The organism is Devosia oryziradicis (genome assembly GCF_016698645.1).
GTDB classification, from domain to species: Bacteria; Pseudomonadota; Alphaproteobacteria; order Rhizobiales; family Devosiaceae; genus Devosia; species Devosia oryziradicis.
Genome location: NZ_CP068047.1, coordinates 3347346 through 3404328, shown reverse-complemented (window position 1 = coordinate 3404328; position 56983 = coordinate 3347346). Strand labels below are relative to the sequence as shown.

Sequence of the window (56983 nt, the reverse complement as noted above, 5' to 3'; positions counted from 1 at the left end):
GATGCTCTATCAGGTGTTGATCGGGCAGGAACGCGGTCCGCGCTTCGGCTCGTTTGCCGCGCTCTATGGCATCGACAACACGCGAAAGCTGATCGCCGATGCCCTGGCCGGAAAGTTCGTCAAAGCCGAATAAGCGGAGTTCGTCGATGAAGCTGCATGTCCTGGCCAGTCTCGCAATCCTGCTGAGCACCCTGCCCGGATACGCGGCCGATGGCGACGTACCCGAGAACATCCAGGGCCGGTGGGTGGACAAGGGCAAGGCATGCGATGCCAGCGGCGAACCGATGGTCGTTTCGGCCACATCGCTGGTCTATTCCGACGGCAGAGTGGATGATGTTGTTTTCGAAGCCGGCACCGGCGGCGACGGCGTCATCGGTCTGCGCAGCGAGGATGTGTCCAGCTACGAATACGTGGCAGCCGACGACACGCTGCTGTTTCGGCCGGAAGGCTTTGGCATGGGCTCGACCTTTCCCATGGTCCGCTGCCAGGAGCGCACGAGCATCCTCGAGCGCCGTTGCGGTTGGCTCGCCAATCTCAGTTCGGGAAATTGGTGGCTGGTCGATGCCGACGCCGCCTGGATCCTGCGCGAAAAAGCCGACGACAACGCTGCCGTGACGGCGGTCATGGACATGGTGCCTGCCTTCGATCCGGACCAGTATGTTTCGATGGGGCAGTATTACGGCTATGGCTGTGCCTGCATGACCATGACCACGGACAGTGCGCAGGACCGCATCCTTGCCATCACCAGCAGCAAGCGCGAGCCTCTGGCCACTTGCCAGGCCGACCCATCCCTGCCTGCCATCATCGAATAGTCAGGCTCGCCGCGGGCTGTCGGTGCTGCCGCTAGGCCGCGCCATCGATCACTGGCTGGCCCAGATGATCCGGGCGATCCATTCGATGTCGCTCAACTCGAAGATGCGCGGTTCATAGGCCGGGTTGATTGAACGCAGTTCGATCTGCTTTCCGGTCTGGCGGTGGAGGATCTTGGCCATCACCTCACCATCGCGGGTCTTGACCACCACGCGATCACCGCGCCGCACCTGCTCGGTCGGCGAGACCACGATCCGGTCGCCTTCGCGATAGAGCGGCTCCATCGAGTCGCCCTGCACTTCAAGCGCGTAAATGCCGCCCTCGCCGGGGGCGGGCAGGGCGATCTCGTCCCAGCCTTGGCCGGACGGAAAGCCGGCGCTGTCGAAAAACCCGCCCGTACCGGCCTGCGCCAAGCCCAGCAGCGGAACCGTCGCACTGGCGCGCTCGGCCTGCATGTAGGCCCCCGCGCCGTTGAGAAAGCTGTCGAAGCTCTCCCCGGTGGCTTCGAGGATCTTGGAAATGCTCTCGGTGGAAGGCCAGCGCTCCCGCCCGTCCTTGCTGATGCGCTTGGAGACGTTGAATGCCGTCGCGTCGAGGCCGGCAAGCTTGGCCAGCGCCGACACGGAATGGCCCTGCCGCCGGGCAAGGGCGTCGATACCGTCCCAGATGGCGCGGTGTGACAGCATGGCACTCATCACTAGAGGAAATATGTCTTAGACTTGGAATTAAGTCCTATTTCTAGTCTTGCAGACCCGGGTTGTAAAGGGCATTGCGGCTTGCAGCGTTGCGGTAGCGCCATTAGGTTCGCGCGCCATGAGCACCCCCGAATTCATCTACAAGATAGCGACCGAGTCCGCGTACGCCCCTTCCCGAGGCGGGCCAACCTTCGCAGGCATGCCCATCGATGCCAAGGATGGCTACATGCACTTTTCCACCGCCGAGCAATTGCCCGAAACGTTGCGGCTGCATTTTGCCGGGCAGGGGGACCTCGTGCTGCTGGCCGTGCGCAGCGCCGACCTGGGCGACGGCCTGGTCTGGGAGCCTTCGCGCGGCGGCGCGCTCTTCCCGCACCTCCATGGCGGGCCGCTCAAGCTCGATGCCGTCGCGTGGGAGGCGCCGCTGAGCGTCGCCGCGGATGGCTCCTGCACCCTGCCCGAGGCCGTGCGATGATCCTTTCAGCCCTCTCGCCGCTCATGCGCATCCCGGCTCTGTCCGGCCTCACGCGCGAAGCCCTGCTCAAGATGGACCCCGAGACCGCGCATGGCGCGACCATCACCGCCCTCCGGCTCGGCCTGGCACCCGAGCAGAGCCATCCCGATGGCGCCGAGCTGCGCACCACCTTGTGCGGACTGGAACTGACCAATCCGGTGGGCATGGCGGCCGGTTTCGACAAGAATGCCGAAGTGGCCCGTCCGCTGGCGCTGATGGGCTTCGGCATGGTGGAGATCGGCACGGTCACCCCGCGCCCGCAAGCCGGCAACCCCAAGCCCCGCCTGTTCCGTGTCGCTGCGGCCGAAGGCGTCATCAATCGCATGGGGTTCAACAATGAAGGGCACGAGGCGGCGTTCGCCAGGCTAAAGGGCCAGCGTGTGCCCGCAGCGCTGGGCGTCAATATCGGCGCCAACAAGGACAGCAGTGACTTCGTCGCCGATTATGTGGTGGGCGTACAGCGTTTCGCCGACCTGGCCGACTATCTGACCGTCAACGTCTCCTCCCCTAATACGCCAGGGCTGCGCAACCTCCAGGCCGACGAAGCGCTGCGCCGCCTTTTGGGCGAAGTGCTCTCCGCCCGCGCCAAGGCCAGGACCAGGGTCCCGGTTTTTCTCAAGATCGCACCCGATCTGGACCAAGCCGCGCTCGACACCATCGCTGCCGTGGTTCTGGCCACCGACCTTGACGGCCTCATCGTCTCCAATACTACCATCGGTCGCGATGCGGTGGCGGGCATGGAAAATGCGACGGAATCTGGTGGCCTGTCGGGCAAGCCGCTGTTCGATCTGTCCACCCAGCGTCTGGCACAGATGCGCCAGCGGGTGGGCGCGCTGCCCATCATCGGTGTAGGCGGAATCCATTCTCCGCAATCGGCCCTCGCCAAGATCGAAGCGGGCGCCAACGCCATCCAGCTCTATTCAGCCATGGTATTCGGTGGGCTGGACCTGCTCGACCGGCTCAAGCGCGGCCTTGTCGCCGCGGTGCGGGCCCAGGGCAAGACCAATATCGGGCAACTGGTGGGAACCAAGACTGCGGAATGGGCGGCAGGCGCGCGCTAGGACGCTACGCCTTGGCAGCGCCGATTGAAAACAGCGCTTCGAACTGGCCGTCCTCGATGCGCGCCGCGGCAATCACCGCCTGGGTGCGGCTGTCGACATCCAGCTTCTGCAGGATGGCCGAAACATGCGCCTTGACCGTCGCCTCCGAGATGCTGAGCTCATAGGCGATCTGCTTGTTCATCAGGCCATCGCTGAGCATCATCAGCACGCGCACCTGCTGCGGCGTCAGGGTTGAGAGCCGGCGCATCAAGGCGGTGTGGCTGTCATCGCCATCAAGCGTCGTCCCTTGCGGTACGAAGACCTCGCCCGACAGTACGGTCTCGATGGCGCGGCGGATCTCGGTCGGTCCCACCGACTTGTGAAGATACCCAGCTGCCCCCAATTCGAAGGCCCGCCGGATGACGGTATTGTCCTCGACAGCGGAAATGATCATCACCGGAATATCGGGATATTGCGCGCGCAGTAGCAGCAGGCCGGAAAAGCCCCGGACACCGGGCATGTTGAGGTCAAGCAGCACCAGGTCGCAGTCGCGGTCGGCATCCAGCGCCGCACTCAGGCCATTGAGATCGCCGGCTTCCTCCACCGACACGGTTGCGTCGCCGCCCGACAGGGTCTGCCGCAAGGCCGCCCGGAACAGCGGGTGATCGTCGACGATGATAATGCGGCGGCGGGTCATGGCAGACGGCTCCTCGAGCGACGGCAACAAGCGCTAGCGCGGATCGGTCGAGTTCACAATGCTACGAAATAGGGTGTTTCGCTCGCCAGGTGTTGCATATTGCGGCAATACTTAACGGGTTCTTTACCATGTTTTCCCAAGAGTGACCGTCATACCTTCGTGCTGCAATGGCGAGGGTTCCGTCTTATCATGACAGGGACAAATCATGGCCCGCGCCTATCAACACTCGGAAATGTCCGATCCGGCAGCGGAACCGCAGGCCGGCGAATGGCAGGCGCTGCGCGGCGAACTGGTTGCCCTCCTCGACCAGGTCGAAGGGCGCTACGCCCAGCAGGAGCCTGAAGAACCAGCCCTTTCCGGCCTTGCGCGCCGCGTGCGCAATCTGCGCGACCAGGTGGTCGGCCCCGAGCCGGCTGTGCGTCGCCGCGAGGCGCTGCGGACCGTCAAGCGGGCTGTCGACCGTTTCAGCGAACGCGATGACCTGGGCCAGTTCCATGCCGACCAGGACGAACTGACCAGCGCCATTGCCGAGATTCGCGGCCGCCAGATGTCGGCACCGGCCGCCGCCCTGGGTCGCCGGCCCCGCGACATGCCCGAATTCCGCGAGCTGAGCTCGCTGGTTGGTGGCCTGTCGGGTCGTCTCGAGCGCCTGGAAGGCGAGCTCAAGACGCAGCGGTCGGGTAATGGCAGCGTGCGCGAGGTCGCCGCCCAGGTCGAGCAACTGACCCATGTTGTCGAACTGCTGGCTGGCGCCGTCGGCGAGACTGGCCAGGTCAAGCGCCTGGAGGCCCAGATCGGCGCCCTGGCGAGCCTGATCGAAAGCGGCCCCCGCGTCGACCTTTCAGCCATCAACAAACGACTCGACGACGTTTCGGCGACCGTGGGCAAGCTGGCCGAACTGCAGGCGCAGCAGATGGAGCGCGAGATCGCGCGCGAGGAGCGCAAGCCCGAACCCGACAAGGCAGTCGCCGCGCTGGCGCCGGCCATGCACGCGATCGAGAAGAGCGTCCGCAACGTCTATGACCGCATCGACGCCATCGAAAAGAACGTTGCGCTCTCGTCGGGCGACTTCGATCGCCTGACTTCGGAAATGTCGGCCTTCACCCAGGCGATGAAGGACGGCGAGACCGCTCCCGGCAAGCTGGTGGCCAAGGTCGATGCCCTGGCCGCCCGCATCGGCGGCTTCGACGCCGCCAACGGCGACGTGGCCGGCCTCAAGCAGGACATCGCCTCGCTGCGCGACGCCGTCATCGCTGACATGGAACCGCGCTTCCTGCGCATCGAGAGCCAGATCGAGGCGCTGTCGGACCGCATGGTGCCCACCGACTCCAGCCAGGTCGAAAACCAGCTCAAGCTGCTGATGGCCCGGATGGACGATACCGGCAACCAGCTCAACAGCCTCGCCAAGCTCTATTCGACCCAGTCCGATCCCGCCGACCTGGAAGCCATGGCCACGCTGGTCGCCGAACGCACCAGCGACGCAGTGACCCGCAAGGCGCCCGCGCCCGTTGCCATGTTCGGCCCCGATAGCCTCAAGAGCATCGAGGAGCGGCTGGCCGGTCTGATCAAGTCTGCCGGCAAAACCCCCGACTACGATGCCCTGGCGGCCATGGTGGCCGAGCGCACCTCCGAGGCGGTGGCAAAATCGGCTCCCGCTGCCAGCAGCGGCATCAGCGAGGAGGGCATGGTTGCGCTGGAGCAGCGCATGGCGGCGCTCTTCAACACCGCCGGCAAGGACACGGCCGAACGTCTGACCCGGCTCGAGGCAGCGCTGAGTGCGCGCCATGATCGCAGCGTCCCATCCACTCCCGCGACTGCCGAGGAGCCAGAGGACCGCGCCCGCTTCGACGCTATCCTGACGGCGCTGGCCGGCCCCAAGTCTGCTGCCAAGAGCGATTCCATGCCGGCCAATCCGGCCGATGAAGCGCCACTGGTCGATCCCGGCTTCAAGGATGCCGGTCCCGTGCGCGCGGCTCTGGACGCCAAGGTCGGGGCACGCCCGCAGGCTCCTGCCGGCGAACCGCCCGTTGCCGCGCGGCCCGTCTTCGACCCGAGCAGTGCCGAGCGTCCGCCCCGCCCGCAGTCGAGCCTTGATCCATTCGTGCCACCGGCCATGTCCGCGCCCCAGGTGGAGGCCCCGACCAGCCAGAGCAGCACCAGTACGTTTGTCGCCGCTGCGCGACGGGCCCAGCGCGCGCGCCAGGAGGGCACCGCGCCCGCCGCTGCGACGAGCAGCAACTCGCTGATTGGCCGCGCCCTGTCACGCGTCATGCCGGGATCCGCTGCCGCACCAGCTCCGGCCGCCGAAGCGCCGCAGGCCCAGCCCGGTCCGGATAAGCCCGCCAAGCCAGAAAAGCCTGCCAAGGCGACCAAGCCCGCCAAGGCAAAGCGCGGCGCTGCAACCGAAGCCCCCGTCTCGCCGCCGTCATTTGGCGCCGAAGTCGAGACGCCGGTCGTAAAGCAGAGCTTCCTCGCCCGCCATCGCCGGCCGCTGCTGCTGACGGCGGTGCTGGTTGCCGTCTCCATGCTGGCGCTGAACCTGGTCATGCAGCGCATGGCTGCAACGCGCGCGCCTGCAGCGCCAGCGGCGGAGACGACCACCACCCAGCCCTCGGCAACGCCGGCGGCCAACGAGGATGTGTCCCTGGTTCGTCCGGAGCCGCGCGTCATCGACATGATCGATGGCACGACGACGGCGTCGATCAATCCGAACCAGCCCATGAGCTTTACCCGCGCGGCTGCGGCCACCCCCATGCCGCCCACGCTCGCCGCGCTGTCTGGAAGCGGGGGCACCGATGCCGTGCCGCTGGACGTGCCGGCCGATATCGTGCCTGATGTCACCGGCAGCATTCCCGAGCCAACTGCCGCCGTGACCGAAACCTTCGAACTGCCGCCCGAAGGCCTTGGTCCGCTGGAACTGCGACAGGCCGCCGCCGATGGCGATGCGCGCGCCCAGTTCGAAATCGGTGCGATCTACACCGAAGGCCGCGCCATCACCCAGGACTATGTCGAAGCGGCCAAGTGGTACGAGCGTTCCGCCGCGCAGGGCTTTGTTCCGGCCCAGTACCGCATCGGCAACCTCTACGAAGCCGGACAGGGCGTGGACAAGGATTTCGAGGTAGCCAAGCTGTGGTACCAGCGCGGTGCCGAAGCCGGCAATCGCATGGCCATGCACAACCTCGCCGCGCTCTATGCCGGCGGCCAGCTCGGCGAACAGCAGTTCGAATCGGCCGCCGAGTGGTTTGCCCAGGCCGCCGCGCGCGGCATGACCGACAGCCAGTTCAACCTGGGCATGCTCTATGCCCGTGGGCTGGGCGTCGAACAGGACTTCGAGCAATCCTACAAATGGTTCGCTCTCGCGGCCCTCAATGGTGATGCCGATGCTGCCAAGGCGCGCGACGACATCGCCAAGTCGCTGACGGCCGAGGCGGTCGGTCGCGTCAACGACGAGGTCAAACTGTGGAAGCCCGAGCCCATCGACCTGGCCGCCAACTTTGCGCCGATGGGCACCTGGTCGGCCAGCTTCGATCCGGGTGAAGTCATCACCACCAAGGATGTCGTGTCCAAGGTGCAGCTGGTATTGAGCAAGCTCGGCTTCGATGTCGGCGTGCCCGATGGCATGGCTGGTCCCAAGACCTCCGAGGCCATCAAGGCGTTCGAACGTGGCACCGGGATGAATGAGAGCGGCGCCGTCAACCCGCGCCTGCTCGCCGTGTTGGGCAGCCAGCCGGTCTAGGAATAGGGCCGGTCGCCACCGGCCTGCCAACCACCTTCGCAAGGTTCCCGCCGCAAGGCGGGAACCTTTGACCTATTGTTGACGTACGATCCTGTAAGGTCGTGCGGCGTAGTCAAATTCCAACGGATCAGGGTCTTGCAGATCTACCTGCCGATCGCCGAGCTATCCGTGAACCTCTTCTTTCTCGTGGGGATCGGAGGGGCGGTCGGATTTCTGTCGGGCCTGTTCGGGGTTGGCGGCGGTTTCCTGCTGACGCCGCTGCTGATCTTTTCCGGCGTGCCGGCCCCTGTCGCCGTGGCCTCGGTCACCGGCCAGGTCGTGGCCGCATCGACCTCCGGCGCCCTGGCGCATTACCGACGCGGCGCGGTCGACCTGCATCTGGCGCTCTATCTGGTGCTGTCGGGCGTATTGGGCGCCTTTGGTGGCGTCGCGACCTTTGCACTGCTGCGCGATGCCGGCCAGCTCGATTTCTTCATCTCCCTCGGCTTCCTGGTCCTGCTTGGTTCGGTCGGTACCCTGATGCTGATCGAATCCACCCGCGCCATCCTCAAGCAGCGCAAGGGCATCGTGGTGCGCGAGCGGCTGCCCAACCAGCACAGCTGGATCCATGGCCTGCCCATGCGCGTCCGCTTCAAGAAATCGCGGCTTTATATCAGCGTGCTGCCGGTGCTGATCATCGGCCTGTTCATTGGCTTTGTTGGCTCTCTGCTCGGCATTGGTGGCGGCTTCATCATGGTGCCCGCCCTGGTCTATCTCCTGCGCGTGCCGGGCAACGTCGTCATCGGTACGTCGCTGGCACAAGTGGTGGCCATGATGGCGGCCACCACGATTCTCCACGCGGTCCAGAGCCAGAGCGTCGACATCCTCCTGGCATTCTGCCTGATGGTTGGTGGCACGGCCGGCGCCCAGTTCGGCGCCTCGGCCGGCAAATACCTGCGCGGCGAACAGTTGCGCGGCCTCCTCGCGCTGCTGGTGCTGGCCGTGGCCATCCGGTTCGGACTGTCGCTGGTGCTTGCGCCCGCGGATGTGTTCAGCATGGCTGTTACGGGGCTCAAGCAGTGAGCCGGCTGCTGTTCATCCTCGCGTTGCTGCTGGGCCTGGCGGCGCCGGCCCACGCCGAGCGCCTGGTCTCGCAGGTCTCCAACGACAGCGTCGAGATCACCTCGAGCTTCGACGGTGAGCGGATGACCTTTTATGGCGCCATCATTCCCGATGCCGGCTCGGAACAGAAGTTCGTCATCGGGCCTTTCCAGGTCATCGTCGTGGTCCTAGGCCCAACCCAGACACGGGTCGCCCGGCAAAAGACCAATGTGCTGGGTATCTGGCTCAATACCGACCAGATCGAGTTTCGCGATTTTCCCAGCTACTTCCACGTCCTGTCGAGCGCGCGCCTGACCGACATCACCGATGTGACCACCCTCACCACCAACCTCATCCTGCCCGAATCCCACACGCTGGCGGCCAGCAGCGAGGATTGGTGGAAGGGCGCGGTGTTCGGCCGCGAGCTGGTGCGGTTGATGACGGAAGAGGGCCTGTTCGGCGTCCAGGAAAATGGCGTCAGCTTTCCGGCCGACAACTTCTATTCGGCCCGACTGACGCTTCCCAGCAATGCCCCGCCGGGGCCTTACCTGGCTCTCACCTACGTGTTCAAGAACGGCGAGGTCATCGCCCGCAAGTCCGAGGGCTTCTCGGTGCGCAAGATCGGCTTCGAGCGCTTTCTGGCCCTATCCGCCGTGCAGCAGCCGCTGGCCTATGGTGTGATCTGCGTGATCCTGGCGCTGTTCACCGGCTGGCTGGGCGGCGTACTGTTCCGGCGGTAGGCCTATCCTCGCACCAGCCGCTTGGGGCTCACCGGATAAGTCCGCTCCTTGCCCAGCATCGTCACCTCAAGGGCCGGCCAGTGGAAGAGGCCGACAAAGGCGGGTGACAGGATATTCAGCGACCCCGTCGAAGCGCCATAGGCCGGCAGGATCAGCAGGCGATTGTCATGCACGAAGCAGGGACGCCGTGCCGTGCGCCCTTCCATATGCAGATGCGCCGCCGGATGCAGGTGCCCGGCAACGAGCCCGCTCGCACCCCGCTTGGGTTCATGCGTCAGCGTCAGGCCAGAAACGGTCAGCTCCGGCAGGCACTGGCCGCCAATGGCATGCGGGGCCGGATCGTGGTTGCCCGAGAGCCAAAGGCACTCGACCATGTCGGTGATTGCATCGAGCCGCATCCGATCGGCATTGCCGAGCAGGCTGCTGGCATCGGCGCGATGAAAGCTGTCGCCGAGTGAAATCAGCCGGCGCGCCCCGGTGCGCCGCAGGTCGGCCTCGAGCCGCGCCAGCGTCATGCCGGTGTCGTAGGGGGGCAACATCTGCCCGCGGCGCGCAAAGCTCGCCATCTTCTCGAAATGCAGGTCCGCGACGAGAAGGGTCTGCTGGCTGTGCCAGTAGAGGCCGCCCGAGGGCAGGGGTTCGAAATTATGGCCGGCAAAGCGCAAGATCGGCGTCTCCGTGATCTCGGCCTGGTGTAGCGGATAGTTCAAGATTGCCCGAGGGCTTCCCTCATCAATTCGTCTGCAGCATCCGCCATAGCTGATTCGCGGCCTTCCCCGAAAATCGGCTCCTTGCCGATATCGAGCATGACGGGCACCGCGAGCGGGGAAATCCGCGCCAGCGGCTTATGCACGATATGGCCGCTGATGCGCCGCAGCATGTCGCCCAGCCGCTCGATGTCGAGTAGCCCTCGCGCGGCATCGCGGCGGGTCGCCTGGATCAGGATATGGTCGGGCTCGTGCTGGTAGAGCACGTCATAGATGAGATCGGAACTCATCGTGATCTGCCGCCCGGACTTCTCCTTGCCCGGATGCCGGCGCTCGATCAGCCCGGCAATGATCGCGCAGTTGCGGAAGGTGCGCTTCATCAACGCCGATTCGTCCAGCCAGTCTTCCAGGTCGTCGCCCAGCATGTCTTCGGCGAACAGGTCGTCGAGCGAAAGGCGGCCGGTGCGGACCAGCGCCGAGAGGTCGCCAAGCCCCCATATGGCCAAGGCATATTCACTGGCAACGAAGCCGAGCGGCCTGGCCCGTGCGCGTTCGAGGCGTCGTGTCAGCAGCATGCCCAAGGTCTGATGCGCCAGCCGCCCCTCGAAGGGGTAGCAGACAAGAAAATTCTGCGAACCGCGTGGAAAGGTCTCGACCAGCAGGCTGTCCCGCCGGGGCAGCACCGAGATGTCACGCTGCAATCGAAGCCAGTCGCTGACCTGGTCGGGCAGGGCGCTCCAGCTCTCTGGCGTATCGAGCATGCGACGGACCCGCTCGGCCAGGTAGGTCGAGAGCGGGAACTTGCCGCCCATATAGCTTGGGATCTTGGGATTGGCCGATTGGGCGCGGCTGACGAATGCTTCATTATCCTTCATGCCTTCGAAGGCGACGATTTCGCCGCCGAACATGAATGTGTCGCCCGGCAGCAGCGTGCCGAAGAAATATTCCTCCATCTCGCCCAGTACGCGTCCGCCATAGCCGACCGGGCTGTTGCTTTGCCCCTTCTTGAGCCCGCGCTGGCGGATGAGCCGCACCTTGACCATCGGCTCCTCGATTATGGTGCCGATATTGAGCCGGTATTGCTGGGCCACCTGCGGATTGGCGATACGCCACTTGCCGTCCTCGGTTTTCTTGAGGCGGGCATAGCGCTCATAGGCCTGGAGCGCATAGCCGCCGGTGGCGACGAATTCGACCACCCGGTCGAACTGCCCCCGCGGCAGGTCGCGATAGGGCCAGGCGCGCCGCACTTCATCATAAAGGTCGTCGGCGGCGAACGGCGAAGCGCAGGCCATGCCCAGCACATGCTGGGCCAGCACGTCATAGCCGCCGCTGACAGGGTCCTCGCTGTCCTGATGACTCTCGGCCACTGCCTCCAGCGCCGCCTCGCATTCGAGCACCTCGAAACGGTTGGACGGGACCAGCACCGCCTTGCTCGGCTCGTCGAGCCGGTGATTGGCCCGGCCGATGCGCTGCAGCATGCGCGAAGAACCCTTGGGCGCACCGACCTGCACGACCAGATCGACATCGCCCCAGTCGATGCCCAGATCCAGCGTCGATGTGCAGACCACGGCCTTGAGCTCGCCTGCCACCATGGCGCTCTCCACCTTGCGCCGCTGCTCCACCGACAGGGAACCGTGGTGCAGGGCAATGGGCAGCATGTCGTCATTGACTGCCCACAGGCCCTGGAACAGCATTTCGGCCTGGCTGCGCGTATTGACGAAAAGCAGTGTCGTCTTGTGCCGCTTGATGGTCTCGTAGAGATCGCGATGAGCGTAGTTCGCCGAGTGGCCCGCCCAGGGCAGGCGCTGCTCGGTTTCGAGAATTTCGAGCACCGGAGGCGCGCCGCCCGAGGCCGTCAGCAGGAGGGTTGGTTGCCCGGGCACCGGCTGGGCGATCCAGTCGCGCAGCAGGTCCGGCCGAGCGACGGTGGCGCTGAGTGCCGTGATGCGCAGATTGGGCGCGAGCCTGGCGATGCGGGCCAGGGCCAGCGACAACAGCTCGCCACGCTTGGACGTCACCAATGCATGCAATTCGTCCAGCACGATGCGGCGCAGCGAGCCGAAGAACAGGTCGGCATGCGGGTGGCTAATCAGCAGGCACAGTTGCTCCGGGGTGGTCAGCAGGATGTTGGGCGGCTCGGCTCGTTGTCGCGCCCGTTTCGACGCCGGCGTGTCGCCCGTGCGGGTCTCGGCGGTAATCTTGAGGCCCATCTCGAAGATGGGTGCATTGAGGTTGCGCTGAACGTCCACCGCCAGTGCCTTTAGCGGGGAGATGTAGAGCGTGTGAAGTCCCTCGAACTGGCCCTCGGCCAGGTCGACCAGCGTCGGCAAAAAGCCCGCCAGCGTCTTGCCCGCACCGGTCGGGGCGATCAACAGCGCCGACGCGCCAGTCTGCCAGCTGGCCAGTACATCGAGCTGATGCTGCCGCGGCGCCCAGCCCTTGCGGGTAAACCAGTCGGTGATGATGAAGGGTAGGATAACGTCAGTGCTCAAGCCCCCACCCCCTCCCAGCCTCCCCCATCAAGGGGGAGGTGCCGCTTCGTGGCCGGGGCAACATCGTGCCACGCCCACCAGTCTGACACCTCCCCCTCGATGGGGGAGGTTGGGAGGGGGTGGGGCAGCGAACGCAAAACTGGCAAGTCACACCTTCTGCAAATCACATTCGAGCCTATATGATCCCCCATCAGCACAACAGGGCGGAGGCCAGCATGACCGATCAACCCCAGACCCAGATACGGCGTTCCCCGCTCGAGCGCTTCCTGGGTGGCCATCCTCTCAGCGTCATGCTCAAGCTGGCCTTCATCTCGTTGCTGGTCGGATTCGTGATGAGCGTATTCGGCCTCAACGTACAGGGCGTTATCCGCGGCGCCGTCGAGTTGCTGCGCGAGACCTTGCGCGACGGCGCCGGGCTCATCCGCAACTTAGGCGGCTATATCGTCACTGGCGCAGCCCTGGTCATTCCTGTCTGGCTGCTCATGCGTTTGAGCAAGGGGCGCTGATGGCTCCCGAGCGGCTTCACCTGACACCGCAGGCCGCCCTGGCGCGGCTGGTGCCGCATATTCTTGAGATGGAAAGCCGGGCCCATCATCGCATCGCCATCGGCTTTGCCGGTGGGCCGGGCACCGGTAAATCCACACTCGCCGCCGAGTTGGTGACCATGCTCAACGCGGTCAAGCCCGGCAGCGCCGCGCTGGTGCCGATGGATGGCTTCCATATGAAGCACGCCAAGATCGAAGCCATGGGCGCGACCGATCGCAAGGGCGCGCCGCATACGTTTGAAGGCGCCGACTTCGTCAACTTCCTGCATCACCTCAAGTCGGCAACGGGCCCGGTCAGCGGACCCGGCTATTCCCGCAAGATCGAAGATACAGTCGACGATGCCTTCACCGTGCAGCCCGAGGTGCGGGTGCTCGTCGTCGAAGGCAATTATCTGCTGCTGACCGAAGGACCCTGGGCGGGCGTCAAGCTGCAACTCGATTATTCGGTGTTCATCGATGTGCCCCGCGAACTGGTGCGGGCGCGCTTGCTCAGGCGCCATGGCGAGGAGGGACTCTTCACCGAGGAGCGCAACCGCGCCCATATCGAGCGCAACGACCTGCCCAACTACGACCTGGTCAGCCAGTCGCAGGATCGGGCGGATGTGGTGATCTCGATGGATGTGGAGCGCTGATGCGGACGGGGCTGATCGTGCTCTCCATCCTCGCCGGCGCTGGCGGCGTCGCTGCAGCACTAGCCCTCAAGCCGACCGGCTTTGACGAGTGCGTCGGGATCATCAGCGCCGATATAGAGCGCAATGCCAGTCCCGGGGCGACGCTTGACCCGCGCGATGTCGAGGCGGAAGCGGCGCGGGTCTGTGCGGGCTCGACCTAGCACCGGACGTTCACCGCAAGAGATGGACTTTCGCGACGTCGCCCCGACACGGTAGTGTCAAGCTCCTGTTCCCGCTCGATTCCCCCTCAATGTCCGCTCCCCGCCTCCAGCACCCCTTTACCGTGCGCCACGCCGATGTGTGGAAAATCGCGCTGCCGGCGTCGGTTGCCTTCATCACCGAACCGTTGGTGGGCGTGGTCGATATCACAGTGATCGGCCGGCTGGGCGATGCGGGGTTGCTGGGCGGCCTGGTGCTCGGCGCGCTGCTGTTCGATATCGTCTTCGCGCTGGCCTATTTCCTCCGGATCGGCACGGCCGGACTCGTTGCTCAATCCGTGGGTGCAAGAGACCCGCGCGATGGGCTGCTGCACGTCGTCAGGGCCATCCTGCTGGGCGTTGGCATCGGTATAGTGATGATTGCCCTGGGCGCGCCCATCCTTGGGCTCGCCACTCTACTGCTGGCGCCGGAAGCCGGTGCAGGTGCGGCCCTCGCCGACTATTTCCACTATCGCATCTGGTCAGCGCCCTTCTCGCTGATCAACTACGCGCTGCTGGGCTGGTTCTATGGCCGCGCCTCGGCAAAGACCGGCATGTCCCTGCAACTGCTGCTGCACCTGCTCGACATCACGCTTTCCATCTGGTTCGTGCACGGCCTGGGCTGGGGCGTGGCCGGTGCGGCCATCGGCACGGTGATCGGCCAAGCCGTTGCGGCCGCCGCGGGTCTGTTCCTGCTGCTGCGCCACTATGGTGGCTTTGGCGCCATCCTGCGCCATATTGCGCCGGGCGAGTTGCTTGATGCTGCGGCGCTCAAGCGCATGTTTGGCCTCAGTCGCGACCTGATGATCCGTTCGGCAGCGCTGATGGGCGCCTATGCCTGGTTTGCCGCGCAGGGTTCGCGCATGGGCGAGGTGGCGCTCTCGGCCAATGCCGTGCTGCTCAACCTTCTCATGATCATTGCCTACTTCCTCGACGGCATCGCCCAGGCGGCCGAACAACTGACCGGCAAGGCCGTTGGCGCCAATTGGCGACCGGCTTTCGACCAGGCCTATCGGTTGAGCATGCTGTGGGGTCTTGCCCTGACGCTGACCCTGGGCATCGCCTGGTATCTTGCCGGCCCGCTGGTCATCGGCCTGATGACAACCAATGCCGCGGTACAGGCCCGGGCCCTCGCCTACCTCCCCATTGCGGCTCTGTGCACGGTCACCTTCATGCCGGCTTTCGTTTATGATGGCATCCTGATCGGCACGACGCTCAATACCACGATGCGCAACGGCATGGTGGTGTCGCTGGTCGTGTTCCTCGTGTCTGCAATGGCGCTGCAGCCGATCTTCGGCAATTGGGGCCTATGGGCTGCCTTGCATTGCTGGTTCATCGCGCGCGGTGGGATCTATTGGTGGGCGCTGGAGCGCCGCAAGGCCGGTCTCTTCGTGGCTGCGCCCTAGACTTCGCTCAGTCGCCGTTCGAGAAACCGCCGCTCCGCTGCCTGAATGGTCAGCGCCAGCGCAGCGTCATAGGCTTCACGCGCTTCCTGGCGTCGCCCCAGCCGCCGCAGCAGATCGGCCCGCGCGGCATGCCATAGGCGGTAGTCGGTGAGGCCATCGGCAAGCGCGTCCACCAAGCGCAGCCCCACGGCCGGACCATCGCGCATGGCAATGGCCACGGCGCGATTGAGCGCCACGATGGGCGAAGGGTCGATGCGCAGCAGCATGTCGTAAAAGCCCACGATGCGCGGCCAGTCGCTCCCGTCGACGCCATGGCAGGCCGCGATGGCTGCCTGCACCGAATAGAGGCTGAAGTGCCCGCCCAATACCTCGCGCACCAATGCCTGCCCCTCGGCGATCTGTCCCGAATTCCACAGGCCGCGATCCTGCTCGTCCAGCGGAACGATTTCGCCATCGACCACTCGGGCGGCACGGCGTGCATCCTGCAGCAGCATCAGCGCCAACAGGCCCTTGACCTCCGGCTCGTTGATCAGCGTGGCCAGCAGGCGCGCCAGCCGGATTGCCTCCACGCAGAGGTCGGTGCGCAGGGCCCTGCTGCCCGACGAGGCCAGGTAGCCCTCGTTGAACACCAGGTAGATCACCTGCAGCACGGATTCGATGCGCTCCGGCAGTTCGGCCGGCTCCGGCACAGCATAGGGGATGCGCGCGTCGCGAATCTTGCCCTTGGCGCGCACGATGCGCTGGGCGATCGTTACCGGCTTGGCGAGATAGGCAGCGGCGATCTCTTCGGTCGTGAGTCCGCAGACTTCGCGCAGCGTCAGCGCCACCTGTGCATCGGGCGCCAATGCCGGGTGGCAGCAGGTGAAGATCAGCCGCAACTGGTCGTCGGCAATGGCGGGAGCGTCGTCCGCCTCCTCCGGCTCGGACGCCAGCTCGATTTGCTGCACCAGTTGTTCGCTGGCTGCGTTGAACCGGGCCTCGCGGCGAATGCGATCGATCGCCTTGAAGCGGCCAGCCGAAACAAGCCAGGCGCGCGGATTGGCCGGCACGCCTTTTTCCGGCCAGCTCGCAAGCGCCGCCAGCCAGGCGTCATGCAACGCTTCCTCAGCCCGGTCGAAACCACCCAACAGGCGAATGAGCGTGGCCAGCACGCGGGGTGCTTCGGCCCGGTAGACGGCCTCGATCGCTGAACCGGCCTCGCTCACATCACCGGTCGCACTTCAACGCAGCCGATGCGGGCCAGCGGGATGTTGGCGCCGATCCGCATCGCCTCGTTGAGGTCGGCCGCTTCGATCAGGATGAAGCCGGCAACCTGCTCCTTGAGTTCGGCAAAGGGGCCGTCGGTGGCCGTCATCTTGCCTTGGCGCATGCGCACCGTCGTGGCGGTATCGGGCGACATCAGGGCCTCGGCGGCAATGAAATGCCCGCGCTCCATGAGTTCGCGATCATAGTCCTGCGAGTCCCGGACTATCTTGTCCCATTCGCCGGGTGGCAGCGTGTCGATGATGGATCCGTCAAAGCAGACGAGGCAGAGATAGCGCATGGAATAATCCTCCGGTTGTGGTTGTACCGGAGTCTGGTCGAACGGGAAGGGCCGGAATCGACAATCACCCGGCGCGCTTTGCCGGACTGCGGCTCTGGTTGGCCAGTCCGCTGATCGCAGCGCGCAGGGCGGCAGGCTTGACCGGCTTGGTGACGACGGCAATGCCGCGTTCCTCGGCCAGCGCCCGCACCGCAGGGCTGCGATCTGCCGTCACCAGCGCCGCCGGCAGGTGGCCACCCAGATTGTGCCGCAGCCACTCGATGGCATCGAGGCCAGAAGTCTGGTCGAGATGGTAGTCCATCAGCACCAGGTCCGGATACCAGCCCTCCAGCAGCCGTTCGCGGTCGATCTGCTTGAGCGACAGCGCGCTGCGCACGTCGCAGCCCCAATGGCGCAGCAGCCCCTCCATCGCCTCGATGATCGCACGCTCATTGTCGACACACAGCACCTTAAGGCCCAATGTGCCAAAGCTCGCCTCGGCGGGAGCCGCGTTGCCCTCGGGCGTGGCACGCAGTGTCCGCGTGGCCGGCAGGAAGAGCGAGAAACGCGAGCCGCGCCCTTCCTTGCTGTCGAGTTCCAGCGTCAGCCCCAGCGCCGCGACCAGGCGTTGGACGATGGAAAGGCCCAGGCCAAGGCCTTGCGCCATGCGGGCGCCCCGTTCCAGCCGCGAGAACTCGGCGAACAGCAGGCGGTGCTGGTCCTTGTTGAAGCCGATGCCGGTATCGACCACATCGAGCCGCATACGATTGCCCCGGCGACGCAGCCCGACCAGCACCTTGCCGCCGGGCTGGGTATATTTGATGGCGTTGCTGACCAGGTTCTGCACGATGCGCCCGACCAGCATGCGGTCGATCATGACCGCGGCATCGGTGGCCACGATGCGTAGCGATATATTGCGCTCGCGCGCCATTGGGCCGAACTCGACCTCGATCTTCTTGAGCAGGTCCTGGGCCGCGGTCGGTGCCGGGGCGGGCTTGAGGGCGCCGCTGTCGATGCGCGAAATGTCGAGCAGGGCGCCCATGATGTCTTCGACCGCCGTCAGCGAAGCCTCGATCGAATTGGCGAGGTCCGCCAACCCCGTCGACTTGGCCCGCTCGATCAGCGTGGACGTATAGAGCCGGGCCGCATTGAGCGGCTGCAGGAGATCGTGGCTAGCGGCGGCCAGAAACCGGGTCTTGTCGTGGTTCGCCGCATCCGCCTTGGCGCGGGCGCTTTCCAGCTCGGCATTGACGCGCCGTAGTGCCGCCGTGCGCTCCTCCACCCTTTGCTCGAGCGACTGGTTCATCCGGGCCAACTCGCGTTCTGCCCGGACCCGGGCAGTGACGTCGGAAAAGCTGATGACCAGCCCGCCATCGGGCAGGCGGCTTGAATGAAATTCCAGCGTCTGGCCGGCATTGCCCAGCCTCTGCGTCACGGTGGTCGGCGATGCCGTCAGCAGGTTGATACGCTCGATAGCCAGGCGCGCCGCATCGCCGCTGCCGAAATCGCCCCGGTCACTGAGAAACAGGGCAATGTCGAACAGGGGCGTACCGGTCTTGACCAGGTGTTCGGGCAGCGCCAGCAGCGAATTGTAGCGGCTGTTCGAGCTGACGAGCCGCAATCCGGCATCGAATACCGCGATGCCCTGCGGAACATGATCGATCGCCTGCTTGAGGCTAGTGGCTTCGTCGTGGCTGTGAGCCGGCATTGGCAATGCGATCCTGGGCTGTAGGCGCCCGGACTATCGACCTGCCAACTCGGCGGTGCAAGACCATCTCGACCCATTGCTTTTGCCAACCCGGTCATTAATGCTCGACCATCGCGGTGCGGCCGCTTGGGAAGACGCAAACCAGCAAGAGGGGTTGGACGACCATGTTCAAGGAATTCCGGGATTTTGCCATCAAGGGCAACATGATCGATCTCGCCATCGGCGTGATCATCGGTGCCGCATTCGGCGCCATCGTATCCTCCATCGTCGACGACATCTTCATGCCTCTCATCGGCCTGATCATCGGCGGCATCGATTTTTCCAACCTCTTCATCGTCCTGTCCAATCCGAACAACGTCGCCGTGCCATCGGTCGCCGCCGCCAAGGAGGCTGGCGTCGCCACGCTCAATATCGGCATCTTCATCAATGCGGTGGTCAAGTTCACCATCATTGCCTTCGTGCTTTTCCTGGTGGTGAAGGCCATCAACCGCATGAAGCGCCAGGCGGCCACCGAACCGGTTGCAGCCACGCCCGCGCCGACAAAGGAAGAAGTGTTGCTCACCGAAATCCGCGATGCCCTGCGGGCTAATACTCGCTGAACCAAGCGCAGGAATATAGGAAGAAGGTCCGTTGACAACGCAATGCTAGGTAAATAAACCTAGATCGTAGGTAGTGACACCTACGTATTGTCCATATCGGACGGCAAGAACACCTAGTGCAAACTACCGTTGCGATCCCGCCGGGGGGCAACGGGATCGCGGTTGCCAGCGGCAGCTCAGCGACTGGCGAAGCCTTGCCGTCCCTCGGGGACGCACAAGCGAAACTTGCCACCGGGCAGAGGGAATATGAGCGACGAGATCTTCTATCACTCCTTCCTCAACCGCGATCGGCTGATCCACATCGTGGATACCGATGCCACGACCTGCGAGTCGCTGAGCGTGCTGTTTCGCCTGGAGGGTTTCCAGACCACCTTCTCGCTCGAGGCCGCGCATTTCGCGGCAACAATCGAACGGCGGCGCCCCGATATCGTCGTCCTCAACCTGCGGCTGGGGGAGGAAAGCGGCCTGAGCCTGCTCCGGCGCGTCAAGGCGACACGCACCGGAACGCCGGTTTTCATGCTTGCCGATACGCCGCAGCTGGAGGCGGCAGTAACGGCGATGAAGCTGGGCGCCTCAGATGTCATTTCCAAACCCATCGACACCGAATATCTTCTGAGCAGCGTACGCGAGGCACTCCGCCGCGACGTGCATCTGGGCGCCATGCAGGGTGGGCGGCGGCCCGTGGAAGTGCGTGGCTTTTCCCAGCTGACCCCGCGGGAGCGCGAGGTGCTGCAGCTCATTACCAATGGTCAGTCCAACAAGGAAGCCGGCCGCGAATTAGGCATCTCGCCCAGGACCATAGAAGTCCACCGGGCCCGGGTCATGGAAAAGCTGGGTGCGCGCAACACCGCCGACCTGATGCGCATCGTCCTGACAAGTTGAGGCATCCTACGCCGGTCTCACACCGGCTCGTATCGGTGGCGGACGCAATACCGGGTATGCCACGGGCGATGCGACCGCTCGGTGGCACGTGTTGGCTGACGCCCGGAAAGTTGTTATCGGTGGCGCCCAACTAGCATAGGGCCAGCCGATGACCGAGTTGCCGACAGGCGCCGAGCGCGTGGCAATCCTGTCCGATATTCATGGCAACTTGACTGCGCTGGAGGTGGTGCTGGCCCATATCGCCGCCATGGGTATCACCCGAATATTCAATCTGGGCGACCTGGTCGGCAAGGGGCCTCGCTCCGCAGCGGTGGTCGATCGTTGCCGGGACACCTGTGAAATCATTGTGCAGGGCAATTGGGACGACATGGTTGCGCAGGACGAGGCGGCCACGCAGCCGGTTCTCCAATGGCATCGGGCTCAACTGGGCGCTGAGAGGCTCCGCTACCTGGCGAGCCTGCCAGCAAGCCATGACTTCCTGCTCAGCGGCCGCCGCGTGCGACTATTCCACGCCAGCCAGATCGGCATCTACCACCGCGTTCACGCAACGGCGGAGCGCGCGGAACACAGCGCGATGTTCGGCAACACGGCGTTCACCGGCTTCGGGCCGGAACCGGATATGGTGGGCTATGGCGACATTCACGGGGCCTATCTGCTGAACTTCGAGCATCGCACGCTGTTTAACGTGGGAAGCGTCGGCAATCCGCTCGATGTGCCGCTAGCCTGCTACGCGGTGTTGGAAGGTTGGTTCGGCGCGGCGTCAGCCCATCCCTGGTCACTGCATTTTGTTCGTGTGCCTTACGACATCGAGTCCGAGGTCGCCGTGGCCCAGGTCAGCGGAATGCCCGCTTTCGATCACTACGCCAATGAGCTTCGCACCGCCGTCTATCGCGGCCGGACGGCCTGAGGCGGAATTCTGGGGCCCGGCGGCCTGACCGAGCGATCATCGGTGAAGATCATCCCGGAATTCGCCCTAGCCCGATCTCGTTGCCATCAGGATCGTAATACACCACCTTGCGCACATCCTTGCCGGGGATCTCTTCCTGGCTGAAGTCGATGCCGCGCGCGGCGATCTGCTCGATGGTGATTTCGAGATCACTGCACATGATGGTCTGGATGGCCCCGCCGGCGCGTTTTGCGTCAACGATGATGTAGATCCAGCGGTGTTCGCCGATCGCCCACACCGCTTCGGTCGCATTGGGGAAAAAGCGCGGCGGACAGCCGAACAGGTTCTGATACCAGGCCAGCGAAAGCCGGAAATCACTGACCGGAATGCCGGCGAACAGATCCGTGCCGGTACCGCCGATGATGGTTGTGTCGTCAGCCATGTCCTCCTCCATCCTGTGCAGCCAGAATGACGGATGGAGCCTGGCTTTTCCGACAGCCGGGCGTCAGCCGCCGATGGTGGGCAGGGTCAGGTCGCCCGAGGTCAGCTTGCTCGCGGTGATTGCCGCATCGGCAGCTTCGCGCGGCAGTTCAAGGCTCGTCCAGACGCTGACCAGCGCATGACGCAGGGCAAAGATCATTTCGTCGGTATGGAGCGGCGTCGGCGTGATGCGCAGGCGCTCGGTGCCCTTAGGGACGGTGGGATAGTTGATGGGCTGGATATAGATATTGTGCTTGTCCAGCAGCATGTCACTGGCCGCCTTGACGGCGCGTGCATCGCCCACGATCAGCGGCACGATATGGGTATCGGTTTCCATGACAGGCAGGCCTGCATCGGCCAGGATTGCCTTGGTCAGGCGGGCCTGGCGCTGGTGCATGATGCGCTCATGCGTGGACACCTTGAGGTGCTCGATCGAGGCGCGGGCGGCTGCGCATAGGGCAGGGGGCAGCGAGGTGGTGAAGATGAATTCGGGCGCATAGGAGCGCACGGCATCCACGATCGCCTTGTTGGCGGCAATGTAGCCGCCCATCGTGCCGAAGCCCTTGGCCAGCGTGCCCTCGATGATGTCGATGCGGTCCATCAGGCCTTCGCGCTCGGCAATGCCGCCGCCGCGCTGGCCATACATGCCAACGGCATGGACCTCGTCGATATAGGTCAACGCGCCGAATTCTTCGGCCAAGTCGCAGATTTCCTTGATGGGGGCGACGTCGCCATCCATCGAATAGACCGACTCAAAGCAGATGAGCTTGGGGCGCTTGCGATCGGTCGCCGCCAGCAGGTCGCGCAAATGCGCTACATCGTTGTGGCGGAAGATGACCTTCTGCATACCCGACTGCCGCACGCCTTGGATCATCGAGGCGTGGTTGAGCTGGTCCGAGAAGATCACGCAATCGGGCAGCAGCCGCGCGATGGTCGCGATCGCGGCCTCGTTGGACACGAAGCCCGAAGTGAAAACCAGGGCAGCTTCCTTGCGATGGAGGTCAGCGAGTGACCGCTCGAGCTCGACCAGTGGACGGTTGGTGCCCGAAATGTTGCGCGTGCCGCCCGAGCCAACACCCAGCCGGCCGGCAGTGTCCTGCATCGCGCCGATCACCTTGGCGTGCTGGCCCATGCCCAGATAGTCGTTGGAGCACCAGATGGTGATGTCGCGCATATTGTCGGCTTCGTCGCGATAGATGGCGCGGGGAAACTGCCCGGCCACGCGCTCGAGATCGGCGAAAACGCGGTAGCGCTTCTCTGCCCGCAGTGTGTCCACCGCATCTTCGAATATGCCGCGATAGTCCATCAAACGTCCCTTTGTGTCCTGCCGTCGGCACCAAAACCGCGCCGGTGAACAAGCCATAACTAGGTGGGCCAAGATCGCCTTGACATAGGTCAATTCGACGCGCGCCGCCCCCGGCCAAACCGTTTTGGCGCAAGGCTTGCGCGGCTCGACATGAGAGTCATTCTAAAGTGCGGGACCGCTCCTGCCAATGCGGCAATCGCGCATGGGCGATGAATGCCTCATTCATCGCGCCTTCGTGATGGAACCTCTATTCACGAATTAACTGCTGTTGCGCCGCAGTATTGATGCAGGGTTGGTCTCAGACTACCATCACAAAAAAGCCCGAATGGGCATTTCGAGGGGTAAGTGAGTGAAGAGTTTTTCGTCGTCGAGCTTCGCCGGTGAAAGTAGCGACGCTCTTGAATTGGCGCGCGCCGCCGTAAGCCGTGATCCGCAGGCCCTGTTCACCGATTTCCAATGGTTCCTATATGAGGGGCGCGACACCGTCTTTTTCACGGCTTTCTCCAAGACTGCCTATGACAAGGAAGGTCTGGGAAACCTCGTCGCCGAGATGGTCAGCCTAGCGCCGCAACTTACCCATGGTTTTGTTGGCGCCCGCCCGGGCGAACCCTTCCCCAAGCAGATGCTGGACGCCATCACCTCGGTGGAGATGGTCGACGAATTCGACGGTTATCCAGACAGATGGCTCGGAAAATCCAGCGATATTTTCGCCCATGACGACCTGCCGCTGTTCCGCGTCATGGCCGCTGTCCGCAAGGGCGGCCCGGACGCGCAAGGTCGCGCCTCCATCATCCAGGTACGCTCCAGCCACGCGCTGATGGAGGGCTCCGATTCGGCCCTGCTGACCCGCTCGTCCTCGGCCGGGCATGGCACCATGTCGGACCGGCAGAACAAGCTCCCCCTGGCTGCGCGCCTCAAGAGTGCCTTCCGCGGCGGGATGATGGCCTTCATCTATATCGTGCTCGCCAATCTCCTGGCGCCACCCGACAAGCCATGGGGCTTCAAGACGCTGGCCATCAAGCGCCACCGCTTGCGCCTCCTCGCCAACAAGCTTGGCGTGCGCCAGCGTTCCTTGATGTTCGCACTGGTGACCCACGCCCTTAACGGCGAGGGCGAGGAAAAGCTGATGAGCAAAAAGGTGATCGGCGCTGCCTACACCATGCTCGACACCACCAGGAACAACGCCGACGACGACTTCTTCCGCGTTCGCGCGCTGGAAGCCAAGTTCACGGTCATCGAGGACTTCGTCGATTATGTACGCGCCGTCGACGACACGGTCGCCCAGATCGAGCAGAAGGACATCACCAAGTTCCAGGTGATGATCAACTCCATGTTCAAGGCGGTCCGCGCCGCCAACCGTTTTGCCAAATTTTTGCCCGGCACCCGGTTCTGGCGCTTCAACGGCGGCATGCATATCGTGCTGACCCTGGTACCGCCGCACCGCACCTATGGTCCAATGACTGCTGGCATGGTCGAGCCGATCTATTGCGGTGCCTGGCACTCGGCGGCCAACATCTGCACTTTCTGCCCAGGCCGTGAATATGTGACGCTGAACTTCTCCATGGAGACCCGTCACATCGCCAATGTCGAAAAAATCGAGCGCCTGCTTGAAGAAGTCGAAGCGCGCGACGTTGTCCCGCACAAGATGATGCCCTCGGTCGAAGGCCTCTGAGAGAATGCACCGTGGGCTTCGGCCGCCCCGGTCCACTCTCCATTCATTTCTGAGGTACGTACATCAGACGGCTTGCGAAGCGGTCAAGCGAACGGTATCTCACGTTGGATTAGTCCCCTCTTGGAACCCGTGCCCATGTCCAACTTCGCCCGCTATCCCAGCCTCGCCGGCAGGCCGGTCGTCATTTCCGGTGGCGCATCGGGGATCGGCGAAAGCATGGTGCGGCAGTTCGCAGCGCAGGGCAGCAAGGTCGGTTTTGTCGATATCGCCGTCCCGGCTGGCGAGAAGCTGGCCGCAGAGTTGTCGGAGGCCGGCCACACCGTCCGTTTCGCCCCCTGCGATGTGACCGACATCGACGCCTATCGGTCTGCAATCGCCGACTTCGCGCGGGCCCATGGCGATGCGCTGGTGCTGGTCAACAACGCAGCGCATGACCAGCGCCACGACTGGAGCGACGTGACGTCGGCCTATTGGGACGACCGCATGGCCGTCAATCTCAAGCACGCCTTCTTCGCCATGCAGGCCGTGGCGCCTGGCATGATCAGGGCGGGACGCGGGTCGATCATCAACCTGAGTTCGATCAGCTGGATGATCATGACACCGCAATTGCCGCTCTATGAAACCGCCAAAGCTGCGGCGCATGGGTTGACCCGTTCGATGGCCCGCGAATTGGGCAAGTCCGGCATTCGGGTCAACACGCTGAGCCCCGGCGCCACCGTCACACCCCGACAGATCGAACTCTGGTACACCGAGACCACGATGGCGGCCATCGAGGCGCAACAAGCGCTGGCCGGCAATGTCTACCCCGATGACGTGACGCGCATGGCCCTGTTCCTGGCCGCCGACGACAGCGCCATGATTTCGGCGCAGCAATTCCTTGTCGATGGCGGCTGGGCCAACACCTGACCCGTTCATCCGCCGTTCATCCCCTTTGCTTCACCACCATCCTGCCTTATTCAGTGGTCACCAACAGGCCACTGTTCATGATCCTTCAGGGGGACAATTAATGAAGTCGAAGATTTTGGTTGCGCTCGCCGCGACCCTGGCGCTCACCGCCTGCACCACTACCAACCCGTATACCGGCCAGAGCCAGATTTCCAATACCACTGGTGGCGCGCTGATTGGCGTTGGCGGCGGCGCGGTCGCGGGTGCTTTGGTGGGCGCGGCAGTTGGCGGCGATCCGCGCGTTGGCGCCCTGATCGGCGCTGGCGTGGGCGGCCTGACCGGCGCGGCCATCGGCAACTACATGGACAAGCAGGAAGCCGAATTGCGGGCCCAGCTCCAGGGCACCGGCGTTTCGGTCACGCGCGCGGGCCAGAACATCATTCTCAACATGCCCTCCAACATCACCTTCGCCACCGACTCGAGCAACGTAAACCCCGGCTTCAACTCGACGCTGGTCTCGGTCGCGCTGGTGCTCAAGAAGTTCGATAAGTCCATCGTGGACGTTTACGGCCACACCGACAGCCAGGGTGACGATGCCTACAACCTGAGCCTGAGCCAGAAGCGTGCCGTGTCCGTCGCCACGATCCTTGCCAACCAGGGCATCGACCAGCGCCGCTTCTATATTGAAGGCAAGGGGGAAACGTCCCCGATTGCGAGCAACGCCACCGAAGCTGGCCGCGCCCAGAACCGCCGCGTCGAGATCCAGATCGCGCCCATCAACGGCTGATCGATCCGGTACAGGAAACGAAGCAGGCGTGTCCCGAGGGGCGCGCCTTTTTGTTTGGAAAGGTTGCTCGTTGGCCGGCGCTAGTTGGTCGGCGCCGCCGGCTCCTGCACCGGAACCGCGGGAGCCGTGGCCGGCGCCACAACACTTTCGGACGTGGGGGTGCCAGGCTGCACGTCGGTCGCCGGAGCGCCCTGGAACATCTGCATCAAAAACAGTACCGCCACCACAATTGCCAAGCCAATCACGCCGTAGAGCCACCAGTTCGTTGGGCCAGTGGCCCCGACGCTTGCTTCGTGCTCGCCCGCAACCTTGATCGGGGAGGCGTTGGGCACATCGACACGCGAGGCATTCTCATCCACCAGTACGTCGACTTCGGCGAGGGTTGGTGCGGGCTGTTTGGGGGCGGTGGCCATCAGAAGTCCCCCTTGAGCACGGTCTCGGTGCCTTCGCCATTCTGGACACCCAGTCGAACCTCAGCGATGGCAGCGTCGATCTCCTCTGGATCAAAGCCCAATTCCCGGCCCTCCTGGGTCGCGCCAGTCACGTCGGCCTTGAGCTGGTTGAGCAGCTCGATCTTCTCTTTGGCAGTGAACAAGCTGTTATGCGCAATGCTCATGGGCGTCACGTTGTCATGGCCGCCCATGCGGTCGCGGAGGCTGTCGAAAACCATGGCGCATCTCCTAAAAAACCGTTTGAAAAAAGTTCATTAAACCAATGCGTGCCGGGCGCCGGGGGTTCCCACGGTGGCCGCCAGGGGCTGTTGATCACACTTTATTTGGCCTGGAACCCCGTCGGCGGGCACGCGTTGACCTGCCACGAACCTAACCAGAGGAGCTCGAAAATGGCCTACGATGACATTCGCAACCGCGATGCCGGCGTCAAGGAAACCCACGATCTCATCGCCTCCGACAAGGTGGAGGGGACTAAGGTTTTTGATCCGCGTGGCGAGCATATTGGCTCGATCGAACGCATCCTCGTCGAAAAGCGTAGCGGCAAGGTTTCCTACGCCGTGCTGAGCTTCGGCGGCTTCCTGGGTATCGGGCACGACCATTACCCGCTGCCCTGGTCCAAGCTGAACTACGACGAGAGCCTCGGCGGCTACCGCGTCGACGTGACGAAGGACCAGCTCGAGGGTGCGCCCAAATACGAGAGCGAGGACGACGACTACTGGACGGCCGAAAATGGCCGCCGGGTCTATGACTATTACGGTGTGGCTCCCTATTGGATCTAGCCACATCGCCAGGTGTTTCATAACCTAGTGATACTGCCGCCGGCGCCCCAAAGGGGCGTCGGCTTTTCTTGGTCTACTGCTGCGACTCGGGGACCCACACCACCATTGAGCCTTGCCCCCGGTTGGACCAAAGATAGTAGGGTAGGGCCGTCAGGGTCGCCCTCTCGTCAACCGGCGGCGTTGTGCGATAGAGCGTATTCCAGTCAGCCTCGTTGATAGCCAGCGCCTCGGCCTTGAGGGTTACTACGCCATCAAACAGGTCTGCCCGCGTCTCGGCCCGCAATTGGGAGGTGCGCGGCAGCTTCAGCCGCTGCACCCGCCCGCCTGGATTGTCCACCTCTTCCAGGCAATAGACCAGCGGACCACGCTTCAGTGCCACCCGACCTGCATCCATGATCACGCCCGGATGCGCATAGAGCCGGACCGGAGGCATCGGCAGGTCAAGGTTGACCACGTCGCCGTTGGTCCACTGACGATTGATGGTCAGATAGCCATTGACCGCCTCCGCCACGTCCAGCGCCTGCCCGTTGACGGATACCTTGGCACCGTTGCTCCAGCCTGGAATGCGCAATTTGAGGTCGAAGGTCGCCGGGCTTGCCGGATCGACGTGGATCGCGATCTCGCCGTTCCACGGATAAGTCGAAACCTCGCGCAAGGCCACTTTGGTGCCGGCCACGTCCACCTGGGTGGAAATGCCGCCATAGAGGTGGAAGGCGACGCCATCTGGGGAGGTGGAGACGAAGTACCCGCCCACCGACGCCACCAACCGGCTGACATTCATCGTGCAGCATGGGCAGGTGTGCCAGTCCCAGCGGGTGGGCGTCCCGTCGCTCTCGAGCGGATTGGCATAGAAATAATGTTCGCCATCGCGGCTCAGGCCCGACAGGGCGCCATTGAACATGGCGAGCTCGAGGATGTCGGCATATTTGCCGTCGAGATCGAGATGGAGCATGCGCTGCGCCCAGAAGATCAGCGCCACCGAGGCGCAGGTTTCGGCATAGGCCGTCTGATTGGGCAGGTCGAAATCGTGGGTGAAGCCCTCGTTATGTGCCGACGGCCCCAAGCCCGCCGTCACATACATCTTGGTTTCCATCACATCGTTCCACAGCACCTCACAGGCGCGTTTCAGCGCGGGGTCGCCGAGTTCGGCCGCCAGGTCCGCCATGGCAGTGTAGAGATACATCGCCCGCACTGCGTGGCCCACCACCTTGTCCTGCTCGCGCACCGGCTTGTGGCTCTGCGAATACTCGTAGTTGCCGAAGACGTAGCGCTGCTTGCTGTCTCCGCCCTCACGAAGGTCGCGCTCCACATCAAAGTAGTGAGGCGGTTGCCGGCCGCGCTCGTTGATCAGGTAGGTGGCAAAGTCCAGGTGCTTCCGGTCGCCCGTCAGGTAATAGAGCTTCATCAGCGCCAGCTCGATTTCCTCGTGCCCGTCGTAGCCGCGCGTCTGGCCGGGGCCTGTGCCAAATCGGGCATAGATGTGGTCTAGATATCGCTCCATGACGTCAAGGAAACGCCGTCGTCCGGTGGCCCGGAAATAGGCCACCGCGCCTTCCAGCAGATGGCCGGCATTATAGAATTCATGGTTGTCGCGCAGGTTGGTCCAGCGCTTGTCCGGCTCGCGACCCAGATACCAGCAGTTGAGATATCCGTCGGGCGCTTGTGCCTTTTCGAGATCATCGATAGCCGCCTCGATATTGGCTTCGATATCCGCATCGCGCCGATGCGCCAGCGCGTAGCTGGCTGCCTCGATCCACTTGCCGACATCACTGTCCCAGAACACCTGGACGGTAAAGCCATTGGGATGGCGCGGGAAGCGGAGCGGCGGTGGCGGATTGGGCAGCTTGAGCGAGTCGAGGATCCCATACTCGCCCAGCTTCCTGTGCTGGCTCGGAATCGTCCGCGTCAGCACCGTCTCCAGCCGTTCGTGCCAAAATTTCCCCTCGAGCTTTACGTCGGGGAAATTGACGGGGGCGTAGCGGCTCATGAAAATCCTCCAGCAGTCTTTTAGGATTGGTTGGTGTCGGACGATTGCCGCACGAACAGCGAGCAGGGCAGGCGCTCGACGCCCTTGAAGCGCTCTCCGGCGATCATCGATATCAGTCGCTCGCCCGCCAGCCGGCCCAGTTCGCGCAGGTTCATGTCGACACTGCTGAGGGGCGGTCGCGCGGCAAGCGTCATCACGTCCCAATTGTCGAAACCGACCACCGCGACCTGGCCCGGCACGTCTATGCCGCGCTCGCGCAAGGCATCGCTCGCGCCACGGGCAATCTGGTCGTTGCCGCAGAACAGTGCATCGGGCATCTCGGCCGCGTCGTCGAACAGGTCTGCAACCGCCTCGCGGCCCCACGCTTCCGACCACTTGCCCTTGCGAAAGAATGTGTCCGAGGCCGATAGTCCGGCAGTGGTGAGTGCGTCGCGATAGCCGCGGTGACGCAATGTCACCGCTTCGAAGCTCTCCGGGCCGGTAATGTGGGCAATGCGCCGGCGGCCAAGGCCGATCAGGTGCTCCACGGCCAACCGTGCCCCGCCATAATCATCCGGCAGCAGGCAGAGAGCCTCAGGATCGTCAGCCTGCGAAAAGACGTAGATCACGGGCATGGTCTGCCCCGGCACGGCCACCGGCGGCCGCTTGTCCATGCGCCGTCCCGTCACCAGCAGGCCGTCGATACGCTTGCCCAGCAACTGGTCGAGATGCCGCTTCTCGCGCTCGGGATCGTCGGTGGCATTGCACATGAAGATGGCGATGCCCTGCTCGGCCAGCCGTTCCTCCAGCGCCTCGATGATGGGGAAGGCGAAGCGCCCGAAACTGTCGGTCGACAGCACACCCACCGTCATCGACCGGGTGCGGTGCAGGCTCTGCGCCAGCGAGTTTGGCCGGAACCCAAGCTCTTGCGCCGCCGCGATCACTCGCGTCCGTGTATCGGCCTTGAGCCGCCCATTGTCGTTGAGCGCTTTTGAGGCGGTGCCGATCGAAACGCCGGCCCGCTGGGCAACGTCGCGAATAGTGGCGCGCTGCGGATAGCGGTCCTCGTTCACATCAGCCCCTGTCAAGGAAAAGGTTTTCCGCAGCCCAGATGCCACAGGGATGCGTAAACCTCAACAATTAAAATCGGTGGCAGGCGGCGCCGTTGGGTGTAGGTTCCTGCACCTGAGCGGCGGCCAATGTCCCTTTGGCGGATGTGCCCAAGCCCCCGCAAATCCCCCATCACCAGGTGTTTTTTATCGGCAATCGAAAAAATGCTAATATGATATTGTATTACTTTTCAAACTCTGCTGTATTCAGCGCGATCTGGGAGGATCGCCTATGTCGCTGAGTGTGTCCCGCCGCGCCGAGTCGCGTCGGCCGGTTGACCGTGCCAGGTGCGCGGTACCGGCTGGGAACCCGCAGCGTCTACGCCGGTGAGGAGGACTACTTGGCGCTACTGAAACTGGAAGGCGTGACAAAGGAATTTGGCGCCATCCGTGCACTGTCTGATGTGAGCTTCGAAATTCAGCCGGGCGAAGTTGTGGGCCTTATGGGCGACAACGGTGCCGGCAAGTCGACCTTGGTCAAAATCATCTCGGGCATTTATCACCCTACCGGCGGCACCCTGACCTTTGATGGCGCCAGGGCCAACATCGGCAGCCCCGGCGAGGCCCGCAAGCTGGGCATTGAGACCGTCTATCAGGATCTGGCACTGGCCGATAACCTGACTGCCGCCGAGAACATCTTCCTTGGCCGCGAGCTCAAGTACAATATTGGGCCGTTCCGCTTCCTGCGCCACAACGCCATGAATGCAAGGGCGTCCGAGCTTTTTGCCGAGCTCAAGTCCGAAACCCGCGCCGGCGACTACGTGCGCCAGATGTCGGGCGGCCAGCGTCAGGCCGTCGCCATTGCGCGTACGCGCCTTTCCGACGCCAAGCTGATCCTGATGGACGAACCCACGGCGGCCATTTCGGTGCGCCAGGTGGCCGAGGTGCTCAACCTCATCCATCGTCTCAAGGAAGCCGGCATCGCCGTGATCCTGATTTCCCACCGTATGCCGGACGTATTCGCCGTTTGCGAACGAGTAATCGTCATGCGGCGCGGTACCAAGGTGGCCGACAAGGCCATCGCAAACTCCTCGCCCGAGGAAGTTACTGCACTCATTACCGGGGCGAAGGAGGCTGCGTGATGGCTGGGTCTACTGTTCAGACTTTCTCCAATGTCGGCCGGACCAGGTTCTGGCAGCGCGGTTTTCTGGCCAGCCAGTCGGCCTATGTGCTGGCGGCACTGATCGTGCTGATGGTGGTGATGAGCCTGCTGTCTCCCAATTTCCTGACTGCCGGCAATATCTCCAACATCACCCGCAATTTCTCGTTCATCGCCATCGCCACCCTAGGCATTACCCTGGTGATCATCACCGGCGGCATTGACCTCAGCGTGGGCTCGACGATCGCGCTGTCGGCCACCGTCACTTCCATCGTGATGGGCTCGATGGCGGCTGCGAATTTCTATCCCTTCCCGGGAAGCTCGCTGGTGATTTCGATCCTGGCCGGCCTGGCTGCGGCAGGCGCCGTGGGCCTGTTCAACGGCCTCACCATTGCCAAGCTCAAGCTCAGCCCCTTCGTCACCACGCTGGGTACGTTGTCCATGGTGCGCGGCCTGGTCTATGTGGCTACGCAGGGCCGCGGCGCCTTCCCCACCGGCCCCGACAAGGACCTCTTCCTGCTGGTGACCGCCGGCAAGGTGTTCGATGTCGTGCCGATTGCCTTCGTCTATCTGTTGATCTGCGCACTGGTGATGTGGGTGGCCCTCAACCACACTGCCTGGGGCAAGCACGTCTTCGCCATCGGCAGCAATGAGAGCGCAGGCCGCCTGACCGGCGTCAACGTCGACCGGGTCAAGATCCAGGTCTATGTGCTGTGCTCGCTTGCCGCTGGACTCAATGGCATCATCATCTCGGGCTGGCTGGGCTCGGCCCCGGCCAACCTGGCAACCGCCTATGAACTGACCATCATTGCCGCGGCCGTTATCGGCGGCGCCAACCTTGCCGGCGGTGTCGGTGGTGCGGCTGGTGCCATCATTGGCTGCATCCTCATCGAGGTCATTCGCAACGGGCTGGTCCTGGCGCGTGTGGACCCCTACTGGCAACAGGCCCTGGTGGGCGCAATTATCGTCGCTGCCGTGCTGGTCGACCGTCTGCGGTCGATGCGAAACGGCTGACGACACAAGAGATCGCCGCCCGGCTCGACCGGGCGCCGAAGGGAGGCCGGCGAAGCGTTTTTCGCCGGTGTGATAACCCGGACAAACGTCCGGTTCGTTTGGAGGAGACCATAATGACTAAGACAGCAATCGTGCTCGGCACGATCGCCACGCTGTTCCTCGGCGGCACTGCCATTGCCCAGGACAACTACACCTTCGCCGTCGTCCCGAAAGCCATGAACAACCCGTTCTTCGACCTGGCCCGTGACGGTTGCGAAGCCCGTGCCAAGGAACTGGGCAACGTTACCTGCCTCTATATCGGCCCGGTGGAACACGAAGCCACCACCCAGGCTCAGATCATCGAAGACCTGATCACCCAGGGCGTTGATGGCCTGGCCATCTCGGTGTCCGACATTGCTGCCGCCACCACCGTGATCGACCGCGCTACCGAAGCCGGCATCGCCGTCATCACCTTCGACTCGGACGCTCCTGACAGCACCCGTACCGCCTATGTCGGTACCGACAACAAGCTGTTTGGCCAGGACCTGGGCAAGCTGCTGCTGCAGGTTGCTCCCGACGGCGGCACCTATGGTGTGATCTCGGGTGGCGCTGCTGCTCCGAACCTGGCTCTGCGCGTCGATGGCGTGCGTGAGGCACTGGCCGGTTCGAACTGGACCGAAGTCCCCGGCTCGCCGACCTTCTCGAACGACGACATCGCGCTCGCCGTTCAGCAGATGGGCGATCTCAAGACTGCCAACCCCGACATCAAGGCAATCGTGCCCGTCGGTGGCTGGCCGATGTTCGCTCCCGATGGCTGGAAGAACTTTGTCGACCAGTACAAGGCTGACGTCGACAGCGGCGCCCTGGCGCTCGTCGTCGCCGACACCCTCCCGCAGCAGCTCCAGCTGCTCAAGGAAGGCTATGCCCACGGCCTGGTCGGCCAGCGCCCCTATGAAATGGGCCAGAAGGCCATGGACACCCTGCTCGCCATCAAGAACGGCGAAACGGTCGACGAAATCATCTACACCGGCAACGACGTCGTCACCGCCGAAAACGTCGATGAATTCCTGAAGTAAGTCCAGGCTTCCCGCATCTGGCCCGGCCATCCCTTATGGGGTGGCCGGGCTTTTCATTGCGCTTGCGGGCCTGGGCGACGTTCCCAGCCGTGCCGACAGCAGTTTGATCGACCGCCACCGGGTATCGCTGTCGCTGGGCGACATCTGGATGGCGTCCGGAAAGCTCAGGATCACGTCGACGGACCCGGTGCCGGCGGCAACGACCTCGGCGGGAATTTCGAGATCTACCTCGAGCGGTATTCCGGCCAGTGCATTGGCAACGCCCAGCTCGGCCCCATTGGCCTCGATGCCTATCCGCTGCGAGGGATGCCCTTCCCGCGACACGGCAATCAGTTCCAGGAACAGATAGAGCGGACCGCCTTCGGACGCGGGTATTGCAAAGCGCAGCCGCGAGGACGTGCCCACCGCATGCGTGCCGTCGCCCGCCGGGCCCTCCCAACCGCAAACCCAGAGCGGCTTGGCGAGCTCCCGCCCCTCGCTGCGGAACGACACGGTCGTGCCCAGCGCGTAGTCTCCCGACACGGGTTGGTTTAGGCAGGTCGTGCTGTGATCGATGTAGTAGGCCCGATAGTCTGGCGGAACCTGGGGATGGAGCATCCACCATGCCACCGTCAACTCGAAAGCGATGGCGAGCGCAACCACGCCATATGCGAACATCCCGGCAGGCAGGCCGATTGTGCGTGCGGGCTCAGACAAGGGTGAGCACTCCGGTCAGCCAGCCCACAGTGCCGAAATAGCCCCCGACCAGGATCACACCCAGCGACACCAGATAGACGACGCGCGAGCGCGCCAGCAGTGTCATCGCCGTGACGGTGACCGGAGCCAAGCCCACGACGAACCGCAGCATGGACGCGAGCCCCGCCGATAGGGGCAGTGTGAGGCAGACAAGGCAGAACAAGGCTGCTGGAAGTTGCCGCCGCGCCGCCATCACGATGGTCATGGCAATGCCGACCAGCCAGGCCGCGCCCAGCTGCTGCGACACGGTCGGCCACCAGGTGCCCTGCGGAAAATTGGTCAGTGCATTCCACAGATACATCAGGGGATTGCCGGTCGCGCGGCCCCAGGCACGCTGTACATGGCTGAAGGCCAGGGCGTCCCCGATATGCCAGTGGAGATAGGCCATGTATGTGAACAGCCCCAGCGGCGCGATGAAGATAGCTACCAGGATGTCAGGTCGCTTCAACACGGCACTTATGAAACCCGGCCGCGTGCCCCCGCGCTGGCGATGGTCGAGCCAGGCTTGCAGCACGATCGCCAGCACGATGAAAACGCCGACGATGCGGGTGCCGGAGACGAGAGCTGCGAACAAACCGGCGGCGAGATAGTCGCGCCGCTGCAGTGCCGCAAACACGCAGAGGGTCAACGTCAGGAACAGCACCTCGGTATAGAAGGTGGTGAAATAGACTGCGAACGGCCCTGCTAACAGGAAGGCGCAGAACAGGCTGTAAGCACGGATTTCCCGGCCCAACAGCGGCCAGGCCACGCGCGCCGCAACAACGCTGAGCAGGATCGATGTCGCCGTCGCCACCACCATGGTGGGGAGTCCCGTCGCCATGCGAAGGGCACCGACCAACAGCGGATAGAGCGGGAAGAAGGCCCAGTTGCCTGCATTGATCATGCTCGGCACGGGGAAGGGATCATAGCCTTCTTCTGAGAGCCGCACATACCATCCGCAATCCCACCGGCAGAGGCCTTCGGCGAAATTTGCAACCGAAGCAGCATCTACGGTGTTGGCATAGGCGAGGAAGCGCACGAGCAGCCCCAGTGCTGCGCATGCAAGTGGTATGAGCCACAACACCGCGCTCCTGGTCTGCGCCTGCGGCGCTGCCTGTTCGACAATGACAGCCAAGATTGTCCCCTAGGGCCGACGATCACCCGATTGTCCATAACCCGCCGGGGCCGGTTCGGCTGCGTTGCGATCTATGCTTCTGGCGCATGGAACGCATGCGACAACTTTTTGACCTAGTCGGCGTTCGAGCTTTACCCAAAAACACGGCAGTTCGTCACTGACAGGATGCCCGGTGAAGCCTCAATCCAACCTGCCCAATCGTCGTCATATCCTCCAAGGCCTTGGCGCGGCTGCTCTGCTTCTCTCCTCTACATCGCTGACTCTGCCGGTTCTGGCGCAGGATGAGACGGCGTTTGCCTTCGATTACGACAGCTTCAGCGACCGCATGCAGGCTATGGCAGCTGCGCCGTTCAGCCCCGTCACGGCGAAACTTCCTGACGCGTTCCAGCAGCTCGACTACGACGCCTATCGCAAGGTCCAGTATCGCGCCGATGCGTCCAAGTGGGCGGACGACAATGTCGGTTATCGCCTCCAGGCCTTTCATCTGGGTTGGCTCTATGCCGAACCGGTCAAGGTATTCGAGATTGAATCGGGACAGGCGCATCCGGTCGATTTCGCCGCCGCGGATTTTGAGTATCACGACACTGCCGTGGCCGAGGTCGCACAGGCGCAGGAGTTTCCGGGTGTCGCCGGCGTCCGCGTCAACTATCCGCTCAATCGCCCCGATGCCTATGACGAATTGGTGTCGTTCCTGGGCGCCAGCTATTTTCGTTCACTCGGCCGCGACAACATCTATGGCTTGAGCGCCCGGGGTCTGGTGCTCAATTCCTGGGTCGATCTGCCGGAGGAGTTTCCCCGCTTCTCCGAATTCTACATCGAAAAGCCACAGAATGGCGGGCCTCTGACGGTCTACGCGGCGCTCGATAGCGAGAGCGTTACCGGTGCCTATCGCTTCGTGATCACCCCGGCCAGCGATGCGACCCAGGAAACGACGATGGACGTCACGGCGCGGCTGTTTTTCCGCGCCGACGTCAAGGAGCTTGGTGTCGCTCCTCTAACTTCAATGTTCCTCTACGCCGAAGCCAATCGCGGCGGGTTCGACGACTATCGCCCTCAGGTGCATGACAGCAACGGCCTTTTGGTCGAGCGCGAAGGCGGCGAAGTCATGTGGCGCGCGCTCAACAACGGCCCGACTCTGGGCAATTCCTACTTTTGGGAAAACAATCCACAGGCTTTTGGCCTCTATCAGCGCGGCCGCGATTTCGAGACCTATCAGGACGCGGGTGCGCACTATGAGCGCCGTCCTTCGCTGCGCGTCGAACCGCAGGGCCAGTGGGGTCAGGGCATGGTTCGCCTCATCGAAATTCCGGCCAAGTTGGAGGCCGACGACAACATTGTCGCCTTCTGGATTCCTTCCGAGCCGGCCCTTGCCGGCCAGGCGCGCGAATACGCCTACCGCCTGATCTGGGGCAATCTCGACCCGGACGAAAAAGCCGCAACCGCTTATGTCGCCGAGACCCGGGCCGGGGTCGGTGGCGTGTCGGGCGTCGAGAATGCTGCCAACCTTCGCAAGTTCGTCGTCGACTTCAAGGGTGGGGAGCTCGACACATTTTCGCCGGGAACGCCGATAGACGTGCTGGCGACCGTCAGCGGCGGGGTCATACGAAACTCCGTGCTGTCGCGCGTGGACGCGAACGGCGTCTGGCGCCTGGTCCTTGACGTGGAGACCGACGGCGTCGCGCCGCTCGAGCTCAAAGCTTACCTGGTTGGTTTGGGGAAGAAGCTGACTGAAACCTGGCTCTACCAGTGGAGACCCCTCGCATGAAGCACAACGCTGAATTTCCCTTTGCCAACGGCTTGCCCGACGCGCCCCTGGCCATGCCCAAGCAGCGCCTGGAACTGCGCCGCTCGCTGCTGAGCATGCTGCGCGAAACGCTTTCGGCGTTTGCCGGTCGTTGATCCAAGCACCCCAAACCATGGGTTGGCCTGTCCTGTTTCGCTGCGCCGCGCTGCTGACCGCCTTGGCGTTCAGTCTGGTCGGCAGCTACCTTTTTCTGCGCCTGGCGGGGGAAGGCAGCCTAAACGCGCTCGATCTGCTGCGTTGCCTGCTGGTGGCCATCAGCAGCTTCTGGCTAGTCTGGGGCAGCGCCGCCGCTGTATTGGGGGTGTTCCGGCGCAAGCCAAGGCTCGCACCATCCTCGGCGCCCATTCTCGGACGCACTGCCATTCTCGTTCCCATTTACAACGAAGACCCTGTCGCGACCTTCTCGCGCATCGCGGCCATGAACCGCAGCCTGATCGCCGAGGGGCAGGCGGAACATTTCCATTTTGCCGTTCTGTCCGACACCCAGTCGGTCGAGTGCGCCGCCCAGGAGGCGGTGTGGTTTGAACGTTTGCTGCAAGAGCCGCAGAGCGAAGGCCGCATTTTCTACCGCCGGCGTGAACGCAATATTGGTCGCAAGGCCGGCAATATCGAGGATTTCGTGGCCCGCTCGGGCGGCGCTTACGAATTTGCGCTGATCCTTGATGCTGACAGCCTGATGGAAGGCGCAACCATTGTTGCCATGGTGCAGCGCATGGAGGCCGACCCAGAACTCGGCCTGCTGCAGACCGTGCCACGCATCATCAACGCCAGAACCATGTTCGGCCGCTCCATTCAGTTTGCGGCCTCATATCTGTCGCCCACCTTTGCCCGCGGCGCTGCACTGATGCAGGGGCGCGAAGGGCCTTATTGGGGGCACAACGCCATCGTCCGCATGCATGCCTTCGCTTCGAGCTGCGGCCTGCCGGAATTGTCCGGGACGCCGCCTTTCGGCGGCCACATCCTCAGCCACGACTATGTCGAGGCCGCGCTGTTGGCCCGCGCCGGCTGGAAGGTCGAGATCGAGCCCTGGCTCGAGGGGTCCTACGAGGAAGGCCCGGAAAACCTGATCGAATATGCCAAGCGCGATCGCCGCTGGTGCCAGGGCAACCTGCAACATGGACGGTTGCTGGCGGCTCCCGGACTCAAGATCTGGAGCCGCTTCACTTTCATTCAGGGCATCATGGCCTACCTGGCCTCGCCCCTCTGGCTGGCACTTCTGATCATCAGCATCGTGGCCGGCGCTCTGCCCGAACAGCCGCCTGTACTGGCTGGGCTCGGCGTGCCCCTGGTCGAGGTCTGGGCGCTCGGCTTTGCCGTGGCAGCCATCCTCGTGCTGCCCAAGATGCTGATCCTGTTTCGGGGCATGATCGATGGCGAGAACCGGCTGTTCGGCGGCACGCCGGTTGCACTGTTGTCGGTCCTGGGCGAGATAGCGCTCTCCACCGTCCTGGCGCCGACCATGCTCTTGCTGCAGAGCCGCGCCGTGGCGCAGGTGTTCCTCGGCCTCGATGGCGGCTGGCCGCCAACCGGACGTGGTCAGAACTGGGTCAGCCTTCGCGAAGCGTTCCACGCCACCTGGTGGATCGTGGCCCTTGCAACCCTGGCGCTGGGCAGCACGCTGGCTTTCAGCCCAGCCGTGGCCGTGTGGGTGGCGCCCGCAATGCTGCCGGCCATGGCTGCGCCGCTCCTGGTTTCGGCAACGTCGCGTCCGTCTCGCCGTGTGCCGCTGACTTTCCGCACCGGGATCGAAATCACGCCACCGCCGGTGCTGGCGACGCAGCGCGCCATCCTGGCGGCCTGGGCCGGTCCCGCCCTCTCCATTGAAACCGGACTCTCCGTGGTCACGATGAGGGCGCCAAGCCATGTCCCTGCCTGACACCACGGCCTATCGGTCCGCCGGCCTGCTTGGTCCGAACTGGATGCGCGCCATCTGGTCGACAGAGACCACGCGCAACAATTCCGCCGCACCGGTTGGCCGCGATGCGCGGCTCGATATGTTCCGCGGCATTGCGCTGGTGATGATTTTCATCAACCACGTGCCGGGCACCATCTACGAGACTTTCACCAACCGCAATTTCGGCTTCTCCGATGCGGCTGAAGCCTTTGTCTTCATGTCGGGCATGGCGGCAGGGCTTGCCTATTCCAACGGCTTCCGAACGGGCAATCTCTGGCTGGCCGTAGCCAAGGTCTGGGCCCGGGCGCGCCAGCTCTATTTCGTGCACATCACCATAACCATGCTGTGCCTGGCCATGTTCTCCGCAGCGGCGCTATGGTTCGACCTGCCCGAGGTGATGCACAAGAACAATATCACCCCCATTTATGGCCAGCCGCTGAGCACGCTGATCGGCATTCCGCTGTTGAGCCATCAGCTGGGTTATCTCAACATTCTACCGCTTTATACCGTGCTGCTGCTGGCAACGCCGCTCTTCCTGCTGGTTGGCCTGCGCCGTCCGTGGCTGATGCTGGTGCTGTCCGTCGCCCTGTGGGTCGTCGCCGGCCAGTTCCGCCTCAACCTGCCGAACTTTCCCACCTCGGGTGGCTGGTTTTTCAACCCGTTCTCCTGGCAGATCCTGTTCGTTATAGGCTTGCTGTCGGGCGTGGCCATGAAGGCGCGCAAGCGCTTCATCCCCTATCATCCGCTGCTGTTTGGCCTGGCCGCCGCCTTCGTCGTCTTCGTGCTGCTCTGGGTCAAGGTTCCCCAACTCGGCGAGGCCGGGCGCGGCGTCCTCACCCTCATCGCCGATGCCGGTGCACCCTTCTACATAACCTGGTTCGACAAGACGTTCCTCGCCCTGCCGCGCCTGCTGCATGCGCTGGCCCTGTTCTATGTGCTCGGCAACCTGCCCATCATGCGCACCCTTGCTGCTTCGCCCGCAGCCGCGCCGTTCCGCCTTCTCGGGCGTCAGGGGCTTGCTGTTTTTGCCACTGGCACCGTCATCAGCCTGTTCCTGCAGGTGGTGAAGACGCCCCGCCAACCCGATCCGCTGTTCGACGGCCTCATCCTGGGTGGCGGCATCCTTGCCTTGCTCGCGCTGGCCTGGGTGCTGACCCGCACCGCCGAGCTGCGCTCCGCTGCCCGAACCGCCCCATCCCGCGCTTAGGAGACGATCATGTCTGTCCTGACCAAGACCTCCGCTACCTCTATCGCCACCCGGCAGGCGCCCGAACTGGCCGTCATCGTCCCCACCTTCAACGAGCACGACAACGTCGCGCCCTTGGTGGAGCGCCTGGAAGTGGCGCTCGCCGGGATCAACTGGGAACTGATCTTTGTCGACGACAACAGCCCGGACGGCACCGCCGACGCGGCCTGGGAGCTGTCGCGCCTCCACGACAATGTCCGATGCATCAAGCGGCTGGGCCGGCGTGGCCTCTCGTCGGCCTGCGCCGAGGGCATCCTCTCCACCAGTGCGCCTTTCGTCGCCGTGATGGATGGCGACCTGCAGCACGATGAAGCCATCCTTCCCGCCATGCTGGCCAAGGTTCGCGCCGGCGCCGATATCGCCGTCGGCTCGCGCTATGCCGGTGGCGGCTCCGCCGGGGACGGCCTTTCGCCGCTGCGCCTCTGGGGCAGCAACCTGGCGACACGCCTCTCGACCCTGGTGGCCGGCCAGGAACTTGCCGACCCCATGAGCGGCTTCTTCATGCTCCGCCGCGACCTTTTCATCGACGTCGCGCCACAGCTGTCGTCGGAAGGTTTCAAGATCCTGCTCGACCTGGTCGTCACGGCTACGCGCAAGGGCACGCCACCGGCCATAGCCCAGGTTCCCTACACTTTCCGCCAGCGTCTGTCGGGCGAAAGCAAGATGAGCCCGCTCGTCGTGCTGCAGTTCCTCGGCCTGTGGCTGTCCAAGCTGACCGGCGGCCTGTTGCCCACAAGCTTCCTGCTCTTTGCCCTGGTTGGATTCAGTGGACTGGCCATCCACCTGGCCGTCTTGTGGCTGCTGACCAGTGTAGCACCGCAGCCCTTCCTGGTGGCTCAGATCGTCGCGACCATCACCGCCATGACCTGGAACTTCTTCATCAACAACATCCTCACCTATGCCGACCGCAAGCTGCACGGGGCCAAGCTGTGGATGGGGCTGCTCATCTTCTACCTGGTCTGCTCGCTGGGCGGCATTGCCAATGTCTCGATAGCCTCGGTGATCTACGAGGCCCGCGCCGTGCCCATCGTTGCCGGCCTCGCCGGCGCGCTGATGAGTTCGGTGTTCAATTATTCGGTCACGCGCATCTTCACCTGGAAGTAGCGCTGGCAACGACGCAGAAAAATGGGCGCCGGTGCGTTTGGTCACCAGCGCCCGGCGCGCGACTACGGGCCCCTCCGCCGATGTCGCGCGGATGCGATCAAGCGAACCAGGTCGTGCCCGGATACTGATAGGTCTTGGCCACTTCCTCGTTGAGTTCGAGCCCGATACCCGGCCGGTCGCTCAGCGCGATCTTGCCGTTCTTGATGATCTCGCCGCCATCGGTGATCGTCGCCCAGTAGTCCCGGTGGAACCAGTGGAACTCGAGCACCAGGAAATTGGGCACTGTGGCGCAGACCTGCGCCGAAGCCATCGTTCCAATGGGCGAGGACACGTTGTGCGGCGCGAAGGGGATTGAATAGAGATCGGCCAGCTCGGCGATCTTGCGGCATTCCGAAAGCCCACCGCATTTGGGAATGTCGGGCATGATGATGTCCACGGCCTGCTGCTCGAGCAGCTTACGGAAGCCATGGCGCAGATAGAGGTTCTCGCCGGCGCAGATCGGGGTGGAGGTACTGCGTGTGATCTCGGCCATCACGTCGATATTCTCCGGCGGAATGGGTTCTTCCAGCCACATCAGCTGCAGGTGCTCCAGATCCCGGGCCAGGCGGATGGCGCTGTGCTTGTCGAGCCTTGTATGAAGGTCGCACGCGACTTCAACTTCCTTGCCCGCCGCCTTCACCACCATTTCGGCTAGTTGCACCATGCGGTCATGCTCCCACTTGTTGGGAGTCATGTTGAAGCCGTCCTTTTCATACCAGCCCGTTTCCGTGCCCGTATGGCCATAGGCGCGAATGTCGAGGTCAACCTTGAGCGCGGTGAAACCGGCCTCGAGCACTTCGTCCACTTCGCGCTGCACTTCGTCCATGTTCATGCCGGGCGAGACTTCGCAGTCGCAATAGACGCGGATATTGTCGCGGAACTTGCCGCCCATCAGCTCATAGATCGGCACTTGAAGCGCCTTGCCCTTGAGATCCCAGAGCGCGATCTCGACGCCGGTCAGCGCGGTGATCAGCGCGCCCGCAAAGCCGCCCTCGAACACCAGGCTGCGGCGGATTTCCTCGAAGATGGCGTCGATGGCAAACGGGTCGCGGCCGACCAGCTTCTGCGCCAGCTCCTTTTCAATGATGGCGATGGCCTGGTGGCCGCCATGGACGCATTCCCCCAGGCCGGTAATGCCGGCATCGGTCTCGATGCGGACCCATAGATGCATGCAGTGGCCCACCGTGGCAGCCGTCTTGACCGAGGTAATCTTCACTTTGGCTTCTCCCTGAACCGGCGCGCAGGTCTTCGCGCCGCCTCTTCCTCTTAAAATGCCGTCAGGTTGACGATCGCGCGAACGGGGCGTTGCCAGCACCCGGTCTGCGGCGCGCCGGTCAGGCCGGCGTCAGATCCTGCGGGGTTTCAAATGTCGTGATGCCCACCTGGAGATGGGACTGCAATGCATACTGGTACCGGATGCGGTCGCGGATCGCCAAGGCATCCACCACAGCGGCATGCTGCTCATAGGTATCGACCGTGAAATCCTTGAGCTGTTTGGCGCGCTCCATGATGCGAATGATGACCGGCTTCATGATGCGATAGACGTCGCACACCGCCCGGTTGTCGAGCATGGAAACCAGCCTGAAATGGAAGCGGAAATCCATCTCGGAGGCCTCCTCGATCGAGGCCGCCGCCCGCATCTGCGCATTGATCGCCCGCATCTCGGCGATGTCGTCTGGCCGCATCTGGTCGAAGATGGCATCCACCGATCCCACCTCGATCAGTTTGCGGAAGCCCTGGATGTCGTCAAACGTGCGCCGCGAAATATCGAGCGTATTGAACGAGAACAGGTCGAGGGCCCGCTCCATCCGATCGTCGACGATGATGGCACCCACCTTGGGGCGAACCGAGACGATGCCATAGGCTTTCATGATGCGCATGGCCTCGCGCACCGTGTTCCGGCTGGCCTGGAAACGCTCGCACAGTTCGCGTTCCGTGGGCAGGCTGTCCCCGACGCTGAGCCCGCCGTCGGAGATCAGCGCACGGATATTGATCACCATGGCGTCCACGGCCGAGGGGATCGAGTTGCGCACGATGGAGGCGTTGAGCGCACTGCCGCCCGCCGCCATCCGAGGCGGAGTTGTCATCCCTTGACGGCCCCGACGGTTAGCCCCTCGGCCAGGAAGCGTTGGGCATAGACATAGAGCACGGCCACGGGGATTGCAGTCAGCAACGATGCGGCCATCAGCTTGCCCCAGGGCAGGATATCGCCAACGACCAGCGACTGCAGGCCGATTGGCAGGGTGCGCAACGATTCGCTGGTAATGAACACGAAGGCAAAGAGGAACTCGTTCCAGGCATTGGTGAAGGCGAACAGCGTCACCGACAGGATGGCAGGTGCCGCCAGGGGCAGGGTGATGCGCCAGAAGATATACAGTCGGCTGGCACCATCGATACGGGCGGCTTCCTCCAGTTCGATCGGAATGGAACGGAAATACCCCATCAGCACCCAAGTGGCAAAGGGCAGAAGGAAAGTCGGATAGGTGATGATCAGCGCGGCATGCGTGTTGATGACACCCATCGAGGTCAGCGTCTGGTAGAGCGGAATGAACAGCAGCGTACCCGGCAGCAGATAGGTGATGAGCAGCAGCGTGGTCAGCAGGCCCGCGCCGCGGAACCGCAGCCGCGACAGCGCATAGGCAGCCAAGGACGCCAGGGCCACCGAGACCAGGGTACTCAGCGCGGCCACGAAGACCGAATTCATCAGCCAGGTCAGGAACGGCGTGTCGCGGACCAGCGATACATACTGATCGCCGGTAAAGGGTTCGGGCCAGAAGATCGAGCGGCGTTCGCTGATCTGCGACGTCGTCTTGAGCGAGGTCGTCACAATCCAGTAGAACGGGAACAGCACGAATGCCAGCAGCGGCACCAGGACCAGCAGCCGGGCCAGCGGCCCCGCATTGGAGCGCGCGCTCTGCTTGAAAATGGGCTGCACGGGCGAGCGCCCGGTAGCGACGCGCACGCGACGAACCACCCATTCAATACCCGCAAAGACCAACTGGATAGGCAGGAAGGCGAGGTCGATGATCACATTGACCAGCCAGGTGCCGCCCGCCAGCAGGCGATCGGATAGTCCCGGGCCGCGCTCCGACGCGCCGTCGCGCTTGTCGTCATGGCGCATGAAGCGCGCCAGTAGCCAGATCAGGATGGCCATCAACGGCGCCACGCTGAAGGCGATGGCGATGCCCGGGCCATACTGCAGCGAGCCCAGCGCCTTTTCATAGGCGAGGATCGAATAGAGCTTGGTGGCCCCGCTCGGTCCGCCGCCCGTCATCAGAAAGGGCAGGCCGAACTGGTTGAAGGTGGAAATGAACGACAGCAGCAGGGTGACCACGATCACATAGCGCAGGCCGGGCAGGGTGACATTGCGGAAGCGCTGGACGGCATTGGCACCATCCACCTGCGCCGCCTCGAGCTGTTCGCGATCGATGGCCTTGAGGCCAGCCAGCAGCAGCAGCACGAAGAAGGGAATGCCCTTCCACACATTGACCGAGATGATGCTTCCCATCGCCATGCTGGGATCCGACAGCCAGCCCAATGGCCGGTCGATGACACCCGCGCCCTGCAGGATCGGGTTGAGGCCACCGAACATGGGGTCGTAGATGCTCTTCCAGGCCAGCGCCGTCACGATCTCGGGCACGATCCAGGGCAGCAGCATGATGCCGCTGAGCAGGCTGCGGAACGGCAGGCGACTGTTGAGGATGAGCGCCACGGTCATGCCGATGACAAATTTGAGCAGCAGCGACCAGAAGGTGAACTGGATGGTATTCTGCATCGACTGCAGGAAATCGCTGTTGGTCCACAGCCGCTGGTAATTGCGCAGGCCGACATTGGCGGTTTCGCCGGTAAGGAAATTGAGCGATGTCGTGCTGATGAAGATGGCGCTGACAAATGGCCAGAAGATCAGCAGCGCCATGATGAGGACCAGGGGCAGCACGAACAGATAGCCGACCTTCCAGTCGCGGCCGAACAGGGCCTCCAGACGCTTTTTGCGGGAAGGCTGCGGTCGTGCCGCGCCCAGCGTCAAGGTCATCCGATCTTCCATGCCAATACTCCGTCGGGGTCATGCCCCCGGTCGCAACCGATAAAGCCTAGCGCTGGCGCCTGAGGGCGGCGCCTGCAGGATCGACAAGAACCACGCGGCGCGGTGGTAAAGTCCACCGCGCCGCGCGCATTTCTTCGGCTACATGATGCCGCCTTCTTCGAAGATCTGGACGATCTTGTTGTGGGCGTCGGTCACAGCTTCCTGGGACGTCATGCGACCGGCAATCACATTGCCCATCGACTGTTCCAGGATGCCCTGGGCGCGGATCGCGTCGATCTGCGCAGCCGGCTGGGCCGGCCAGGACGGGCCGATGAACGGCTCGGCCACGCTGACCTGGTCCTTGATGATCGCGTAGTTGGGATCGGCCGAGATCAGTTCGTCGGTCCACAGGTTCTCGTAGGCCGGCATGAACAGGCCGCCGGCGATCGAGGACATCGGGGTGAAGTTGGCCGGGTCGAGCAGGTCAAGGGCCAGCTTCTTGGCGAGGTCCAGGTTTGGTGCGCCCTTGAAGATGGTCAGCCAGCCGCCGACCGCACCGCCGTCACGGCTGTCGCCGTTATTGGCATTGGGCTGACGCAGCAGGATGGTGTTCGGGAAGACCGGGTTGTTGTCGCGCTTGGACGCGGCATAAACCGAGAACGCATTGTGCGTGTAGCCGATGCTGCCTGCCAGCCAGGCTTCGTTGTTGGACGTGTCGCCCCAGCTTTCGACGCCGGGAGGCAGCATTGCGGCATACTTGCCGTTGCGGTCATAGGTCTCGCGCACGAACTCGTACGCGGCAACGGTCTCGGGCGAGTCGAACTCGACCTTGGTGCCGCTTTCATCGGTGAAGTGGCCGCCAAAGGCGTTGAGGATGCCCGATGCCACGCCCCAGCCGTCGCCGCCCTGGTTGACCGTGAGACCCCAACCCCAGAACTCGTTGTCCGGGTCCGAAATGGCGAGCGCTGCTTCGCGGCGCTTTTCCCAGGTGTCCAGCGTTGCCGGATCGATGCCCTTTTCCTTGAGCTTGTCGCCACGGAAGAACGTGCCGGTGGTGTTGGCGATAAACGGAATGGCCATCCACTTGCCGTCGATCTTGCCGATCTTTTCGGCGTTGATGCCCTGCATCACGTTGCCATACTTGCTGATGGCTTCCTCGACCACGTCATTGACGTCCTCGAGCAGGCCCAGCAGGTGCATCTGCGGCACCGAAACGTTGCTGGTATAGGCCAGGTCGGGCGGGTTACCCGCCTTCACGGCGGCCGTCATCTTGCCCAGGAAGTCGCCAAACGATTCCGGGTTGGTCGTCGAAATGTCGAGCTCGACATTGTTGGCCTTGGCAAACTCGGCGACCGTATCGCGGAACAGGTTCTGCGCCGCCTCGAAATATTCGGTACGGTGAATGACCGTCAGCTTGCCGGCAGCGCCCTGCGGCAGATCCAGTTCTGGGGCGGGGGCGTCCTGGCCGAATACCGGCAGGCCATTGCCGGCGGCCCACAGGCCGATGCCGGCGGCTCCACCGGTCCTCAATACGTCACGGCGAGTGAACTTCTTCGACGTCATGCTTCCGTCTCCTCCTGTTGAAACATGGCTGAGCCATCGCGACGCCGCAGCGCGGCATTCAACTCTTCGCAATGCGCTTCATCCTCCGGTGCCGGGGCCCTCCCGCCCCATCACACGCATCGCACCACGGGGTCTTTTGTCCCATCATTGGCAGCGAATACCCCAAGGATTAGGGGAAGAACGATCGCAGAGTCAACCTTTTGTCCCACAAAAGACTTGATGAGGCCGGACCATCCCTTTAGACACGATGTTGGGCACGAATGGTCTGCGCGGCTGCCGGGGAGGGCGGCGCACGGATGAACCAAGTCGTGCCGGGTGTTTTTTCGCCCCATCGGACAATCGCCAAACAGGCGGGCCGGGGGGCTTCGACCATCATCTGGGAGGACTTTGGATGGGTGCCGTAACGATCAGGGATGTTCGAAAGAACTATGGCAGCGTGGAAGTGCTGCACGGCGTCTCGATTGACATTGCCGATGGCGAATTTGTCATCCTGGTCGGACCGTCAGGCTGTGGAAAATCCACGCTGCTGCGGATGATCGCCGGGCTCGAGGACATCACCGGCGGCGAAATCGAGATCGCTGGCGTCGTGGTCAACGACCTGGCCCCCAAGGACCGAGACATCGCCATGGTGTTCCAGTCCTATGCCCTCTATCCACATATGACGGTCGAGGAGAACATGGCCTTCTCGCTGCGCCTCGCCCGCGTCCCCAAGGACGAGATCAAGCGCCGCGTGGCCAATGCCGCGGTTATCCTCGGTCTTGAAACCTATCTCGAGCGCTATCCGCGCCACCTCTCGGGGGGCCAGCGCCAGCGCGTTGCCATGGGCCGCGCCATCGTGCGCAACCCCACCGTCTTCCTGTTCGACGAACCCCTGTCCAACCTCGATGCCAAGCTGCGCGTGCAGATGCGCAGCGAGATCAAGCTAAACCACCAGCGCCTCAAGACCACCACGGTCTACGTGACGCATGACCAGATCGAAGCCATGACCATGGCAGACCGGATCGTCGTGATGCACTCGGGCAATATCGAGCAGATCGGCACTCCGCTCGAACTCTACGATCGGCCCGCAAACCTGTTCGTCGCCGGTTTCATTGGCTCGCCTGCCATGAACATCGTCAGCGGCTCGATCGCCGGCTCGTCCTTCCGTTTTGCCGATGGCACCAGCATCCAGTTGGGTAGCCTGCCGGCCGGGGTCGTCGATGGCCCCATCACATTGGGCGTGCGTCCCGAGCATCTGCGGCTCGATCCGGCCGGCGCCAAGGCCGAAGTCGTCGTCATCGAGCCGACCGGCTCGGAAACCCAGGTGACGCTGAACCTGGGCGGCCACGACATTGTGGGTGTGTTCCGCGAGCGCGTCAGTGCCGCTCCCGGCGAGTCCATCGGCATCGCCTTCGAAACCAGCCTGCTCCATCTGTTCGACGCGGAGACCGGCAAGCGCATCCTGCGCTGAGCGCATTGCATGCCTGCCTGGGCCCCGTCAGCGCACGCTGGCGGGGTCCGCTTTTGCGCGGACTGTATCAGCCAGTGCACTGGCCTGTTTCCGAAACCGCCGATCGTTGGGAAAAATGGTGCTGCCGGACAGGATTGAACTGTCGGCCTCCCCCTTACCAAGGGGGTGCTCTACCACTGAGCTACGGCAGCATGTCATGGGCGCGGCTGGTGCCCGGCGCGACGGGGGCTCCTTTGCCATAGGCCAAACCTCGACGCAAGGCTAAAAAGCGCCTATCAACCGCCTGAGGCTCCAACGCGATTCAATGGCCGAGATGAGCAAATCCGAACAGGCCGCCTTGCGCGAGCAAAGATTGGCCGCAAAGCTGCGAGAGAACCTCAAGCGCCGGAAGGGACAGGCCAAGGCACGCGCCGATTCGGAGCGACAGGCGCCTGACCCGCACGGGCAACCCGAAACCGATACGGTCAATAAACCGTAAACCAGTTTCGGGCGACTATCAGACTATTGGCAGGCGTCGTGCCTGCCTTCATCGAGAACGGCGAGTCTGGCTTACGTGGCAACTAGGACTTGGCCTACCTCCAATCCAGGTAGCAGGGCTGTCACGCCCGCCATATAGGACAAGACTATGGACCGTATCCGTTTGATCGGTGGCAACGAACTCAATGGCGAAATCCCGATTTCGGGCGCCAAGAATGCAGCCTTGCCGCTGATGATTGCCTCCCTCCTGACCGATAAGCCGCTGGTGCTGCAGAACGTGCCGCGCCTCGCCGATGTCAAACAGCTCGAACGCATCCTCGAAAACCACGGTGTCGATATCGCAGTGCATGGCCGCCGCCGCGGCGAGGAAGAGGGCGTGGGTCAGCGCATGACATTCCATGCCGCCGATATCGTGGACACCACCGCGCCCTATGAACTCGTGTCCAAGATGCGCGCCAGTTTCTGGGTTATCGGCCCCTTGCTCGCCCGCTGCCACGAGGCGCGCGTCTCCCTGCCGGGCGGCTGCGCGATCGGCACCAGGCCCGTCGATCTTTTCCTCTATGGCCTCAAGGAACTTGGCGCCGAGATCGATATCGACGAGGGCTATGTTGTCGCAAAGGCGCCAAAGGGTGGCCTCGTGGGTGCCCGCATCGCCTTTCCCAAGGTCTCGGTCGGTGCGACCCACACAATCCTGATGGCCGCGACCCTCGCCAAGGGTACGACCGTCATCGAGAATGCCGCCCAGGAGCCTGAAATCACCAATGTGGCCGAGTGCCTGGTTGCCATGGGGGCGAAGATCTCCGGCATCGGCACCCGCACCATCACGGTCGAGGGCGTAGAAAAACTGCATGGCGCCACTGTCGACGTGATCCCGGATCGCATCGAGACCGGCACCTTTGCCATGGCCGCAGCCATGACTGGGGGAAATGTCTTGCTGAGGGGCGCGCGCCCCGAGCATCTGCAGGCAGCGCTCGATGTCCTGGGCCGTACGGGTGTCGAGTTGACGGCGGAGCCAGGTGGTCTTCGCGTCTATCGCAACGGCAATGGCATCCAGCCGGTCGATGTGGAAACCGATCCATTCCCCGGCTTTCCTACCGATCTCCAGGCCCAGTTCATGGCGCTGATGACCATGGCCAACGGCACCAGCCAGATCCGCGAGACCATCTTCGAGAACCGCTACATGCATGTCGCCGAGCTCGCCCGCTTCGGCGCCGATATCTCGGTCGACGGCCAGGTCGCTACCGTCACCGGCAAGCCTCAGCTCAAGGGCGCCCAGGTGATGGCAACCGACCTGCGGGCTTCGGTGTCGCTGGTCATCGCCGGCCTTGCCGCCAAGGGCGAGACGGTGGTCAACCGCATCTACCATCTCGACCGCGGCTTCGAACGCCTCGAAGACAAGCTCAGCCGCTGCGGCGCGGAAATCGAGCGCGTCGCGGGCTAGCGCCCTTCTGCTCTCCCTTCTCCCTCCGAGGAGGGAGAGCACGGCCTGGCGGCATCGTGGCGGGCGATACGCCTGCCCCTTTTCTCCGTGCTTGCATTGCTCCATGGGCTGCAAGCTTGTAGATCGGGGTTGGGGTGACCAGATACGGCTCATTCCAGTCCCAAGGGCCGACCAGCTATGACCGACCTGAAACTTCTCGCGCTTGATACCGAAGACCTCGAAGTCATTTCCGCCCATGTGCAGGATGCCGTCGTTCGCGTTGCCGACATGGGCTATGCCCGCGGTGATCGACGCTTCGCCCTGCTCATGAATCGCTTCGATTGGACCTCGATCAACGGCCGTCGCGACAAGGGCCTACGCAAGCGCGCCGCGCTGCATTTCGATGCCGTACAGTCGGTCGCCACCAATGGCTTCGATCCGGCCGCGCCAGAAGGCGTGCTCGAACTGCTCGCCATCACCTTCCAGCCCATCGATGGCCCGGCCGGCATCATCGAACTCAGTTTCGCCGGCGGCGGCACGGTGCGCCTCGGCGTCGAATGCCTCGAGGCCCGCTTGTCCGACCTTGGGGCAGCCTGGGCTGCAACCGCCAAGCCCGCCCACGCACTGGACTAAGGACGCCTTATGGTTCTTCGCCTCGATAGCGCCGACCGTGATTTCGAGTCCCGCTTCCGGCAATTGCTGGAAGGCAAACGCGAGTCGAGCCAGGACGTCAGCGATACCGTCGCTGGCATCATTGCCGATATCCGGACGCGCGGCGATGACGCCTTGGTGGAACTAACCAACCGGTTCGATCGCACCCGGTACGGCGCTGCGGACCTGCGAATCCCGCAGGACGAGATCGACAAGGCCGCTGCCCGGGTCAGTGATGAGGTTCGCGCCGCCCTCCAGACCGCCCATGATCGCATCCGGGCCCACCACGAAAAACAGAAGCCGACCGACCACATCTATACCGATCCGCTCGGCGTTACCCTCGGCACCCGCTGGACGCCGGTCGACGCCGTCGGCATCTACGTGCCCGGGGGCCTCGCCACCTATCCCTCCTCGGTGCTGATGAATGCCGTTCCGGCCAAGGTCGCCGGTGTCGGGCGCATCGCCATGGTGGTTCCGACCCCGGGCGGCCAGATTGCCGCGCCGATCCTGCTTGCGGCGAAGATCGCCGGGGTGACCGAAATCTATCGCGTCGGCGGCGCGCAGGCCGTGGCCGCTTTGGCCTATGGCACGGCGACCATCGCACCCGTCGACAAGATCGTCGGCCCCGGCAACGCCTATGTGGCAACGGCCAAGCGCCAGGTGTTTGGCCAGGTCGGCATCGACATGATTGCCGGGCCTTCCGAAGTGCTGGTCATCGCCGATGGCTCGGCCAATTCGGCATGGGTCGCGGCGGATCTGATCGCACAGGCCGAGCACGGGGCAGGGGCCCGCTCCATCCTCGTTACCACCGAAAAGGGCCTGGCCGACTCGGTTGCTGCGGAGGTCGATCGCCAGATCGACCTGCTGCCCAATCCGGCCAATGCCCGCGAAGGCTGGCACGACTACAGCGCCGTCATATCAGTTGCATCGCTCGACGAAGCCGTGGTCCTCGCCAACCGCATCGCCTCCGAGCATATCGAACTGGCGCTCGACGATCCGCAGTCTATCCTCCCCTCCATTCGGCACGCCGGCGCGATCTTCCTCGGCCATCACACGCCCGAGGCAATTGGCGATTATGTCGGCGGCTCCAACCACGTCCTGCCAACGGCCGGGACCGCCCGCTTCGCCTCCGGCCTTGGCGTGCTGGACTTCATGAAGCGCACGTCGATCCTCGGCTGCGATCCCATGACCCTCTCGGCACTCAGCCAGGCTGCGGTCACGCTGGCCGAAGTCGAGGGGCTCGATGGTCACGGGCGCTCCGTTTCCATCAGGCTCAACCGTTGAGCATTTCGATGCAGCCTCCGGCCCGACCCGCTGAAACGGATCGCCTGGTGACCGTGACGCTCGACCCCAACACCATCACCTCGATCAATCCTGACGAGGTACATGAATGGCGGATCGCCATCTATGATCTGTTGGAAGACAACTGCTTCCGCCCCGCCAGGGTAACCGCGACGGGTCCCTTTGCGCTGCACATGTCCATTGTCGGCAACTTTATCGTCCTCGACGTGCGCCACCCCGAGACCTTCCAGCCGATTGCTGCCCACTATCTGTCGCTGACGCCCTTCCGCCGGCTGATCCGCGATTACTTCCGCATTCGCGACGCCTATTACGAGGCCATCCGCTCGGCCCAGCCGTTCCAGATCGAAACCGTCGACATGGCCCGCCGCGGCATGCACAACGAGGCGGCCGAACTGCTGCGAACCCGTCTCGACAACAAGCTGGTCATCGATCTTAACACCGCGCGGCGTTTGTTCACCCTCATTTGCGCCGTTCAGCCCTATGCGTCGCGGATCGACGAGGCGACCAGCGAACTGCCTTCGGTGCTCTTTGTCTGTTCGATGAACTCGGTGCGCTCACCCATTGCCGCGGCCCTCGCCCGCCAGGCCTTTCCGGGCCGGATCATCGCCCGCTCGGTTGGCGTCAATGGCGGCAAGGCCGATCAGTTCGTCCATGCGGTGATGGAAGAGATCGGCATTGATATGAGCGTCCACACGCCCCATATCCTGGACGAGCTGGTCGCCAACCGTTTCGACCTGGTGATTACCCTGTCCGACGACGCAACCGAAGCCGTGACCCGCAAGGGCCTGGAGGCCGGGGCCGTGGAGCACTGGACTACCGCCGACCCCTCCTTGGCCGAGGGCAGTCGCGAGGTGGTCCTCGGCGCCTACAGGGAACTGCGGGACAGCCTCAGGAAGCGGGTGCGCAACCGGCTCGAGCCATTGGTTTCCGGTGGTTCACAAATCCATTGAATTGAAGTAGGTAAAGGCCTCTTTCCGACCCGTGGCCGGCAAGCAATGCCCCTATGGGTCTTTTCAGGAGACAGTATGGCGAAGGAAGAAGTGCTCGAATTTCCGGGCGTGGTGACCGAATTGCTCCCCAATGCGACGTTCCGCGTCAAGTTGGAGAACGAGCATGAGATCATCGCCCACACCGCTGGCCGCATGCGCAAGAACCGCATCCGCGTCCTGGCCGGCGACAAGGTCCTGTGCGAAATGACGCCCTACGACCTGACCAAGGGCCGTATCACCTACCGCTTCAAGTGAGCTAGCGCCGCATGGCCAGTCGTCCCGACCTGATCCTGGCCTCCGCCTCGCCGCGCCGGCTTGCGCTGCTCAATCAGATCGGCATCGAGCCCGAGCACCTGGTGCCGGCCCATGTCGACGAAACGCCCGAAAAGGGCGAGCTCCCGCGCAAGCTTGCCATCCGCCTGGCCGACCTCAAGGCATTGACCGCCCAGCACAAGGCTCGTTCGGCCGGCTTCGGCCAGGGCGCCCTGGTGCTTGCCGCCGATACGGTCGTGGCTGTCGGCCGCCGCGTGCTGCCCAAGGCCGAGACCATGGAAGAGGCCACCGAGTGCCTTCGCCTGCTCTCCGGCCGCGCCCATCGCGTTTATACCGCTCTCACCGTCCTCACCCCGTCCGGCCAGAAGCGCCAGCGACTGGTCGAAACCCGCCTCCGCTTCAAGCGCCTCTCCACCCGCGAGATGGAAGCCTACCTCGCGTCAGCGGAATGGCGCGACAAGGCTGGCGGCTATGCCATCCAGGGCATTGCCGGCGCTTTCGTGGTCAAGCTTTCGGGCTCCTATACTGCCGTGGTCGGCCTGCCCTTGCTGGAAACCGCCCAACTCCTCGCCGGCGAGGGCTATCCCGTCCACTTCAACTGGCTCAACCAGTCAACCCTCTCGGGCGTCTGATGCCCGCCGCCAAGACGTGCCCGATCTGCGGCAAGCCCTCGGTCGAGGCCTTCAAGCCCTTCTGCTCCAAGCGCTGTGCCGACGTTGACCTCAACCGCTGGCTGTCAGGCACCTACGTCATCCCCGCCAAGGAGGACGAGCCGGCAGCCCACGAAAACACGCCCGTTTCGGGCGACGACGACGAGTTCTAGCACGCATCGTCCAGCGACCTCATGCTGGTCCAGCGAACCCGGGGTAGAGCCCACGCGGGCATGACTGCCTCTCCGTGAGCCCTTAATTGAGCCTAATGCCTGCAATGCCAAGCCGCTTCGCAACCGCTCCCTCTGGGCCACAGACCGGCCCGCAGCACCGGGTGAAGGGCCTTACAGCTTGCCACGATCACGCCGGGGGAAAGCCACGGCGGAGACCTTCCACTGCAAGCTGCACCCACACCGGAGTGTGACATCACCACGATCCCGCAAACTCCTTTCCACAAACCCTTTTCCCGCTTGCACCCTCAAAACCCATCCCCTATAAGGCCCGTGGCTTTGAACCGGGCGGTCCTTCCGCCCCGTTGCCCGGGTAGCTCAGTTGGTAGAGCAGCGGATTGAAAATCCGCGTGTCACTGGTTCGATTCCGGTCCCGGGCACCATTTTTTCAGGCAATCCGAACGTATCTTGCGCTGGGCGCCCCTCCCGCCTCGCCACCATCACATCCCTAACGATCCCCTTCGGCGTGCGCCGCAAGGCGATCTATCTTTGGAACTGCCGTTTCATTCTGCCCGACTATTCTGGCCGGCGGGATCGAGGGCGGATGATGAATACCGATAGTGCGCTGCTGCGGCTGCAGACTGAGATACTCGAAACAATTGCCTGCGGCGAACCGCTCGTGGCCGTCGCCGACCTGCTTTGTCGGCGGGCAGAGTTGCTGGCGCCCGCGGCAATCTGCTCGATCCTGACGGTCGATGCCGATGGCCGCCTCCATCCCCTGGCCGCGCCAAGCCTGCCACTGGCCTATTCCAGCGCCATCGATGGTTTGATTGCCGGCCCCAGCGCCGGCTCCTGCGGGACGGCGGCTTTCCACAATGCCCCGGTGGTGGTCACCGATATTGCCAGTGACCCGCTCTGGGCCGACTATCGCGACCTGGTTGGGCCGCTGGGCCTGCGCGCCTGCTGGTCAACGCCCATTTGCGATCGCGACGGCCGCGTCGTTGGCACCTTCGCCTTCTACTATGACACCAGCCGCGGTCCGGACGACCTCGAGCGCAACATTGTGGAAACCTGCGTCCGGCTCTGCGCCATCGCCATCGACCATGAACAAGTGCGCCAGCGCAGTTATCGTCTGGCCTATTTCGATGCGCTGACCGGCCTGCCCAATCGCGGCCACTTCAATGAAATCCTGAGCCGGTCGATTACCGAGGGCGAGTCCTTCGGCCTGCTGCTGGTCGATATCGACCACCTCAAGCTGGTCAATGATACGGTCGGGCATATCTTCGGCGACATGCTGATCCGCACCGTCGCCGAACGCATTGCCAATTGCCATCCCTCGCTCACGGCGTGCCGGCTGGGCGGCGACGAGTTTGCTGTCCTGGTTGCCGATTGCGAAACCCATGCCGGCCTCGAGGAAGCGGCGACCCGCATGCTGGCCTCGGTGCGCGGTCTCATCCAGGCCGGCGACCAGACCATTGATCCCCATGTTACCGTCGGCGGCGCCCTGTTCGGACCCGATGGCCTCGATGGCGCTTCGCTAAGCCAGAATGCCGATTTTGCCCTTTATCATGCCAAGGACATCCGGCGCGGCGGCTATGTGCGCTTCACGCCCGGCCTTCGCACCTCGATGGTCGAACGCGCCAAGATGGTGCGGGCGGTCGACCAGGCATTGGCCGAAAGACGGGTGCTCGCGCATTACCAGCCGATCGTCCAGCTCGGCACCGCCGAAGTGGTCGGCGTCGAAGCCCTGGCACGCATGCGCATGCCCGACGGCCGCATCGCGTCGGCCGGCGAGTTTCACGCCGCCCTTGCCGATCCGCGCATCGCCTGGCAGCTGACCGGACAGATGCTCAACCAGATCGCCCGCGATATCCGCCACTGGCTCGACCTGGGTCTTGATTTCCAGCATGTCGGCATCAATGTGACGACCGGCGACTTCCTGCGTGGCGATCTCGAACGCCGTATCGTGGAGACCTTCGAGCGCGAAGGCGTTCCGCTCAAGCATGTCGTGCTCGAGGTCAACGAGTCCGTCTATATGGGCGGCAATGACCAGATGGTGCCCAAGGCGGTGAAGGCGTTGCGCGAACGCGGCCTGCTTGTCGCCCTCGATGATTTCGGCACTGGCTTTGCCTCGCTCACCCACCTGCTGACCTTTCCGGTCGATGTGATCAAGATCGACCGCTCCTTTGTTTCCCGTCTGGGCAATGACGCGGCCTGCGATGTCGTGGCCGGGGCAATCATCGACATTGCCCGCAAGCTCGATATGCGTCTGGTTGCCGAAGGTATCGAGACCCCCGAACAGGCCCGCATCCTGTCCCAGCTCGGCTGCACCATGGGGCAGGGCTACCTCTATTCCCGTCCCTGCTCGATGGAGGACGCGACGCGCTTGCTCAAGCTGTTCGCCCAGAAGCCTGCCATTACCCAGGGCGATGAGGACGCGCGCCGCACGGCCTGAGTTGCAATCCCCGCGTCAGTGGCGCAAGCTGCCCCCAGCTATCCAGATGAACCAAAGTCGCATGGCGTAGGCGCCGCGCTGACAGGACGGTG

General features: G+C 63.7%; 54 protein-coding genes and 2 tRNA genes (1 of these 56 running past the window's edge). 36 read left to right on the top strand and 20 right to left on the bottom strand.

All coding sequences use genetic code 11. The features are described 5' to 3' along the window. Together JI749_RS16930 and JI749_RS16925 are read left to right on the top strand one after the other, a co-directional pair. Positions 1-133: the end of a lysine--tRNA ligase gene (locus tag JI749_RS16930; protein WP_201656688.1), read on the top strand. Its footprint begins 1517 nt before the window's first position; 133 of the gene's 1650 nt are visible here — the last part of the coding sequence; the start codon falls outside the window, past its left edge; its stop codon occupies positions 131-133. 13 nt (positions 134-146) lie between these two features. Next, positions 147-812 (top strand): DUF4087 domain-containing protein, encoded by a 666-nt coding sequence (locus JI749_RS16925; protein ID WP_201656685.1) that lies wholly within the window; start codon positions 147-149, stop codon positions 810-812. Between the two features lie 48 nt (positions 813-860). Here the strand turns inward: JI749_RS16925 and JI749_RS16920 are convergent, their stop codons facing one another. Continuing rightward, positions 861-1496, bottom strand: coding sequence for a S24 family peptidase (locus tag JI749_RS16920; RefSeq protein WP_201656682.1), 636 nt, complete (start codon positions 1494-1496; stop codon positions 861-863). A gap of 235 nt (positions 1497-1731) precedes the next feature. On the opposite strand from JI749_RS16920, the gene JI749_RS16915 reads away from it, so the two are divergent. Next, positions 1732-1980: a DUF952 domain-containing protein gene (locus JI749_RS16915; RefSeq protein ID WP_407644892.1), complete on the top strand. Its 249-nt coding sequence runs from the start codon at positions 1732-1734 to the stop codon at positions 1978-1980. Further along, positions 1977-3080 (top strand): quinone-dependent dihydroorotate dehydrogenase, encoded by a 1104-nt coding sequence (locus JI749_RS16910; protein WP_407644891.1) that lies wholly within the window; start codon positions 1977-1979, stop codon positions 3078-3080. Before JI749_RS16915 ends, JI749_RS16910 begins: the two co-directional genes overlap by 4 nt. A gap of 4 nt (positions 3081-3084) precedes the next feature. Here the strand turns inward: JI749_RS16910 and JI749_RS16905 are convergent, their stop codons facing one another. Further along, a complete protein-coding gene (locus JI749_RS16905; protein ID WP_201656674.1) occupies positions 3085-3756 on the bottom strand; it encodes a response regulator in 672 nt (223 codons plus the stop codon). A gap of 205 nt (positions 3757-3961) precedes the next feature. Here JI749_RS16905 and JI749_RS16900 point away from each other — a divergent pair, with 205 nt between their 5' ends. The 3 genes from JI749_RS16900 to JI749_RS16890 all read left to right on the top strand — a co-directional run bounded on the left by JI749_RS16900 (position 3962) and on the right by JI749_RS16890 (position 9312). Then, a complete protein-coding gene (locus JI749_RS16900) occupies positions 3962-7492 on the top strand; it encodes a peptidoglycan-binding protein (protein ID WP_201656671.1) in 3531 nt (1176 codons plus the stop codon). 135 nt (positions 7493-7627) lie between these two features. Further along, a complete protein-coding gene (locus tag JI749_RS16895) occupies positions 7628-8554 on the top strand; it encodes a sulfite exporter TauE/SafE family protein (RefSeq protein WP_201656669.1) in 927 nt (308 codons plus the stop codon). Continuing rightward, complete coding sequence (locus JI749_RS16890; RefSeq protein ID WP_201656667.1) at positions 8551-9312, top strand: TIGR02186 family protein; 762 nt, start codon at positions 8551-8553, stop codon at positions 9310-9312. Before JI749_RS16895 ends, JI749_RS16890 begins: the two co-directional genes overlap by 4 nt. A 2-nt stretch (positions 9313-9314) precedes the next feature. On the opposite strand, the gene pdeM is transcribed toward JI749_RS16890, so the two are convergent. Next, complete coding sequence (gene pdeM / locus JI749_RS16885; protein WP_201656664.1) at positions 9315-10022, bottom strand: ligase-associated DNA damage response endonuclease PdeM; 708 nt, start codon at positions 10020-10022, stop codon at positions 9315-9317. After that, positions 10019-12511, bottom strand: coding sequence for a ligase-associated DNA damage response DEXH box helicase (locus JI749_RS16880; RefSeq protein WP_201656662.1), 2493 nt, complete (start codon positions 12509-12511; stop codon positions 10019-10021). Before JI749_RS16880 ends, pdeM begins: the two co-directional genes overlap by 4 nt. A gap of 215 nt (positions 12512-12726) precedes the next feature. Here JI749_RS16880 and JI749_RS16875 point away from each other — a divergent pair, with 215 nt between their 5' ends. The 4 genes from JI749_RS16875 (at position 12727) to JI749_RS16860 (ending at position 15330) form a co-directional block, all read left to right on the top strand. Beyond that, positions 12727-13017, top strand: coding sequence for a DUF6460 domain-containing protein (locus JI749_RS16875; protein ID WP_201656659.1), 291 nt, complete (start codon positions 12727-12729; stop codon positions 13015-13017). Beyond that, positions 13017-13688 (top strand): nucleoside/nucleotide kinase family protein, encoded by a 672-nt coding sequence (locus JI749_RS16870; protein ID WP_201656657.1) that lies wholly within the window; start codon positions 13017-13019, stop codon positions 13686-13688. Before JI749_RS16875 ends, JI749_RS16870 begins: the two co-directional genes overlap by 1 nt. After that, entirely contained in the window at positions 13688-13888 is a 201-nt protein-coding gene (locus JI749_RS16865; protein ID WP_201656654.1) for a hypothetical protein, read from the top strand. The genes JI749_RS16870 and JI749_RS16865 overlap by 1 nt, the downstream gene beginning before the upstream one ends. 89 nt (positions 13889-13977) lie before the next feature. Further along, the gene (locus JI749_RS16860) at positions 13978-15330 is read left to right on the top strand and encodes an MATE family efflux transporter (protein WP_201656651.1); all 1353 of its coding nucleotides are present in this window, start codon (positions 13978-13980) and stop codon (positions 15328-15330) included. Here the strand turns inward: JI749_RS16860 and JI749_RS16855 are convergent. The 3 genes from JI749_RS16855 to JI749_RS16845 form a co-directional block, all read right to left on the bottom strand. Further along, the gene (locus JI749_RS16855) at positions 15327-16535 is read right to left on the bottom strand and encodes an RNA polymerase sigma factor (RefSeq protein WP_201656648.1); all 1209 of its coding nucleotides are present in this window, start codon (positions 16533-16535) and stop codon (positions 15327-15329) included. The two genes, JI749_RS16860 and JI749_RS16855, sit on opposite strands and share 4 nt — an antisense overlap. Next, entirely contained in the window at positions 16532-16873 is a 342-nt protein-coding gene (locus JI749_RS16850) for a YciI family protein (RefSeq protein ID WP_201656647.1), read from the bottom strand. The genes JI749_RS16855 and JI749_RS16850 overlap by 4 nt, the downstream gene beginning before the upstream one ends. A 64-nt stretch (positions 16874-16937) precedes the next feature. Further along, entirely contained in the window at positions 16938-18560 is a 1623-nt protein-coding gene (locus tag JI749_RS16845) for an ATP-binding response regulator (RefSeq protein ID WP_201656646.1), read from the bottom strand. Positions 18561-18724: 164 nt separating this feature from the next. Here JI749_RS16845 and mscL point away from each other — a divergent pair, with 164 nt between their 5' ends. The 3 genes from mscL (at position 18725) to JI749_RS16830 (ending at position 20948) form a co-directional block, all read left to right on the top strand. Further along, complete coding sequence (mscL, locus tag JI749_RS16840) at positions 18725-19159, top strand: large conductance mechanosensitive channel protein MscL (protein ID WP_201656645.1); 435 nt, start codon at positions 18725-18727, stop codon at positions 19157-19159. Between the two features lie 246 nt (positions 19160-19405). After that, on the top strand, positions 19406-20041 hold the full coding sequence (locus JI749_RS16835; RefSeq protein WP_201656643.1) for a response regulator transcription factor: 636 nt from the start codon (positions 19406-19408) through the stop codon (positions 20039-20041). Between the two features lie 148 nt (positions 20042-20189). Then, positions 20190-20948, top strand: coding sequence for a metallophosphoesterase family protein (locus tag JI749_RS16830; RefSeq protein WP_201656641.1), 759 nt, complete (start codon positions 20190-20192; stop codon positions 20946-20948). A 49-nt stretch (positions 20949-20997) separates the two neighbouring features. Here the strand turns inward: JI749_RS16830 and JI749_RS16825 are convergent, their stop codons facing one another. After that, on the bottom strand, positions 20998-21369 hold the full coding sequence (locus JI749_RS16825; protein WP_201656638.1) for a VOC family protein: 372 nt from the start codon (positions 21367-21369) through the stop codon (positions 20998-21000). Positions 21370-21432: 63 nt separating this feature from the next. Then, positions 21433-22713 (bottom strand): 5-aminolevulinate synthase, encoded by a 1281-nt coding sequence (gene hemA / locus JI749_RS16820; protein WP_201656635.1) that lies wholly within the window; start codon positions 22711-22713, stop codon positions 21433-21435. A gap of 349 nt (positions 22714-23062) precedes the next feature. Between hemA and JI749_RS16815 the strand changes: the two genes are divergently transcribed. From JI749_RS16815 to JI749_RS16805, 3 genes are all read left to right on the top strand, one after another. Then, positions 23063-24385, top strand: a complete 1323-nt coding sequence (locus JI749_RS16815) for a hypothetical protein (RefSeq protein ID WP_201656632.1) — start codon at positions 23063-23065, stop codon at positions 24383-24385. A 135-nt stretch (positions 24386-24520) separates the two neighbouring features. Then, positions 24521-25291: an SDR family NAD(P)-dependent oxidoreductase gene (locus tag JI749_RS16810; RefSeq protein ID WP_201656629.1), complete on the top strand. Its 771-nt coding sequence runs from the start codon at positions 24521-24523 to the stop codon at positions 25289-25291. Between the two features lie 100 nt (positions 25292-25391). Then, positions 25392-26057 carry an OmpA family protein gene (locus JI749_RS16805; protein ID WP_201656625.1) on the top strand — a complete coding sequence of 222 codons (666 nt, stop codon included), beginning with the start codon at positions 25392-25394 and terminating at the stop codon, positions 26055-26057. Positions 26058-26137: 80 nt separating this feature from the next. On the opposite strand, the gene JI749_RS16800 is transcribed toward JI749_RS16805, so the two are convergent. After that, the gene (locus JI749_RS16800) at positions 26138-26470 is read right to left on the bottom strand and encodes a hypothetical protein (protein WP_201656622.1); all 333 of its coding nucleotides are present in this window, start codon (positions 26468-26470) and stop codon (positions 26138-26140) included. Beyond that, complete coding sequence (locus JI749_RS16795) at positions 26470-26727, bottom strand: hypothetical protein (RefSeq protein WP_201656619.1); 258 nt, start codon at positions 26725-26727, stop codon at positions 26470-26472. Before JI749_RS16795 ends, JI749_RS16800 begins: the two co-directional genes overlap by 1 nt. 171 nt (positions 26728-26898) lie before the next feature. Here JI749_RS16795 and JI749_RS16790 point away from each other — a divergent pair, with 171 nt between their 5' ends. Beyond that, positions 26899-27288, top strand: a complete 390-nt coding sequence (locus tag JI749_RS16790; protein WP_201656616.1) for a PRC-barrel domain-containing protein — start codon at positions 26899-26901, stop codon at positions 27286-27288. A 73-nt stretch (positions 27289-27361) separates the two neighbouring features. Here JI749_RS16790 and JI749_RS16785 read toward each other — a convergent pair whose 3' ends face one another. Together JI749_RS16785 and JI749_RS16780 are read right to left on the bottom strand one after the other, a co-directional pair. Further along, positions 27362-29275 carry a glycoside hydrolase family 127 protein gene (locus tag JI749_RS16785; RefSeq protein ID WP_201656613.1) on the bottom strand — a complete coding sequence of 638 codons (1914 nt, stop codon included), beginning with the start codon at positions 29273-29275 and terminating at the stop codon, positions 27362-27364. Between the two features lie 20 nt (positions 29276-29295). Further along, the gene (locus JI749_RS16780) at positions 29296-30327 is read right to left on the bottom strand and encodes a LacI family DNA-binding transcriptional regulator (protein WP_233280800.1); all 1032 of its coding nucleotides are present in this window, start codon (positions 30325-30327) and stop codon (positions 29296-29298) included. A 377-nt stretch (positions 30328-30704) separates the two neighbouring features. On the opposite strand from JI749_RS16780, the gene JI749_RS16775 reads away from it, so the two are divergent. From JI749_RS16775 to JI749_RS16765, 3 genes are all read left to right on the top strand, one after another. After that, positions 30705-31445, top strand: a complete 741-nt coding sequence (locus tag JI749_RS16775; RefSeq protein ID WP_233280799.1) for an ATP-binding cassette domain-containing protein — start codon at positions 30705-30707, stop codon at positions 31443-31445. Continuing rightward, positions 31445-32476: an ABC transporter permease gene (locus JI749_RS16770; RefSeq protein WP_201656610.1), complete on the top strand. Its 1032-nt coding sequence runs from the start codon at positions 31445-31447 to the stop codon at positions 32474-32476. Before JI749_RS16775 ends, JI749_RS16770 begins: the two co-directional genes overlap by 1 nt. Positions 32477-32589: 113 nt before the next feature. Next, positions 32590-33531 (top strand): sugar-binding protein, encoded by a 942-nt coding sequence (locus JI749_RS16765; protein WP_201656607.1) that lies wholly within the window; start codon positions 32590-32592, stop codon positions 33529-33531. A 33-nt stretch (positions 33532-33564) separates the two neighbouring features. Here JI749_RS16765 and JI749_RS16760 read toward each other — a convergent pair whose 3' ends face one another. Both JI749_RS16760 and JI749_RS16755 read right to left on the bottom strand, forming a co-directional pair. Beyond that, positions 33565-34227: a hypothetical protein gene (locus JI749_RS16760; RefSeq protein ID WP_201656604.1), complete on the bottom strand. Its 663-nt coding sequence runs from the start codon at positions 34225-34227 to the stop codon at positions 33565-33567. Beyond that, complete coding sequence (locus tag JI749_RS16755; RefSeq protein WP_201656601.1) at positions 34220-35380, bottom strand: hypothetical protein; 1161 nt, start codon at positions 35378-35380, stop codon at positions 34220-34222. The genes JI749_RS16760 and JI749_RS16755 overlap by 8 nt, the downstream gene beginning before the upstream one ends. 172 nt (positions 35381-35552) lie before the next feature. Between JI749_RS16755 and JI749_RS16750 the strand changes: the two genes are divergently transcribed. The 4 genes from JI749_RS16750 to JI749_RS16735 are packed head-to-tail and all read left to right on the top strand — an operon-like array spanning position 35553 to position 41428. After that, positions 35553-37145 carry a glucan biosynthesis protein gene (locus tag JI749_RS16750; RefSeq protein WP_233280798.1) on the top strand — a complete coding sequence of 531 codons (1593 nt, stop codon included), beginning with the start codon at positions 35553-35555 and terminating at the stop codon, positions 37143-37145. A 13-nt stretch (positions 37146-37158) separates the two neighbouring features. Further along, positions 37159-39060 carry a glucans biosynthesis glucosyltransferase MdoH gene (mdoH, locus tag JI749_RS16745; protein WP_201662961.1) on the top strand — a complete coding sequence of 634 codons (1902 nt, stop codon included), beginning with the start codon at positions 37159-37161 and terminating at the stop codon, positions 39058-39060. Continuing rightward, positions 39047-40285 (top strand): OpgC family protein, encoded by a 1239-nt coding sequence (locus tag JI749_RS16740; protein WP_201656598.1) that lies wholly within the window; start codon positions 39047-39049, stop codon positions 40283-40285. The genes mdoH and JI749_RS16740 overlap by 14 nt, the downstream gene beginning before the upstream one ends. A 9-nt stretch (positions 40286-40294) precedes the next feature. Next, positions 40295-41428: a glycosyltransferase gene (locus tag JI749_RS16735; RefSeq protein ID WP_201656595.1), complete on the top strand. Its 1134-nt coding sequence runs from the start codon at positions 40295-40297 to the stop codon at positions 41426-41428. Positions 41429-41525: 97 nt separating this feature from the next. Here JI749_RS16735 and JI749_RS16730 read toward each other — a convergent pair whose 3' ends face one another. From JI749_RS16730 to JI749_RS16715, 4 genes are all read right to left on the bottom strand, one after another. Continuing rightward, positions 41526-42683 carry a mandelate racemase/muconate lactonizing enzyme family protein gene (locus JI749_RS16730; protein WP_201656592.1) on the bottom strand — a complete coding sequence of 386 codons (1158 nt, stop codon included), beginning with the start codon at positions 42681-42683 and terminating at the stop codon, positions 41526-41528. A gap of 118 nt (positions 42684-42801) precedes the next feature. Further along, entirely contained in the window at positions 42802-43554 is a 753-nt protein-coding gene (locus JI749_RS16725; protein ID WP_201656589.1) for a FadR/GntR family transcriptional regulator, read from the bottom strand. Continuing rightward, complete coding sequence (locus JI749_RS16720) at positions 43551-45512, bottom strand: ABC transporter permease (protein ID WP_201656586.1); 1962 nt, start codon at positions 45510-45512, stop codon at positions 43551-43553. The genes JI749_RS16725 and JI749_RS16720 overlap by 4 nt, the downstream gene beginning before the upstream one ends. 138 nt (positions 45513-45650) lie before the next feature. Continuing rightward, positions 45651-47054 carry an ABC transporter substrate-binding protein gene (locus JI749_RS16715; RefSeq protein ID WP_201656583.1) on the bottom strand — a complete coding sequence of 468 codons (1404 nt, stop codon included), beginning with the start codon at positions 47052-47054 and terminating at the stop codon, positions 45651-45653. 391 nt (positions 47055-47445) lie between these two features. Between JI749_RS16715 and JI749_RS16710 the strand changes: the two genes are divergently transcribed. Then, positions 47446-48504, top strand: coding sequence for an ABC transporter ATP-binding protein (locus JI749_RS16710; RefSeq protein ID WP_201656580.1), 1059 nt, complete (start codon positions 47446-47448; stop codon positions 48502-48504). Positions 48505-48620: 116 nt separating this feature from the next. Here the strand turns inward: JI749_RS16710 and JI749_RS16705 are convergent. Then, positions 48621-48695 (bottom strand) — tRNA-Thr (locus JI749_RS16705). A gap of 113 nt (positions 48696-48808) precedes the next feature. On the opposite strand from JI749_RS16705, the gene JI749_RS16700 reads away from it, so the two are divergent. From JI749_RS16700 to JI749_RS16655, 10 genes are all read left to right on the top strand, one after another. Next, positions 48809-48982, top strand: coding sequence for a hypothetical protein (locus JI749_RS16700; RefSeq protein ID WP_201656577.1), 174 nt, complete (start codon positions 48809-48811; stop codon positions 48980-48982). A gap of 147 nt (positions 48983-49129) precedes the next feature. Beyond that, positions 49130-50422: a UDP-N-acetylglucosamine 1-carboxyvinyltransferase gene (murA, locus tag JI749_RS16695; RefSeq protein ID WP_201656574.1), complete on the top strand. Its 1293-nt coding sequence runs from the start codon at positions 49130-49132 to the stop codon at positions 50420-50422. Positions 50423-50599: 177 nt separating this feature from the next. Continuing rightward, positions 50600-51034 carry a DUF2948 family protein gene (locus JI749_RS16690; protein WP_201656571.1) on the top strand — a complete coding sequence of 145 codons (435 nt, stop codon included), beginning with the start codon at positions 50600-50602 and terminating at the stop codon, positions 51032-51034. 9 nt (positions 51035-51043) lie between these two features. Next, positions 51044-52336 (top strand): histidinol dehydrogenase, encoded by a 1293-nt coding sequence (hisD, locus tag JI749_RS16685; RefSeq protein WP_201656568.1) that lies wholly within the window; start codon positions 51044-51046, stop codon positions 52334-52336. An 8-nt stretch (positions 52337-52344) separates the two neighbouring features. Further along, entirely contained in the window at positions 52345-53304 is a 960-nt protein-coding gene (locus JI749_RS17585; RefSeq protein ID WP_201656565.1) for a UPF0262 family protein, read from the top strand. A 75-nt stretch (positions 53305-53379) separates the two neighbouring features. After that, positions 53380-53598 carry a translation initiation factor IF-1 gene (infA, locus tag JI749_RS16675; RefSeq protein ID WP_035082742.1) on the top strand — a complete coding sequence of 73 codons (219 nt, stop codon included), beginning with the start codon at positions 53380-53382 and terminating at the stop codon, positions 53596-53598. Between the two features lie 11 nt (positions 53599-53609). Next, positions 53610-54248, top strand: a complete 639-nt coding sequence (locus tag JI749_RS16670) for a Maf-like protein (RefSeq protein WP_201656562.1) — start codon at positions 53610-53612, stop codon at positions 54246-54248. Continuing rightward, the gene (gene yacG, locus JI749_RS16665) at positions 54248-54439 is read left to right on the top strand and encodes a DNA gyrase inhibitor YacG (protein ID WP_201656558.1); all 192 of its coding nucleotides are present in this window, start codon (positions 54248-54250) and stop codon (positions 54437-54439) included. The genes JI749_RS16670 and yacG overlap by 1 nt, the downstream gene beginning before the upstream one ends. Before the next feature lie 364 nt (positions 54440-54803). Further along, positions 54804-54879 (top strand) — tRNA-Phe (locus JI749_RS16660). A gap of 164 nt (positions 54880-55043) precedes the next feature. Beyond that, positions 55044-56891, top strand: coding sequence for a putative bifunctional diguanylate cyclase/phosphodiesterase (locus JI749_RS16655; RefSeq protein ID WP_201656555.1), 1848 nt, complete (start codon positions 55044-55046; stop codon positions 56889-56891). Positions 56892-56983 lie beyond the last annotated feature (92 nt).

Bases quoted from the DNA above. Each gene is read 5' to 3' on its own strand.
- JI749_RS16925 (WP_201656685.1), top strand. From the start codon at position 147: ATGAAGCTGCATGTCCTGGCCAGTCTCGCAATCCTGCTGAGCACCCTG.
- JI749_RS16920 (WP_201656682.1), bottom strand. From the start codon at position 1,496: ATGCTGTCACACCGCGCCATCTGGGACGGTATCGACGCCCTTGCCCGG.
- JI749_RS16915 (WP_407644892.1), top strand. From the start codon at position 1,732: ATGCACTTTTCCACCGCCGAGCAATTGCCCGAAACGTTGCGGCTGCAT.
- JI749_RS16910 (WP_407644891.1), top strand. From the start codon at position 1,977: ATGATCCTTTCAGCCCTCTCGCCGCTCATGCGCATCCCGGCTCTGTCC.
- JI749_RS16905 (WP_201656674.1), bottom strand. From the start codon at position 3,756: ATGACCCGCCGCCGCATTATCATCGTCGACGATCACCCGCTGTTCCGG.
- JI749_RS16900 (WP_201656671.1), top strand. From the start codon at position 3,962: ATGGCCCGCGCCTATCAACACTCGGAAATGTCCGATCCGGCAGCGGAA.
- JI749_RS16875 (WP_201656659.1), top strand. From the start codon at position 12,727: ATGACCGATCAACCCCAGACCCAGATACGGCGTTCCCCGCTCGAGCGC.
- JI749_RS16870 (WP_201656657.1), top strand. From the start codon at position 13,017: ATGGCTCCCGAGCGGCTTCACCTGACACCGCAGGCCGCCCTGGCGCGG.
- JI749_RS16865 (WP_201656654.1), top strand. From the start codon at position 13,688: ATGCGGACGGGGCTGATCGTGCTCTCCATCCTCGCCGGCGCTGGCGGC.
- JI749_RS16860 (WP_201656651.1), top strand. From the start codon at position 13,978: ATGTCCGCTCCCCGCCTCCAGCACCCCTTTACCGTGCGCCACGCCGAT.
- JI749_RS16850 (WP_201656647.1), bottom strand. From the start codon at position 16,873: ATGCGCTATCTCTGCCTCGTCTGCTTTGACGGATCCATCATCGACACG.
- JI749_RS16845 (WP_201656646.1), bottom strand. From the start codon at position 18,560: ATGCCGGCTCACAGCCACGACGAAGCCACTAGCCTCAAGCAGGCGATC.
- mscL (WP_201656645.1), top strand. From the start codon at position 18,725: ATGTTCAAGGAATTCCGGGATTTTGCCATCAAGGGCAACATGATCGAT.
- JI749_RS16835 (WP_201656643.1), top strand. From the start codon at position 19,406: ATGAGCGACGAGATCTTCTATCACTCCTTCCTCAACCGCGATCGGCTG.
- JI749_RS16830 (WP_201656641.1), top strand. From the start codon at position 20,190: ATGACCGAGTTGCCGACAGGCGCCGAGCGCGTGGCAATCCTGTCCGAT.
- JI749_RS16825 (WP_201656638.1), bottom strand. From the start codon at position 21,369: ATGGCTGACGACACAACCATCATCGGCGGTACCGGCACGGATCTGTTC.
- hemA (WP_201656635.1), bottom strand. From the start codon at position 22,713: ATGGACTATCGCGGCATATTCGAAGATGCGGTGGACACACTGCGGGCA.
- JI749_RS16810 (WP_201656629.1), top strand. From the start codon at position 24,521: ATGTCCAACTTCGCCCGCTATCCCAGCCTCGCCGGCAGGCCGGTCGTC.
- JI749_RS16805 (WP_201656625.1), top strand. From the start codon at position 25,392: ATGAAGTCGAAGATTTTGGTTGCGCTCGCCGCGACCCTGGCGCTCACC.
- JI749_RS16800 (WP_201656622.1), bottom strand. From the start codon at position 26,470: ATGGCCACCGCCCCCAAACAGCCCGCACCAACCCTCGCCGAAGTCGAC.
- JI749_RS16795 (WP_201656619.1), bottom strand. From the start codon at position 26,727: ATGGTTTTCGACAGCCTCCGCGACCGCATGGGCGGCCATGACAACGTG.
- JI749_RS16790 (WP_201656616.1), top strand. From the start codon at position 26,899: ATGGCCTACGATGACATTCGCAACCGCGATGCCGGCGTCAAGGAAACC.
- JI749_RS16785 (WP_201656613.1), bottom strand. From the start codon at position 29,275: ATGAGCCGCTACGCCCCCGTCAATTTCCCCGACGTAAAGCTCGAGGGG.
- JI749_RS16770 (WP_201656610.1), top strand. From the start codon at position 31,445: ATGGCTGGGTCTACTGTTCAGACTTTCTCCAATGTCGGCCGGACCAGG.
- JI749_RS16765 (WP_201656607.1), top strand. From the start codon at position 32,590: ATGACTAAGACAGCAATCGTGCTCGGCACGATCGCCACGCTGTTCCTC.
- JI749_RS16740 (WP_201656598.1), top strand. From the start codon at position 39,047: ATGTCCCTGCCTGACACCACGGCCTATCGGTCCGCCGGCCTGCTTGGT.
- JI749_RS16735 (WP_201656595.1), top strand. From the start codon at position 40,295: ATGTCTGTCCTGACCAAGACCTCCGCTACCTCTATCGCCACCCGGCAG.
- JI749_RS16725 (WP_201656589.1), bottom strand. From the start codon at position 43,554: ATGACAACTCCGCCTCGGATGGCGGCGGGCGGCAGTGCGCTCAACGCC.
- JI749_RS16720 (WP_201656586.1), bottom strand. From the start codon at position 45,512: ATGGAAGATCGGATGACCTTGACGCTGGGCGCGGCACGACCGCAGCCT.
- JI749_RS16715 (WP_201656583.1), bottom strand. From the start codon at position 47,054: ATGACGTCGAAGAAGTTCACTCGCCGTGACGTATTGAGGACCGGTGGA.
- JI749_RS16710 (WP_201656580.1), top strand. From the start codon at position 47,446: ATGGGTGCCGTAACGATCAGGGATGTTCGAAAGAACTATGGCAGCGTG.
- JI749_RS16700 (WP_201656577.1), top strand. From the start codon at position 48,809: ATGGCCGAGATGAGCAAATCCGAACAGGCCGCCTTGCGCGAGCAAAGA.
- murA (WP_201656574.1), top strand. From the start codon at position 49,130: ATGGACCGTATCCGTTTGATCGGTGGCAACGAACTCAATGGCGAAATC.
- JI749_RS16690 (WP_201656571.1), top strand. From the start codon at position 50,600: ATGACCGACCTGAAACTTCTCGCGCTTGATACCGAAGACCTCGAAGTC.
- hisD (WP_201656568.1), top strand. From the start codon at position 51,044: ATGGTTCTTCGCCTCGATAGCGCCGACCGTGATTTCGAGTCCCGCTTC.
- JI749_RS17585 (WP_201656565.1), top strand. From the start codon at position 52,345: ATGCAGCCTCCGGCCCGACCCGCTGAAACGGATCGCCTGGTGACCGTG.
- infA (WP_035082742.1), top strand. From the start codon at position 53,380: ATGGCGAAGGAAGAAGTGCTCGAATTTCCGGGCGTGGTGACCGAATTG.
- JI749_RS16670 (WP_201656562.1), top strand. From the start codon at position 53,610: ATGGCCAGTCGTCCCGACCTGATCCTGGCCTCCGCCTCGCCGCGCCGG.
- yacG (WP_201656558.1), top strand. From the start codon at position 54,248: ATGCCCGCCGCCAAGACGTGCCCGATCTGCGGCAAGCCCTCGGTCGAG.
- JI749_RS16655 (WP_201656555.1), top strand. From the start codon at position 55,044: ATGAATACCGATAGTGCGCTGCTGCGGCTGCAGACTGAGATACTCGAA.